This is a genomic window from Enterobacter cloacae complex sp. IR5384 (genome assembly GCF_049237265.1).
GTDB classification, from domain to species: Bacteria; Pseudomonadota; Gammaproteobacteria; order Enterobacterales; family Enterobacteriaceae; genus Enterobacter; species Enterobacter cloacae.
The window spans coordinates 1-43,512 of the sequence record NZ_JBMKHJ010000039.1; the positions used below are offsets into that span (position 1 = coordinate 1).

Sequence of the window (43,512 nt, forward strand, 5' to 3'; positions counted from 1 at the left end):
GATGATCTGTTCGTCGGAAAAACGCTTCTTCATGGGGATGTCCTCATGTGGCTTATGAAGACATTACTAACATCGGGGTGTACTAATCAACGGGGAGCAGGTCAAGGAGGCCGAAGGTCTGATCAATGCGCTGGAGGTGCATCGTCGCGATTTGTGACGGGCTGGCGGGTACCGCGTTCAGAGCGTCGATGCGTTAATGGTTAGTGACTGGCTGGATCGTCTCTGAATGCCGCATGGTGGCATTCAGAAATTGAAAATGGAAAGATCTTTAATATCGGCGTGTGGATTGGCGTTTTTTACCGCTATCAAAAAAGCAGAGAAATTATGATTAAACATCGTTACGTTCGGGTAAAACTGCACCTGTTTTTCCCTTCCGTTTTCAACATAGCTTACTGACCAGATCCGACGATTATTGACCATCGTCGATCCCGGCTTAATGTTTACTATCCTGGCCAGTTCAACCTGAGTGGTTCTATCCTTCTGAATTTCATAAAAATATCGCTCATCATAAAAATAAACCTTGCGGGAAAAACAATCAAAAAACCACGGGTTAGTGGATATTTTCTTCTTGCCCTGGGCATCTGAAACGATGCGTTTTGGCTGGCGAAATGACCTCACTCCATTCCTTATCACCAGATATAACCCAATAACCGGCAGAGCCATTAATAAAACGCTGATTGCTTCCCGCATATTCACCAATCCCGTTGATCACAGTCATGAGCGAGTATAACGGGTTCGTTCCTGAGAACAACATCCCCCCTGTCAGGGAATAATGCGTGCCGCCCTGAGCTGTGCGAACAGGCTGAAAAACATCTCGTCGGTGGCCCGCATGGCGGTGAATCCGGCCCGACGCAGCTTGCTGCCATCGCCAAACATATCGTAATCCCAGCTAAACACGAAGTCGGCAAACTGTCCGTCGTTCAGCTGCAAAATATCGCTTTCCACCAGCCCGCGAGCTGCGGCGAGTTCATGCCATACCGTGCGGTAGTCCGTAAACAACTGCTGAAATGAGAGCCGGACCGGGGGTGCAAACTCCAGTCCAAACCAGTGTGCAATGCGTGGCCACAGCTCGCTCCAGCGCCAGATGTCACCGTTATTCACATTGAATGCCTGGTTCTCTGCTACCGGCGACGTGGCGGCCCACACGGTCGCCTCTGCCAGCAATTCACCGTCTGTATGATCAACAATGCTGTGCCAGGTCTGTTCGGCGCCGGGAAAACGCAGCGGTAAATTCAGCGCCTTACACAGCGATGCGTACAGCGCGATGCTCAGGGCAAGATTCATGGCGTTACCCGGCACCGTGCTGCCCACCACGCCCGGCCGGATGGCGCTCCAGTGCCACGCTTTTCCCCGCTGAAAATCGCTAAGCCACCTGAGCTGGGCCGCGTTAAACTCCGCGCCCGGTACGCCGGGATCGCTTTCACGTGCCGGGGTTTTGAACGGACCAAGATGCGCGCCGTAGACTTTGTAGCCCTGCATCAGGCTGACCGTCTCAAGGGGCGCCGTGTTTTCGAGGTTACTGACCAGATGGCGCAGCATGGTGACGTTCGGTTCAACCATCTCTGTCCAGTTCGCGGCATTGACCCAGGCGCTGTAAAACACATGAGTGATCCCGCTGAGCGATGACAGTGCCCGCGCGCTGTCCTGTGCATCCAGTAAATCAACATTAACCATCGCAATGCCTTCAGGGTGAGATACCGCCTGGCGGCTCAGGCCAATAACCTCCCACTGATTACGCAAAAGCGTTTTGACCAGCTGGTTGCCAACAATCCCGCTGGCGCCAGCGACCAGCGCGACCCTGTGTTGCTGCGTCTTATTCATGGTGTTTCTCCGAAAGGGGTGACAGACACAGTGTGATCTATTATTTTTTCCTGATATATCCCCCAAATCCGATGGCATTTATAAGCAGAATCACGAAATGAATAATAAGCTCAACGCTATTTCCACTTTTCTGCGCGTCGCCGAAGCCGGCTCCTTTTCCGCTGCCGCCCGCCTGGCCGGGATCAAGCAGTCCGCCGTCAGCCAGCAGATCGCCGCCCTTGAGGAAGAGCTCGGTGTGGTATTGCTGCATCGTACAACGCGCAGGATGAAGCTCACCGCGCAGGGTGAGCGTTACCGGCGGGATATGCAGCTTGTGCTGGAGGCCATGCAGGAAGCAGAGCGACGCCTGAACCCGGTTGAGCATCAATATCAGGGGGCCGTACATGTGCAGTTGCCGAGCGGCCTGGGCCAGATCGTGTTGCCGCGCCTGCTGACGCTACAGCGCATGAATCCTGAATTACATCTGCAGGTTTCGCTTGATGACCGCATCGCCGATCTGGTCACCGAAGGGGTGGATGTGGCGCTTCGGCTGAGCGCGGAGCCTCCGCAAACCCATGCCGCACGCGTACTGGCACGCATTGAAACGCCGCTCTTTGCCGCCCCGTCATTCCCGCCGGTAGAGTCCGTATACACGCTGGCGGCGCTTCCCCACGTGCGATTCAGCGGCATCCCGCCGGACGCCCCTTTGCGCCTGGTTTCTGATGACGAAACGATTGATATTGCAGTGAATACCGTTTTCCGCGCCAATACCAGCGACGCCCTGTTACAGGCGCTGGAGGCAGGCATGGGTATTGGCGGTATGCAACTACCGCTCGCGGCACGGGCGTTGCAAACCGGCACGCTGGTGCAGGTACTCCCCGCGTGGCGGTTACCCGACCGCTTTCTCTATGCGGTTTATCCGGACGCTCGCTTTATTCCACACAGGGTCAGAAGCGTTGTGGGGGTTATAGAACAGCTACTGCCTGAAATAATTAAGAAAAATTAAACATTCCAGAATGCATACTCGCCAGCGCGCCTTGTTGAACTAAAAATTTTCGACTTTCAACGAGTTCCGGAAAATTCCCCTCCCGTCTCTTGATCGTTCTGGTTAATCATGAATACTGTATATAAACACAGTAATATGAGTTAACCATTATGCAGTTGATCTCTCCTTTGGGGCCTGATGCCACGTTATTGCTTCCGTTGTTTATGGAGCGGGTGCCCTGTGGCTTCCCCAGCCCTGCTCAGGATTATGTCGAGGATAGCCTTGATCTGAACAAGCTGGTGATCAAACACCCCAGCGCGACCTATTTTGTCAGGGTGAGCGGTGATTCGATGATCGGCGCAGGCATCAGCCATGGTGACCTGCTGGTGGTTGACCGTTCGTTAAACGCCGTTCATGGCGATATTGTGATTGCGGCGGTCGCGGGCGAATTTACCGTGAAGGAGCTGCAAACGCATCCGCGTCTTCAGCTCATCCCCCATAATCCTGACTACGCACCGGTCGTTTTTGCCGCAGAAGACGAGCTGGAGATCTTCGGCGTTGTGACGTTTACCCTGAAAGCTAACCGCCATGTTCGCGCTCGTTGACGTAAACAGTTTTTACACCTCCTGCGAGACGGCGTTTCGGCCCGACCTTAAGGGGAAACCCGTGGTGGTCGTTTCAAACAACGACGGCTGTATCATTTCACGTTCAGCAGAAGCAAAAGCATTGGGGATCGGCATGGCCGGTCCCTACTTCAAGCTGAAGGATGAGCTGAGACGCCAGAAGGTACACGTCTTTAGCTCCAATTATGCGCTGTATGCGGATATGAGCCGCCGGGTGATGACCATTCTCGAAGAGATGGCCCCGAGAGTGGAGATCTACTCGATTGATGAAGCCTTTCTGGATCTGACGGGCGTCAGCCAGTGTATGTCTCTGGAGGCGTTCGGTCAGGCTATCCGCCAGCGCCTGTACAAAGAGACCGGCCTGCTGGTCGGGGTCGGTATCGCGCCCACCAAAACCTTAGCCAAGCTGGCTAACCATGCCGCCAAAACCTGGAAGAAAACCAACGGTGTGGTGGATTTATCGAATATCGATCGTCAGCGTAAACTGCTGTCACTGGTACCGGTCAGCGAAGTGTGGGGCGTCGGGCGCAGGATCAGCAAAAAACTGAATCTGATGGGGATTGAGACTGCCCTGCATCTGGCGGAATGTTCAAGCTGGGTGATCCGTAAACACTTTAATGTCGTGCTGGAAAGAACCGCCCGCGAGTTACGCGGTGAACCGTGTCTGGCGCTGGAAGAGTTTTCGCCAACAAAGCAACAAATCATCTGCAGCCGCTCCTTCGGCAGCCGTATCACCCGGTATGACGATATGCACCAGGCGATCTGCGCCTATGCCGAACGCGCCGCCGAGAAGCTGCGCGAAGAGAAACAGTTTTGCTGCTATATCAGCGTCTTTATTCGCACCAGCCCGCATGCAGAGGACGAGGTTTTTTATGGTAACCAGGCCTCCGGCAAGCTGACGATCCCCACCAACGATACGCGGGATATTATCAGGGTAGCTATCGAGTCATTAAACCGAATCTGGAAAGAGGGACATCGCTATATGAAAGCGGGCGTCATGCTCAGTGACTTTTTCAGTCAGGGCGTGGCGCAGCTTAGCCTGTTCGATGAACACCCACCGCGGCCAGACAGTACAGCCCTGATGCAGGTTATCGACCGCCTTAACCGTTCAGGCCGGGGGTCTGTGTGGTTTGCGGGCCAGGGGGCGGTGAAATCCTGGGCGATGAAGCGGGATATGCTGTCGCCCTGCTACACCACGCGCTATTCCGATCTGCCGATCGTTAAATAATCTATTACCGGTAACTAAGATACGCGCGATGGTTCAGTTTGTTGCGTCATTTTTATACGGGCCGATAGTTTTTGTTATTTTCGGCCAAGTTTTGTACACTTATGATAATAATGCCATATGGCATCTCTAAAAATAATTGAATAATGAGCTACACGTGTTTATATGTCCTGTCTTTACACATGGAGGAATAATTGGGCCACTCCACTTAATAGGCCCCCAACCCACTAAAACGCTTCCACGAGAAGTGGAACTATGTTCCGATGTCGCTATAACATCACCACCAGGCTGAACATCACCAATACTAACAGATCCCCATTTGCCATGATCCCAGCCTGTATGCGCATTGATACCCTCTAACGTAGGATGCCTGACTCCTGTACAACCGTGTCGGTTGTTAGGACCAAATGAATAGACTAGACGCTTGTAAACATCTGTCTTTATCGGTTGTGGGGCTACAGATCCACCGTGAAGTTTTGCACCATGGTGCGGAGCAACTATTCCAATAGGCGGAGCCAAACAAAAACGCGTATAGAAATACTTATATTCACAGTCTCCAGTAAGTAACCAACTACGAAAGTTCTGTGGCTGTATTTCATTTTCAACAGTGACCACAATTCCTGTATTATTACGATCGGAGCCAGCACCGATACCAACCTTCATAATTCTTGTTGTGCTTAGTGCAAAGGAATTAACGCTACCTGGAGAAGGAGCGTATATTAAAAAAGCCCCACCATTTGTAATCACATCCCATGCGAAAGCTAACTGTATAGCTCCAACCTTTTGCAATGGTGCAATCCATGTCCTATTCATTGCAGGGTATGTTTTACCCACCATAGTTGCGTAAGTACCAGCCCAGTGATCCGCATCCCAATGAGAAAGAATGATTGCAGGGTTATTAGTAAAACAAAATACCAAATTTTTGGGTGCTGTTTTTTGATTACCATAAACAGCCGCACCGAGATCAAAATACATTTCGGGGATTAAATATTCATTTAATAATGCATTAGCATTACCCTGCCCTACATCGTAGACTGCAAGATATTCTGCATTAACCATCTCAACATACTTTATAATTTCATTTTCATCAATTTTTGGCAGGTTTTTAAGTGAAAATGTTTTCGATAATTCTTTAGCTTTAGTTGAGGATACAAAAGTACCAGTACTGATTACAGGAAGGGGTGCCGAGTAGAGAGATTTATATATTAAAGCATTGCTTTCTCCAATTCCTACGACTTCCTCCAACTGCAATTCAACCCAACGACCTTCCGTTTTTGATAACAGCCTTTTCGGTAGTTTTACACGCTTCCCGCTTTGAATATTTTCTCCAAACCAAGGCCCCGTAGCTGATAAATTAACTTCCAACCTAAATAATGGCGCATCATTTAGCGGATTTATTTTATTGCTAAGCAATTTAGAGAAATTTTTTTTATGATTATCTAACCAATCAGCACCAATCAAATCAATTACCAAAGTAACATAGTCACTTTCATCTTGAAACAATATACTATCAACTCTTCCATATCCTCTTTGTGGAATTTCTATTCTACATTCTCTTTGGAAATGATCATTCATATAAAACCCTAATATGTTGAAAGTAAATTGAATAAACTACATTTTTAGCCAGCCAATTCCAGCATAATCCTTACCATACCATGCGAATCGTGAAGTATCTAAAATTAAAAAATAATTACATCTGGCACGTATCCGTCACCACAACCGCCACTGACTGCAGATAATGGAAACCTTTATTTTTGTCTCCTGACAGCAGAACATGAATCAGCCAAACACACGCAGAGTATAAACAAAGCCCGGCTCCCTCCGGGCTCTGTTTATACGTGGTTACACCAGCGCATTCAGCGTAGCCAGCGCGTCAGGCGGTAACACCAGCTCCCCTGCCGCGATGTTTTGCCGCAGATGCGCCACGGAAGAGGTTCCCGGGATCAGCAGAATGTTCGGAGAACGTTGCAGCAGCCAGGCCAGCGCAACCTGCATCGGTGTCGCCCCCAGGTCGTCCGCCACCGCCTGCAGCCCGGAAGATTGCAGCGGCGTAAAACCGCCCAGCGGGAAGAACGGCACATAAGCAATCGCCTGCTGCGCAAGCGAATCCACCAGCGCATCGTCACTACGGTTCACGATGTTGTACATGTTTTGCACACACACCACGGGCACCATCTTCTGCGCCTCGGCAACCTGCGTGGCGGTGACATTGCTCAGACCAATATGTCGCACCAGCCCTTGCTGCTGTAGCTCTGCCAGGGTGGACAGCGGTTCAGCGATCGAGCCTTCCGCCGGTCCGTGTGCGCTAAACATAATCCGCAGGTTCACCACGTCCAGCACATCCAGCTGCAGATTGCGCAGGTTGTCGTGTACCGCCTGGGTCAGCTCCTGGGCGGAAAAGGCCGGCAGCCAGGCGCCTTTATCATCGCGTCGCGCACCGATTTTGGTGACGAGGGTAAGATCGTCCCGGTACGGATGCAGCGCCTCGCGGATCAGCTGGTTAGTCACATGCGGACCATAAAAATCGCTGGTATCGATATGATTCACGCCCGCCGCCACGGCTTCCCGGAGCACCTCCAGCGCGGCATTTTTGTCCTTCGGTGGCCCAAAAACGCCCGGCCCGGCCAGCTGCATTGCGCCGTAACCCAGCCGTTTAACCGTGCGTGTGCCCAGCGCGTATGTCCCGCTTTTATCGATGCTGCTCATGTTCACCTTCCTCATAAAAAAGATCCGGATTTACAACAGGTTCCCGACCAGAACCCATAGTTAAGCGCGAGTTAAATTAAAGTTTAAATTTTAGACGACGATAGTATTTGTGTACCCCTGCACTTTCTTACGGACGACCGCTATGCTGAAAAATCTGCACGTGATTACCGGTATTATCTTTGCTCTCACCATATTCTGCCTGCTACAAGTTGTCACGGGAGGGTTGTTCTACTCTGCCGTCAGCAACGATCGCCATAACTTCCAGAACTCCGGGGTGCTTAATGCCCAGCAGGAGAGCCTGAGCGACAGCGTTAACACCCTCATCAAAACGCGCGTTACCGTGACGCGCGTGGCCATCCGCTATCTGAAAAATCAGCGCGATCCGGCGTCCCTTGAGGCGATCAACAAACTGCTTGGCACCGCGGGTAACTCTCTGGCTAAAGCAGAAGCCTATAACAAACAGTGGCAGGCCCTGCCGCAGGTTAACGGCCAGAGTGCGGCGCTAACCGACGAGATGCTGAAATCCTGGAACCAGATGCACGAAGTGATGCGTCTGTCGATTGAGTATCTGCGTGCCGACAACTATCAGGCCTATGGCGATCTGGATGCGCAGCAGGCACAGGACGATATGGAAGCGGTCTATAACCGCTGGCGTGCCGAAAACAACACGCTGCTGAAAGCCGCGGCCGAAGAGAACCAGAGCAGCTTTACCCAGATGCAATGGACGCTGGCGGCTATATTCCTGGCCGTTATCGCCGTGCTGGTGGTGATCTGGCAGGGGTTACAGCACCTGCTGTTAAAACCGCTGCAAACCATTATGAACCATATTCGTACCATTGCGGCGGGCGACCTGACGCAGGATATTACCCTCTCTGGCCGCAATGAGATGGGCCAGCTGGCGGCCGGTCTGCATGAGATGCAGCAATCTCTGGTCACCACGGTCAGCGCCGTACGCGGCAGTACCGACTCCATCTACACCGGCGCAGGCGAAATTGCCGCCGGGAGCAACGATCTTTCCGCCCGTACGGAAGAACAGGCCGCCTCGCTGGAAGAGACCGCAGCCAGCATGGAAGAGCTGACCGCCACGGTGAAACAGAACTCCGACAACGCCCGTCAGGCGACCCTGCTGGCGAAAAACGCGTCTGAGACAGCGGCGCGCGGCGGTCATGTGGTGGATAACGTTGTCCGCACGATGACGGAAATTGCCGACAGTTCGCAGCAAATTGCCCACATCACCGGCGTGATTGACAGCATTGCCTTCCAGACCAACATTCTGGCGCTGAATGCCGCGGTAGAAGCCGCACGCGCCGGGGAACAGGGCCGTGGCTTTGCGGTGGTCGCCGGGGAAGTTCGTACCCTGGCGAGCCGCAGCGCGCAGGCGGCAAAAGAGATCAAGGGCCTTATCGAGAACTCTGTCAGCCGCGTGAATACCGGCTCTGAGCAGGTCAGCGAAGCCGGTGCAACGATGAAGGAAATTGTGGCGGCGGTCACCCGCGTGACCGATATCATGGGCGAGATTTCATCTGCGTCCGATGAGCAGAGTCGCGGTATTGAACAGGTGAGCCTGGCCGTTTCGCAGATGGACAGCGTCACCCAGCAAAACGCCGCGCTGGTGCAGCAGTCCGCCACGGCGGCAGCGGCGCTGGAAGATCAGTCCGAACAGCTGCGCCAGGCGGTGGCGGCATTTCGTCTGAACGGTAAACAACAGGCCACCGCGCCCGGTACAACACATGTTAAAACACCACAGCTGTTGCGCCCGGCCACGGCAGGCACCGCCACCGACAGCAACTGGGAAACCTTCTGAGTTCAGCGCGGGCGAGCACCTCGCCCGCGCTAATCCCGTTAACGGCTGCGCTTGGCGTGCCGTTCCCAGTTCTCCTGTTTCGCGTCGTTGGATTTTCGCAGTGAAACATAACAGGCCCCGCTGCCGCCGTGATGCGGCAGCGCCACGCAGAAGGCCTGCACTTCCTCAAACTCTGTTAACCAGCGCGCCAGATAGCTACGTATCACGTTGGGATGAGCATTCTGTTCGCGCCCTTTTCCATGAATGATAATCAGATTGCGTAATCCGTCGCGTCCGGCCTGGCGAATAAAGGCGTACAGCATCTGGCGGCAACGCTCGGCGGGCTGACGTAACAGGTTCAGGCTGGCCTCGCGGGAGTATTTCCCCGAGCGCAGCTTATCCATTACGCCCTGTTGTATCCCTTCACGCTGAAATGCCAGCGGCTCATCCAGGGGCAGAAGTTCCAGAAAGCCCAGGGTGAGGAAGTTATCCAGCTGCTCGGTATCAATCTCCTGGCGCGCCCGCGTGTTGCGGCTCGGCTGCCAGTGAATATCTGCGCAGCGCTTCAGGGGCTGGACATCCTCCATGGCGTCAAGAAACAGTGATTTGTCGTCAGGGTTCATGGAAATCCTCCGGCTACATCTGAGCCTGTACTATACCTTCGCGGGGGGTGTGCCTCAACAGCCGTTCCCCCGGGTAGGGTGGCGCTGAAAGCAAGCTGATGAATATCAATCGACAGCCGGGGAAAAATTAAACATCACTTAACTCAAACTTCAGCGTAAATAAAACACGCAATTTGGCTTAAATATCCATAAAATCAAACACTCAACCGCCTTTCATTTTGAGAGAAAGCTGTTATAACTTAATTAACCTGCCTCATGGATATAACATCCAGGATATGCGAAGGGATGCACTGCTGTGTGTACTGAAGGGTCTGTCTGATGTCGGACAGGCCCTGTTTTTTTATGGATGATGTTTCACGCAGAGACGATTGCCCGCGCCTCTCGTCTGAATTGCGTAATTAACGACTCCGTAAGCGGGGTCTGGCGCGAATCCCGACGCTGAATTAAATAATACGTCGCTTTTGGAAGTGATTCGACAACCGGCAGCATAACCAGACGCCCCGCCAACAGGGGGTCACAACCCAGCTCCTGCGGCAATATGCTTAAAAAATCGCTTTGTGCGACAAGGCTGATACACGACGAAAATGTTTCGCAGACCACGCCAATGCGGGGTATTTGCGAGCGATGGCTAAATACATCCTCTAACTGCTTATAATAACTTCCCCGGGGCGTTGGCATGGTCCAGTTATAATGCAGCAGATCGTTAATGGAGGTTGCTCCCGTCGCCGGATGTCCCTCCCGGCAAAATACGGCAAACGGTTTTTCTAATAGCTTTTCAAACGTAAATTCATGATCGTAAGGTCCCTGATAATAGGTATTGATGGTGAAGTCCAGTTCGCCCTGGCGTAATTCATTGATCATCGATACCAGCTGCCCTTCCATAATTCGCACCTTAACCTGCGGATGCTGCGCATGAAAGCGGGTGATAACCGCAGGCATAAGGCTTCGCGAAATACTCGCTCCCATCCCGATATTGATCTGCCCGGCCAGCTCGCCCTGCCGCTGGCGAATGTCATCCTGCGCCGCGCGCAGCTCTTCCAGAATCAGCCTGGCGCGCTGATAGAAGCCTTCGCCACACTCGGTTAACGCCACGCCTTTGCTTCGGCGCACAAAGAGCTGCGCCGCCATGCCCTCTTCCAGCTCTTTGATCGATTTGGTCAACGCCGGTTGCGAAAGATTCAGCGTCCTGCTGGCGCCGCGAATGCTGCCCTGACGCGCCACTTCAACGAACGCCCGAATTTGATGAAATTTAATCTGAAATGACATAGCCCGACCGATAACCGTTGTTTATCAGAGTAAAGAAACTGTCATCTACTTTAATGGAAAGGGATGTGCGAGGGTAATTCCTGAACGGTTAAAACTGTGAAAAATCGGTTAGTGATAAGTAAAAACTATCACAGCGTGAAGCAGTTCACATATTTTAATGATGACAGGAACAGATATGGACTCACTGGCACAGTACATCCAAACCTTAGCCCCGCAACTGAGCGCATGGCGTCGCGATTTTCACCATTTTGCCGAATCCGGCTGGGTGGAATTTCGGACTGCCGCGAAAGTCGCGGAGATCCTCGATAGCCTGGGTTATGACCTGGCAATGGGCCACGACGTGGTGGATGCCGAAAGCCGTATGGGGTTGCCGGATAACGCTACCCTGACGCGAGAATTTGCCCGCGCCCGTGCGCAGGGCGCGCCCGAAAAATGGCTCGCGCCGTTTGAAGGCGGCTTCACCGGCCTGGTTGCCACGCTTAACACCGGCCGTCCCGGCCCGACGCTGGCGTTTCGCGTGGACATGGACGCTCTCGACCTGAGCGAAGCGCTCGACGACAGCCACCGCCCGTTCCGCGACGGCTTTGCCTCCTGCAATCCGGGCATGATGCACGCCTGCGCGCACGACGGCCATACCACGATTGGCCTTGGGCTGGCGCACGTGCTCATGCACAACAAAGCGCAGCTGAACGGCACCATCAGGCTGATCTTCCAGCCTGCCGAAGAAGGCACTCGCGGCGCACGCGCCATGGTGGCCGCCGGGGCACTGGACGGGGTGGACTATTTCACCGCCATTCACATTGGTACCGGGGTGCCTGCCGGGACGGTGATCTGTGGCAGCGATAATTTTATGGCGACAACCAAGTTTGACGCGACGTTTACCGGCGTTGCCGCACACGCAGGCGGTAAACCGGAAGAAGGCCGTAACGCCCTGCTCGCCGCCGCCCAGGCCGCGCTCGCGCTGCACAGCATTGCGCCACACAGCGAAGGGGCTTCCCGGGTGAATGTGGGAGTGATGCAGGCCGGCAGCGGACGCAACGTGGTACCCGCCCATGCCCTGCTTAAGGTCGAAACCCGCGGCGAGAGCGAGGCGATCAATCAGTATGTGTTCGAACGCGCGCAATCCGTCATTACCGGTGCCGCCGCGCTGTACGGCGTGACGGCTGAGATGCGCCTGATGGGGGCTGCCACCGCCAGCGCTCCGACACCTGCCTGGGTGGATTATCTGCGCCAGCAGGCAAGCCAGGTGCCCGGTGTGGAACAGGCCATTGATAAGGTTAAAGCCCCGGCCGGTTCCGAAGACGCCACGCTGATGATGGCCCAGGTGCAAGAAAACGGCGGCATGGCCTCCTACATGGTGTTTGGCACCGATTTGAGCGCCGGACATCACAATGAAAAATTCGACTTTGATGAGCGCGTCATGACCGTCGCTATCGAAACGCTGGCGCGCACTGCGCTGAATTTCCCCTGGACGCGAGGTGTGTAATGCAGGAGAACTACGCTTTTATTGCCGATGCAATCGACACGCGATGTCAGACGTTCACCGACATTGCCGACGAAATCTGGGATCACCCGGAAACCCGCTTTGAAGAGTTCTGGTCCGCAGAGCGGCTGGCCAGCGCGCTGGAAGCGGAAGGCTTCACCCTGACCCGTGAGGCTGGCGGCATTCCGAATGCCTTTATCGCCAGCTTCGGTAGCGGTAAACCGGTGATTGCCCTGCTCGGCGAATATGACGCGCTGGCCGGATTAAGCCAGCAGGCACACTGCGCGACGGCACACGCCACCACGCCCGGTGCTAACGGCCACGGCTGCGGGCATAACCTGCTCGGCACCGCGGCGTTTGCAGGTGCCGTTGCGGTGAAAAGCTGGCTGGAGCAGCACGGCGGGAGTGGAACCGTGCGTTTTTACGGTTGTCCCGGCGAAGAAGGCGGTTCCGGTAAAACGTTTATGGTCCGTGAGGGCTTGTTTGACGATGTTGACGCCGCTGTCACCTGGCACCCGGAAGCGTTTGCCGGCATGTTTAACGTCAGTACGCTGGCCAATATCCAGGCCGCCTGGCGCTTTAAGGGCGTGGCGGCGCACGCGGCAAACTCGCCGCATCTGGGGCGCAGCGCGCTGGATGCGGTGACGCTGATGACCACCGGCACCAACTTCCTCAACGAACATATCATCGAGAAAGCACGCGTCCATTACGCCATAACCGATACCGGCGGCATCTCCCCCAACGTGGTGCAGGCGCAGGCCGAAGTGCTGTACCTGATCCGCGCCCCGGAGATGGCCGACGCGCAGCAAATCTACGCGCGCATTGAGAAGATCGCGCAGGGTGCGGCGTTGATGACCGAAACCACCGTCGAGTGTCGCTTTGATAAAGCCTGCTCCAGCTACCTGCCAAACCGCACGCTCGAAGCGGCGATGTATCGCGCCCTGCAACATTACGGCACGCCAGCCTGGACGGAGGAAGAACGCGCTTTTGCCCGGGAGATCCGCGCCACCCTGACGGCAAACGATCTGCAAAACAGCCTCAGAAACATTGCTGCAACCGGGGGGAACGAAGGTAAAGCCTTTGCCCGCCGCCACCAGGAGACCCTGCTGGTGGACGAGGTCGCGCCTTACGCTATCACCGATAACGTGCTGGCTGGCTCCACGGACGTGGGTGATGTTAGCTGGAAGATGCCCGTCGCCCAGTGTTTCAGCCCCTGCTTTACCGTCGGCACGCCGCTGCACACCTGGCAACTGGTGGCTCAGGGGCGAACGTCCATTGCCCATAAAGGCATGCTGCTGGCCGGGAAAGTGATGGGCGCCACCGCGCTACATCTACTGCAGGACGCAGACCTGCTGAAAAAATGTCGTGAAGAGTTCGAACAACAAACACAAGAAAAACCGTACGTGTGTCCGATCCCTGCGGGCGTGACACCGTCACCTTTAAAATAAAAAACACAATACAACACAACAGTCCCGAGGAACGCCCATGAGTATGTCATCCATACCTTCGCATTCCCCATCCGGTAAGCTCTATGGCTGGGTTGAAAGGATCGGCAATAAAGTGCCACACCCTTTCCTGCTTTTTATCTGGTTGATCGTGGTTTTGATGGTGGCGACAGCCGTGCTGTCCGCCTTAGGGGTGAGCGTGCGCAGCCCGGCCGATGGCAGCATGGTAAGCGTAAAGAACCTGCTGAGCATTGAAGGGTTGCACTGGTTTTTACCAAATGTGATTAAAAACTTCAGCGGTTTTGCGCCGCTGGGCGCCATTCTGGCGCTGGTGCTGGGGGCCGGTCTGGCTGAGCGCGTTGGCCTGCTCCCCGCGCTGATGGTGAAAATGGCTTCTCACGTCAGCGCACGCTACGCCAGCTATATGGTGCTGTTTATCGCGTTTTTCAGCCACATCTCTTCCGATGCCGCGCTGGTGATCATGCCGCCGATGGGGGCGCTGATCTTCCTTGCCGTCGGGCGTCACCCCGTGGCGGGTCTGTTGTCGGCAATTGCCGGTGTGGGATGCGGTTTCACTGCCAATCTGCTGATCGTCACCACCGATGTCCTGCTTTCGGGGATTAGCACCGAGGCGGCGAAAACAATCGATGCGGCCATGCACGTCAGCGTGATCGACACCTGGTACTTTATGGCCAGTTCGGTGATCGTCCTGACGCTTGTTGGCGGGCTGATTACCGATAAGATCATCGAGCCGCGGTTAGGGAAATGGGAAGGCCGTAGTGACGAAAAGCTGGAAACGCTGAGCAAAGAGCAACGCTTTGGCCTGCGTATCGCCGGGATAGTCTCGCTGGTATTTATCGCGATGGTGGCGCTGATGGTAGTGCCGGAGAACGGTATTCTGCGCGACCCGGTGAAACATACCGTCCTGCCCTCGCCGTTTATACAGGGCATTGTGCCGCTGATCATTCTGTTTTTCTTTATCGTGTCGCTCGCGTATGGCATCGCCACCGGCAAAATCCGCCGCCAGGCCGATCTGCCGCAACTGATGATTGAGCCGATGAAGGAGATGGCGGGCTTTATCGTGATGGTCTTCCCGCTGGCCCAGTTCGTTGCCATGTTTAACTGGAGCAACATGGGCAAATTTATGGCCGTTGGCCTGACCGATGCGCTGGAAGCCGCCGGGTTAAGCGGCGTCCCGGCGTTTGTGGGTCTGGCGCTGTTGTCGTCACTGCTGTGCATGTTTATCGCCAGCGGATCCGCCATCTGGTCGATTCTGGCCCCCATTTTCGTGCCGATGTTTATGATGCTGGGCTTCCATCCGGCCTTTGCGCAGATCCTGTTCCGTATCGCCGACTCCTCGGTGATCCCGCTGGCGCCGGTTTCGCCATTCGTACCGCTGTTTTTGGGCTTCCTGCAGCGCTATAAACCGGAGGCGAAGCTGGGTACCTACTATTCGCTGGTTTTACCCTATCCGCTTATCTTTTTAGGGGTATGGCTGGTGATGCTGGTGGCATGGTATCTTGTCGGCCTGCCGATAGGACCGGGTATCTACCCGAGGCTGAATTAAAGGAAAGAGGATGCTGAGATTACTCGAAGATAAAATTGCAACGCCGCTTGGGCCGCTGTGGGTTATCGCCGACGAGCAGTTCCATCTGCGTGCCGTGGAATGGGAAGAGCACAGCGATCGCATGGAAGAGCTGCTCAACATCCATTACCGCGCCCAGGGTTTTGAGCGTATCAGTGCCACCAATCCAGGTGGGCTGAGCGACAAGCTGGCGGCGTACTTCGAGGGCGATCTCAGCATCATCAATGACCTGCCAACCGCCACGGCCGGTACGCCATTCCAGCGTGAAGTCTGGCAGGCGCTACGCGATATTCCGTGTGGTCAGGTTATGCACTACGGACAGCTCGCAGAACAGTTAGGCCGCGCGGGCGCGGCGCGGGCGGTGGGTGCCGCGAACGGTTCTAACCCCGTCAGTATCGTGGTGCCCTGCCATCGTGTGATCGGCCGCAACGGCACCATGACCGGCTATGCCGGCGGTGTGCAGCGCAAGGAGTGGTTACTGCGTCACGAAGGGTATCTTTTGCTGTAGTTTCCAGGCTTTTTGTGCTTAATTTTCTACCGGTTAGGCTAAAAATCCATAATCAAGCTGTGGAATTTCAAGAAGATGGCAACACGTTGCCGTCTCTTGTCCTTATTGATGGTTTGCCAGGCTTACGTACTTACCAAAAAGATGTTAAAATTGACCAATATCAATTAAGGCTTGAGCAAACCTATGATCCCAGAAAAGCGAATTATACGACGCATTCAGTCTGGCGGTTGTGCTATCCATTGCCAGGATTGCAGCATCAGCCAGCTCTGTATCCCGTTTACCCTGAATGAGCATGAGCTTGACCAGCTTGATAACATCATCGAGCGCAAAAAGCCTATTCAGAAAGGGCAGACGCTGTTTAAAGCGGGAGACGAACTGAAATCGCTCTATGCTATCCGTTCTGGCACCATCAAAAGCTATACCATCACCGAACAGGGTGATGAGCAGATCACCGGCTTCCATCTGGCAGGCGATCTGGTCGGCTTTGACGCCATCGGTACTGGCCATCACCCGAGCTTTGCGCAGGCGCTGGAAACCTCAATGGTCTGCGAAATCCCGTTTGAAACGCTGGACGATCTGTCAGGCAAAATGCCAAACCTGCGTCAGCAGATGATGCGTCTGATGAGCGGTGAGATTAAAGGCGATCAGGACATGATCCTGCTACTGTCCAAAAAGAATGCGGAAGAGCGCCTGGCTGCATTTATCTATAACCTCTCCCGCCGTTTCGCCGAACGTGGTTTCTCTCCACGTGAGTTCCGTCTCACCATGACCCGTGGCGATATTGGTAACTACCTGGGCCTGACCGTGGAAACCATCAGCCGTCTGCTGGGCCGTTTCCAGAAAAGCGGCATGCTGGCTGTTAAAGGTAAATACATCACCATCGAAAACGGTGAAGCGCTGGCTGTTCTTGCCGGCCACGCCCGCAACGTGGCATAAACCCCACGAATGATTGATGCCAGGCCGATAAATTTTTATGATTTATTGGTCTGGCAGGTAAGCACACCACTTCCCGCCCCTGCGACAGACATCCCCCGCTCCTGAAAGGTTCTCGTTGAGGTTAAATTGAGAGAAAGTTTATTTTTCGTTTCAGTTGTTATTGCCTCCGTGACCTTCCTCTTCATCTGGATCATGCTTGTCGGCCCAATGAAGGGAGAAGAAAAAACCTACGTTCAGGACTCCACCACGTTTGCCATCGTGGTGATGGTGCTGCTGTTGATCGCGTTTATCGCGGTGACAACGACGGTGCTATTCTTCTGAGATATTTTCATGAATTATTGATCTGGCAAAACCTTACCTCTGTTTCATTCAGGATATATAGGTTACTCTTTTAATTACAGACTGTGGTGACAGTAGTAAGGAGACCTGTATGGCAAAGTATCAAAACATGCTGGTAGCTATCGATCCTAATCAGGACGATCAGCCGGCATTACGACGTGCTGTGTATTTACATCAACGGATTGGTGGCAAAATCAAAGCGTTTTTGCCGATCTATGACTTCTCGTATGAGATGACCACCCTTCTGTCGCCTGACGAGCGTACCGCTATGCGTCAGGGAGTGATCAGCCAACGTACCGCGTGGATCCGCGAACAGGCGAAGTACTACCTGGAAGCGGGTGTGCCTATCGATATTAAAGTGGTCTGGCATAACCGCCCCTTTGAAGCGATTATCCAGGAGGTCGTCGCCGGTGGGCACGATCTGCTGCTGAAAATGGCGCACCAGCACGACAAGCTGGAATCCGTGATCTTCACGCCGACAGACTGGCACTTGCTGCGTAAATGCCCGTGCCCGGTCTGGATGGTGAAAGATCAGCCGTGGCCTGAAGGCGGCAAAGCCGTCGTGGCAGTAAACCTGGCAAGCGAAGAGGATTATCACAATTCGCTGAATGAAAAGCTGGTCAAAGAGACGCTGCTGCTTGCCGAGCAGGTTAACCACACCGAAGTGCATCTGGTCGGCGCTTACCCGGTTACCCCTATCAATATTGCCATCGAACTGCCTGAATTTGACCCGAGCGTATATAACGACGCGATCCGCGGACAGCACCTGCTGGCCATGAAAGCGTTGCGCCAGAAGTTCAGCATTGATGAGAACATGACGCATGTCGAAAAAGGGTTGCCTGAAGAGGTGATCCCGGATTTAGCCGAACATCTGCAGGCAGGGATTGTGGTGCTGGGCACCATCGGACGAACCGGTATTTCTGCCGCGTTCCTGGGCAATACCGCGGAACAGGTGATTGACCATCTGCGCTGCGACCTGCTGGTCATTAAGCCGGATGAGTACCAGACGCCGGTTGAGCTGGATGACCCGGAAGACGATTAACGTCAATCTATTCGCCCGCCTCCCCGGCGGGCTTTTCTTATCAGCTCTCGATCGCTGTCTGTGTCTCTTCAGTTGATCGATCCTGCATCCACGGTGCGTGCAACACCATGCTGGGCAGCGCCAGCTTAATCTCCTGGGCGTTCAGCCCTTCGAGAATACGGATATTGATCTCCTGCTGGATATCCATGTATTTGTTGTAATCCGCCGTATTGACAATATGAACCACTTCAAACGTCAGGCGGTCACGGTCAAACCCGAGGAAATGGGCGCGATCGAACTTTGTCTCACCCACATCGGTGATGATCTGCCTGACCATATCCCCCACATAGCGCAGCTTTTCAGGCGGCGTGTCGCTGGCGACGCCAAACGTGAAGACGATGCGACGGGTCTGCATACGTTTATAGTTGTGGAGCGTCTGCTGAAGCAAAATGGCGTTACCGCAAACGATCTGCTCCCCGCTCAGGCTACGAATACGGGTCGTTTTTAATCCTATGTGTTCCACCGTTCCCGCCACGTCGTTGAACACCACGAAGTCACCAATTTCAAACGGTTTATCAAAGCCGATAGAAAGCGAAGCGAAGACGTCGCTCAGAATGGTTTGTACGGCGAGGGCGATAGCAATACCCCCTACCCCCAGGCTTGCCACCAGCGCGGTGATGTTGACGCCCGCGTTAGCGAGAATCGACAGCAGCATCACAGACCAGACGATAGCGCGAAGGATAAGACCGGTGATCACCAGGGTAACCGGATTTTTATGACTGCCGGGGGCCAGCATAACGTGTCGCAGCCACGACACCACGCCCTGATCCAGCCAGAGCGCCACCTGTATCGCGAAGACCAGGAACCAGGCGTGGCTTACGGTGCTAAAGAGCCGGTCGGGTAAGTCAACAAAACGCAGGCTGATGAGCAGTGCCACGACAAAAAGCAGGAAGCGACTGGTGCGGTTAAGCATATCGGTCAGGATAAAACGCATCCTGTTTGTGGTTGGGTGCTTATCTCCCCAGGTTGTGATCCCTCTCTTAACGAATGCGATCAGGCGCGTCAGAAGCCAGTAGACCAGCAGCGTTACAACGATAACCGTGGCGACGCTTACCCAGAATGTCGGCGTCATCATCAGCTCCAGGATGTCGAAGCGGGACAAAAATTGCATTTCACCTCCTCGTAGTACACAAAGGGTAAAGTATAGACAGAGGAGAAACGCTGACCGCAGAAATAAGAAAACCGCCCCGAAGAGCGGTTTTTGAGGAGAACGCGAATTACAGTGCTTTCAGGATCGCATCCACGCTGGCTTTGGCATCGCCAAACAGCATGTGGGTGTTCTCTTTGAAGAACAGCGGGTTCTGAACGCCAGCGTAGCCGGTGTTCATGGAACGTTTGAAGACAATCACGTTCTGCGCCTTCCACACTTCCAGAACCGGCATCCCGGCGATTGGGCTGCGTGGATCGTCCTGCGCCGCCGGGTTAACGGTGTCGTTGGCGCCAATGACCAGCACGGTGTCGGTGTCGGCGAAATCATCGTTGATCTCGTCCATCTCCAGCACGATGTCGTAAGGCACTTTCGCTTCTGCCAGCAGCACGTTCATGTGGCCTGGCAGACGCCCCGCTACCGGGTGGATGCCAAAGCGCACCTTGATGCCGCGCGCGCGCAGCTTCTCGGTGATTTCAGCAACCGGATACTGCGCCTGCGCCACCGCCATGCCATAGCCTGGGGTGATGATGACCGAGTGCGAGTTTTTCAGCATCTCTGCCGTATCTTCTGCGCTGATCTCACGGTGCTCGCCGACTTCTTCGTCAGAACCGGTCGAGGAGCCGTCAGAGCCAAAACCACCGGCGATAACGCTGATGAATGAGCGGTTCATCGCCTTACACATGATGTAAGACAGAATCGCACCGGAAGAGCCCACCAGCGCACCGGTGACAATCAACAGGTCGTTGCTCAGCATAAAGCCAGCCGCTGCCGCCGCCCAACCGGAGTAGGAGTTCAGCATCGACACCACAACCGGCATATCTGCCCCACCGATGGAGGCCACCAGGTGCCAGCCGAACGCCAGCGCAATGATGGTCATCACCAGTAACGCCAGCACCTGCAGACCTACGCTTTCGGTACGCACAAAGACCACCAGCAGCACAAAGGAGACCACCAGCGCCGCCAGATTCAGCTTATGACGATTTGGCAGCATCAGCGGTTTGGAGGAGATCTTACCGCGCAGCTTACCGAACGCCACAATCGAGCCGGTGAAGGTCACTGCACCGATGAAGATGCCCAGGAACACTTCGGTCAGATGAATGTTGACCAGAATCGGCTCCATGCCCGGTTCGTGGTACAGATAGCTGTTGAAGCCCACCAGCACCGCCGCCAGACCGACGAAGCTGTGCAGGATCGCCACCAGTTCCGGCATTTCGGTCATTTCAACGCGTTTTGCCAGACGAATACCTATCGCCCCGCCGATGATCATCGCCACCAGGATCCAGGCAACGTTGCCGGTATCGGGTCCGAAAATAGTGGCAATCAGCGCAATCGCCATCCCGGCGATACCAAAGTTATTACCCTGCTGAGACGTTTCGTGTTTGGAAAGTCCCGCCAGACTGAAAATAAACAGGATTGCAGCAACAATGTATGCGGCTGTCACTAATCCTCCAGACATATGCTACCCCTTAGCCTTTACGAAACATTTTCAGCATGCGCTGAGTCACGGTGAAGCCACCGAAAATATTGATACTGGCAATCAGCACCGCGATAAAGCTCAGGAAGCTAATCCAGCCGCCGTGACCAATCTGCAGTAACGCCCCGACCACGATGATCCCGGAGATGGCGTTAGTGACCGACATCAATGGCGTGTGTAGTGCATGGGAGACATTCCAGACCACGTAGTAACCCACCACGCAGGAGAGCGCGAAGACGGTAAAGTGGCCGAGGAACTCTTTTGGCGCGACATCGGCCAGCCAGCCAAACAGAATAATCGCCAGCGCCATGAGCGCATATTTACGCCACGGAGACGCCGGTTTAGCAGGCTCTGTGGGTTCTGGCGCCGCTTTCGGTGCAGCCTGAGGCTGGGCGGAAACCTGAATTGGTGGCGCAGGCCAGGTGATTTCGCCTTCACGCACCACGGTCACGCCGCGCACAACCACATCGTCAAAATCAACGGTGATGTTGCCATCTTTCTCTTTGCAGAGCAGTTTCAGCAGGTTAACGAGGTTAGTACCGTACAGCTGGGACGACTGCGTGGGCAGACGGCCAGGCAGATCCGTATAACCAATCACCTTCACGCCGTTGGCGGTCGTGGATACCTGGTTCGGCACGGTATATTCACAGTTGCCGCCGTTTTGCGCGGCCAGGTCGACAATCACGCTGCCCGGCTTCATGGTGTCCACCATCTCACGGGTGATCAGCTTCGGTGCTGGTTTACCCGGGATCAGCGCGGTGGTGACAATAATGTCCACCTCTTTTGCCTGCGCGGCAAAGAGTTCCATTTCCGCTTTGATAAAAGCTTCGGACATCACCTTCGCATAACCATCACCGCTGCCCGCTTCTTCCTTGAAGTCCAGCTCAAGGAACTCGGCGCCCATACTCTGCACCTGCTCCTTCACTTCCGGGCGGGTGTCAAACGCGCGGACGATAGCGCCCAGGCTGTTTGCCGCACCGATAGCCGCCAGGCCTGCCACACCGGCACCAATCACCATCACTTTTGCCGGAGGCACTTTGCCTGCCGCCGTGATCTGACCGGTGAAGAAACGGCCGAATTCGTGGGCGGCTTCGACGATTGCACGGTAACCGGCGATGTTCGCCATTGAACTCAGGGCATCCAGAGACTGCGCGCGCGAAATACGCGGCACGGAGTCCATCGCCATTACCGTCACGCCACGTGCCGCCAGCTTCTCCATCAGCTCTGGGTTTTGGGCAGGCCAGATAAAACTCACCAGCGTGGTGCCCGGGTTCAGCAGCTCAATCTCGCTCTCTTGCGGCGCATTCACCTTCAGAATAACGGGTGATTGCCAGACTTCAGCACCGTCCACCACGTCCGCACCAGCCTGAATAAAGGCCTCGTCATCGAAACTCGCCAGTTTGCCCGCGCCGCTTTCAATGGCGACGGTAAAACCCAGTTTAAGCAGTTGCTCCACCGTTTTTGGTGTCGCCGCTACGCGGGTTTCATTGGCAAACCGTTCTTTTGGTACCCCAATACGCATAGTTTTCCCTTCCATCGGTTTTTGATGATGGTTTATCGATAAATGCCCGCAGTTGCATCAAATTTCGCCATCCTTAGAGCGGCGGCAAATGAGTAACCCCGGAAAATAAAACAGTAACAAACTTTCTATAACCTACTGAAAATAGCGCCTGCGATCTACCGCCTGAAAACACTATTTCTTACATTATCTGTGAAAAATAAGCGAACGGCCTCGCTGACAGAGATATTTACCTTAAATTCATCCTCAGAACCGATAAATCGCGCAAGCGAAGCGGTAAAAACATGATATAGCGCCATATGAGATCAACTTATTAACATTAAATTAACTTGTAAAAGTCATATGCTTTATCACTTTTGCTTGTCAAACGCCTGTTTTTTCAACATATCACTAAATGTTATCGAATCAGATCCTTCGGTGAGCACAGGCTGTGAAAAATGGCGCAGACAGCAACAGGTTTTAAATGCCATAATCGGGACCGTCTCAAATTAACAACAATACCAGTACATGGTTTGCGCAAGGCGAAGGATTATTTTTATGAAGCTTAAGAACACACTCCTGGCGTCCGCACTTCTTTCCGCGACCGCCCTGTCTGCGAATGCCGCGACAGAGTTAACGCCGGAGCAAGCGGCAGCGTTAAAACCTTTTGACCATACGGTCATTGTGGGTCGTTACAACTCTATTGGCGATGCCGTCACCGCTGCATCAAAAGCCGCTGATAAAAACGGCGCAGCGTCGTTTTACGTGCTTGACCAGTCCGATCAAGGCAATAGCGGCAACCAGCGCGTGACCATTGCGCTGTACAAAGAGAATGCGCCAAAAGCTGACGCGCCGAAAAACCGCGTGATCAACGGCGTCGTTGAACTGCCTAAAGATCAGGCGATTGAGCTGGAACCGTATGACACCGTTACCGTTCAGGGCTTCTACCGCAGCCAGCCAGAAGTGAACGATGCCATCACCAAAGCCGCGAAACAGAAAGGGGCTTACTCGTTCTACATCGTGCGTCAGGTAGATGCTAACCAGGGTGGCAACCAGCGTATTACCGCGTTCATCTATAAAGAAGATGCGAAAAAACGCGTTCTGCAAAGCCCGGATGCCATCCCTGCTGATTCAGAAGCCGGTCGCGCAGCGTTAGCGAAAGGCGGCGAAGAAGCGAAAAAAGTCGAAATTCCAGGCGTAGCAACCTCCGCAGCGCCAAGCGCTGAAGTGGGCCGTTTCTTTGAGACGCAATCCACGAAAGGTGGCCGTTACTCCGTTACCCTGCCAGACGGCACCAAAGTTGAAGAGCTGAACAACGCCACGGCTGCGCAGATGGTGCCGTTCGATAGCATCAAGTTTACCGGCAACTATGGCAACGGTACGGAAGTCTCTTATCAGGTCGCGAAGCGTGCGGCGAAGAAAGGGGCGAAGTACTACCACATCACCCGCCAGTGGCAGGAACGTGGTAACAACATGACCATCAGCGCCGATCTGTACAAGTAACAAAACCCTTCATTAAAGGCGGCTCAGTGCCGCCTTTTTTTGTTACTTTTTTTGAATTTCTGCTACACATCATTGCATGCGTTCGTGACACTCCGTAAAATCCCGCGCCTTAGTGTGATCCACCATTTTTATGCGCCTGTGCGAAATAATTATTCTGGATTTGGACCTTTCATAACAGGAAGCCAATGGAAAAGAAACTTGGCCTGAGTGCTTTAACTGCACTCGTTTTAAGCTCAATGCTGGGTGCGGGGGTATTCAGTTTACCGCAGAATATGGCGGCCGTCGCAAGCCCTGCCGCGCTACTGATTGGCTGGGGGATTACCGGCGTTGGCATTTTGCTGCTGGCCTTCGCCATGCTGCTGCTGACCCGTATTCGTCCCGATCTCGATGGCGGTATTTTCACCTACGCGCGGGCCGGTTTTGGGGAACTGATTGGCTTCTGTTCCGCGTGGGGTTACTGGCTGTGTGCGGTGATCGCTAACGTCTCCTATCTGGTTATTGTCTTCTCGGCGCTCAGTTTCTTTACCGATACGCCCGAGCTGCGTCTCTTTGGTGACGGCAACACCTGGCAGTCGATTGTCGGGGCGTCGGTGCTGCTGTGGGTCGTACACTGGCTCATTTTGCGCGGCGTCCAGACAGCGGCAAGCATTAACCTGGTGGCGACGCTGGCCAAACTGGTTCCGCTCGGGCTGTTTATCGTGCTGGCGTTTATGGCATTCCGTCTGGATGTATTTAAACTCGATTTCACTGGCCTTGCGCTGGGCGTCCCCGTCTGGGAGCAGGTGAAAAACACCATGCTGATCACCCTGTGGGTTTTCATTGGTGTTGAAGGTGCGGTGGTGGTCTCTGCCCGCGCGCGCAATAAGCGCGACGTCGGACGCGCCACGCTGCTGGCGGTGCTGGCGGCCCTCGGTGTCTATCTGCTGGTGACGCTGCTGTCGCTGGGTGTGGTGGCTCGTCCTGAACTGGCCGAAATGCGTAACCCATCCATGGCCGGTCTGATGGTCAAAATGCTCGGTAGCTGGGGCGATGTGGTCATTGCCGCGGGGCTGATTATCTCCGTCTGCGGGGCTTATCTGAGCTGGACCATCATGGCGGCAGAAGTGCCTTTCCTGGCTGCCACGCACAAAGCGTTTCCGCGTCTGTTTGCCCGGCAGAATAAAAACAGTGCGCCGTCAGCGTCACTCTGGCTGACGAATATCAGCGTTCAGGTCTGCCTGGTGCTGATCTGGCTCACAGGTTCGGACTATAACACCCTGCTGACCATCGCCTCGGAGATGATTCTGGTACCCTATTTCTTAGTGGGTGCGTATCTGTTAAAAATCGCCACCCGCCCGGCGCATTATGCGGTAGGGATCGGCGCCTGTATTTACGGTTTGTGGTTGTTGTATGCTTCCGGGCCTATGCATCTGCTGCTGTCGGTGGTGTTGTATGCGCCGGGCCTGCTGGTGTTTATCTATGCCCGCCGTACTCATCAGCTGGAGAACGCGCTTAAACGCCGTGAAATGGCCCTCATCGGGCTGTTACTGGTTGCTGCCGTACCGGCAACCTGGATGTTAATGGGATAACCCTGCGTTTCCCATTGTTGAACTGAAAAGGAGAATACGATGGGAACTGCGCAGCATCGCCCAATACTGATCACCGGCGGAGGCCGTCGTATCGGCCTCGCCCTCGCCCATCACTTTCTCAACCTTCGCCACCCGGTCATTGTCAGTTACCGCACGGAATACCCCTCGATAGACGGGCTACGAAAAGCGGGGGCAACCTGTATACAGGCTGATTTCTCCACCGACGATGGCATTCTTGCCTTTGCGGATAAGGTCAAATCAACGACCCACGGTCTGCGGGCGATTATCCATAACGCCAGCGCATGGCTTGCAGAAAAACCCGGTACGTCGCTCAGCGAAACGCTCGCCTGTATGCTGCAGATCCACGTCAATGCCCCCTATTTGCTTAACCATGCCCTGCAGGATCTGCTGCGCGGCCACGGCCATGCCGCGGGTGACATTATTCATTTCACCGATTATGTGGTGGAGCGCGGGAGCGACAAACACATCGCTTATGCGGCGAGTAAAGCCGCACTGGATAACATGACGCGTTCATTTGCCCGTAAGCTGGCACCAGAGGTCAAGGTGAACGCCATCGCCCCGGCGATGATTTTATTCAACGAGGGCGATGATGCCGAGTATCGTCAGCAGGCGCTGAATAAATCCCTGATGAAAATCGCCCCTGGCGAGAAAGAGGTGATCGACCTTATCGATTATCTGCTCACCAGCTGTTACGTCACCGGCAGAACCTTTGCCGTGGACGGCGGGCGACCGCTGCGCTAGTGATAGCGGCTCCAGAAGAAAATCAGCACCCAGGCGCTGAGCCCCCAGCAGACCACCGCCCCGCCCAGCGCCAGGGGAAGCCGCAGAAAGCCCGTGAAATACCACAAGGACAACAGGTAGAGAAAGTAAGGGATGATTGACCACATGCCAAACACAATGGTGGTGCGCAGCGCCTCAGTGCCGCGTTCCGAGGCGACAATGTAGTGTGCAATGAGCGCAAACGTCGGGAAGAGCGGAATCAGCCCGGCAATGTAGTAATTTTTGGTTTTTGCCAGTACGCCAATCAATAACACCACCAGCGCGCCCAGCGCGGCTTTTATCGCCAGCCCCATGCTTTTTCCTATAACAATCAAGTAACAATAACAGCCAGAATAACGGAACTGACGTTAATTTTGAAAGATTAATGGAAGGTTAAGGTTACGCGGTGTATGTTGGCATTTTTCGCGATAACAGACGTTGTATGAATAAGATTGTTTATGTAGAAGATGAGCCCGAAGTGGGGCAATTGATCGCCGCTTATCTGGGTAAACATGATATGGACGTTATTGTTGAGCCACGTGGCGATCGCGCCGAAGAGGTCGTGGTGCGTGAAAACCCGGATCTGGTGCTGCTGGATATCATGTTGCCCGGCAAAGACGGGATGACGCTGTGCCGCGACCTGCGCGCTCAGTGGGATGGCCCTATCGTGCTGCTGACCTCACTGGACAGCGACATGAACCATATTCTGTCGCTGGAGATGGGGGCCAATGACTACATTCTTAAAACCACGCCGCCTGCCGTTCTGCTCGCCCGTCTGCGCCTGCATTTGCGCCAGCATGCCAGCAGTGAACGCGAGGTGCTGGCGCAGTCCCTGATGCCGCATAAAGCGATGCGGTTTGGCACGTTATCCATCGATCCGGTTAACCGCCAGGTCCTGCTTTCCGGTGAGCTTATCGCGCTCTCTACCGCCGATTTTGACCTGCTCTGGGAGCTGGCCACCCATGCGGGGCAGATTATGGACCGTGACGCGTTGCTGAAAAACCTGCGCGGCGTAAGTTACGATGGAATGGATCGCAGTGTTGACGTGGCTATTTCGCGACTGCGTAAGAAACTGCAGGACAACGCCACCGAGCCGTACCGCATCAAAACCGTGCGTAACAAGGGTTATCTGTTCGCCCCGCACGCCTGGGAAACCTGATCGCGTTAGCAAAATAGCATAGCCTGCGCGAAATGAAGGCATTACATGACAATGCCCTTTCTTTCGCGCGTTAATTTGCCCGTTGGCGCAACAATTAACTTGCTAAGCCAGCGAACTAATCCATAATTACTTTTCCTGCATTCCTTCTTGAGCTCGCACCGGGCCCGCCACATAAACGTTTTTATCGCGACGCTTTCGCTACCTCTCTCCCATAAAATCTTGAAATGAGGATTTAAGCCTATGACATATGTATAGCTACCATGACGTAGAAGCCATCAAAACCAATCTTGAATGGATTGTTAATCAGGCAACGCTTAACCAAGCCTCCCCCACGCGTGCCGACCAAAAAGCCCTCTTTGATCTTCTGGAACTGATTCAGTCTTACGAAATATTGTTGGATTTAATTAACGAATTCGGAAGCGCCGTGATTGATGCGGAGATCGCGGAAGGCCTGAGCGTGACAGAAAAACTCATCGCCAAAATCAAAAGAAGTACTCACGCCATGTAACAAACCTCGGCACGGCTCAGATAATACGTTTGTCGTGCATGATGGTGGTGAAAACACCGGAAGGTTTTTCATGTATATTCTGCATGTATCGTTTTTTCGGTGAGATTTAATGAAAAAGCTTTTTGTGCAGTTTTATCTTTTGCTGTTTGTCTGCTTCCTGGTGATGACCATGCTGGTCGGGCTGGTCTATAAGTTCACTGCCGAACGAGCGGGCAGGCAGTCGCTGGACGATCTGATGAAAAGCTCTCTTTATCTGATGCGCAGCGAACTGCGTGAAATTCCGCCACATGACTGGGCGAGAACCTTAAAAGAGCTGGATTTGAACCTGTCGTTCGATCTGCGCATTGAACCGCTGAAGGATTTCGATTTAGATCCGCCTGCCATGCAGCGCCTGCGTGACGGGGATATCGTGGCACTGGATGAGAAATACACCTTTATCCAGCGCATTCCGCGCAGTCATTATGTGCTGGCTGTAGGGCCGGTGCCTTATCTCTATTATCTGCACCAGATGCGCCTGCTGGATATGGCCCTGATGGCCTTTATCGCCATTTCACTCGCCTTCCCGGTCTTTATCTGGATGCGCCCACACTGGCAGGACATGCTGAAACTGGAATCCGCCGCACAGCGCTTTGGCGAGGGGCATCTTACCGAGCGTATTCACTTTGACAGCGGGTCCAGCTTTGAACGTCTGGGGGTGGCATTTAACCAGATGGCCGATAACATCAACGCCCTGATTGCCAGTAAAAAACAGCTGATCGACGGGATTGCTCATGAGCTGCGCACGCCGCTGGTGCGTCTGCGCTATCGGCTGGAGATGAGCGAAAACCTTACGGCGGCAGAGTCTCAGGCGTTAAACCGCGACATCGGCCAGCTTGAAGCGCTCATTGAGGAGTTGCTCACCTATGCTCGTCTTGACCGTCCACAAAATGAACTGCACCTCAGTACCCCGGATCTGCCGACGTGGATCCAAACCCATATTGATGACGTCCAGAGCGTCAATCCGCAACGCACCCTGTTAACGCGCGTCACGCCGGGAGATTACGGCGCGCTGGACATGCGCCTGATGGAACGCGTGCTGGATAATCTGATGAACAACGCCATGCGCTACAGTGAGAGCACGCTGCGGATTGGCCTGGACTTGCAGGACAATCAGGCCCGTCTGACGGTGGAAGACGATGGCCCCGGCATCGCCCCGGATGCGCGTGAAACCGTGTTCGAGCCGTTTGTGCGTCTCGACCCGAGCCGCGACCGTGCGACGGGAGGGTGTGGTCTGGGGCTGGCGATTGTCCACTCTATCGCGCAGGCGATGGGCGGCACGGTGCAGTGCGGGGAGAGTGAACTCGGCGGCGCATGCTTCTGCTTTAGCTGGCCGGTGTACCATAACATCGCCCTTCCCGTTCCTGCCTGACCTTAACCGCACGCTGGCCTGACCCGGCGTGCTGTGCTATATCATGAGTATGTTGTAACTAATGGGGATTCACATGGCGACATACGATCTTATCGAAAGGCTGAACAGCACCTTTCGGGAGATGGAGCATGAGCTGTTAACGCTGACCGAGCGCCTGCAGGCCTGCCGCCTGTTGGCTGCGCGGGTCTTTACCCTGCCGGAGGTGGCAAAAGGCGCAGAGCACGATCCGCTGCAAACCATCGACGTCAAACAGCATATCGGCCAATCCGCGCGGGATCTGGCGCTACAGCACTATCGTCGCCTGTTTATTCAGCAGCAGTCAGAAAACCGCAGCAGCAAGGCGGCCGTTCGCCTGCCGGGGGTGATCTGTCTGCAAACGGACGCCGAAACCCGTGAGGCGCTGGAAACCCAGATTACGCACATCAATACCCTGAAAGCGGCATTTGAAAAGATCATTACCGAAGAGTCAGGCCTGGCGCCAGCCGCCCGCTTTGAGTGGGTGCACCGCCAGCTTCCGGGTTTAATCACCCTGAATGCCTACCGTACGCTGACGGTACTGCGTCAGCCCGCCACGCTGCGCTTCGGCTGGGCCAACAAGCACATTATCAAAAACTTTACCCGGGATGAGATCCTGGCCCAGCTGGAAAAGAGCCTGAAAGCGCCGCGCACCGTGGCTCCGTGGTCGCGCGAGCAGTGGATTGAGCGCCTGGAGCAGGAGTATCACAGCATCGCGTCATTGCCCGTTGAAACGCGCCTTAAGATTAAACGCCCGGTGAAGGTGCAGCCTATCGCCCGCGTCTGGTATTCAGGCCAGCAAAAGCAAATCCAGTACGCCTGCCCAACGCCGTTGATTGCGCTCTATGATGCCGATCAGGGCGCTGTGGTACCGGACATTGGCGAACTGCTGAATTACGATGCGGAAAACGTTCAGCATCGCTATAAGCCTCAGGCGCAGCCGCTGCAGCTGATTATTCCCCGGCTGCACCTGTATGTGGCGACGTGACTATTTCAGGCTGCCGACCATCGCTTCAGGGCGGACCCAGGCATCAAACTCGTCTTCCGTGAGGTAGCCAAGCGCCAGCGCAGAGGCTTTCAGCGTCAGCCCCTCTTTATGCGCCTTTTTGGCGATCTCAGCGGCTTTGTCGTAGCCGATATGGGTATTGAGGGCGGTCACCAGCATCAGCGACTCATTGAGCAACTGACTGATTCGCTCGCGGTTCGGCTCAATGCCGGAGGCGCAATGCGCGTTGAAACTCTCCATGCCGTCCGCCAGCAGACGTACAGACTGAAGCACATTGTGGATAACCATCGGACGATAGACGTTCAGCTCGAAATTGCCTGACGCACCGCCCATATTGACGGCCACGTCATTTCCCAGCACCTGACAGCAGAGCATAGTCATGGCTTCACACTGCGTCGGGTTCACTTTGCCCGGCATAATGGAGCTACCCGGTTCATTTTCCGGGATGCTGATTTCACCAATGCCGCAGCGCGGGCCAGAGGCCAGCCAGCGCACATCGTTGGCGATTTTCATCAGTGATGCCGCCAGCCCTTTCAGCGCACCATGGGTGTGAACCAGCGCGTCGCAGGTTGCCAGCGCCTCAAACTTATTGGGCGCGGTAACAAACGGTTGCCCGGTAATCGCGGCCAGCTCTTCCGCCACGCGCACCGCGTACTCCGGATGGGTATTTAACCCCGTCCCCACCGCCGTGCCGCCCAGCGCCAGCTCAGAGAGATGCGGCAGGCTGTACTCAATGTGTTTGAGATTGTGTTCCAGCATCGCCACCCAGCCGGATATCTCCTGTCCAAGGGTCAGCGGCGTGGCATCCTGCAGGTGGGTACGCCCGATTTTGACGATATCACTGAAGGCCTGGGCTTTCTCGTTAAGGGTGCTTTTAAGCACATTTAGCTGCGGGATCAGCTGTTCACGGATGGCAATCACCGCCGCCACGTGCATTGCCGTCGGGAAGACATCGTTGGAGCTCTGGCTCTTGTTAACGTCATCGTTCGGGTGAACCTTACGCTCCATACCGCGCACGCCGCCCAGCAACTCGCTTGCCCGGTTGGCCAGCACTTCATTCATGTTCATGTTGCTCTGCGTGCCAGAGCCGGTCTGCCAGATGGCCAGGGGGAATTCGTCGGGATGCTTGCCCGCCAGCACTTCGTCGGCGGCACTGATGATGGCGTTGGCTTTGTCAGCCGCCAGCAGGCCCAGATCCAGATTCACTTTGGCGGCGGCACGTTTGGTTAGCGCCAGCGCCTGAATCAGCGAAACGGGCATTTTCTCTGTCGAGATACGGAAATGTTCCAGCGAGCGCTGGGTTTGCGCCCCCCAGAGTTTGTCGGCCGGAACGTCGATCGCGCCCATCGAATCTTTCTCACGGCGATGCGTTGTCATTACTTTCTCCTTGATAATTAAAGATGGGATTGCTCACATGCTTAAGAGATAAGTATTGATGACTTCTGAGAAACGTTATGGCGCTTTGTGCGCTCTTTTTGGTGTCGGGTGGCGTAGCCGCCACCCGGCTTTTTAGCTTACTTCACACATGCCGAACACTGAGAGGACTGGATCTGCTTGAAGAAGTCATTGCCTTTGTCATCCACCAGGATAAACGCCGGGAAATCTTCCACTTCAATTTTCCAGATCGCTTCCATACCCAGTTCCGGGTATTCCACGCACTCCAGGCTCTTGATGCTGCCCTGCGCCAGTACGGCCGCCGGACCACCGATACTGCCCAGGTAGAACCCACCGTGCTTGTGGCACGCGTCCGTCACCTGCTGGCTGCGGTTGCCTTTCGCCAGCATGATCATGCTGCCGCCGTTGGCCTGGAGCTGGTCTACATAGGAGTCCATGCGGCCTGCGGTGGTTGGGCCTAATGAGCCGGAGGCATAACCCTCTGGCGTTTTCGCCGGGCCCGCGTAGTAGATCGGATGATCTTTGATGTACTGCGGCAACCCTTCGCCGTTGTCCAGGCGCTCTTTCAGCTTCGCATGGGCGATGTCGCGGCCGACGATGATCGTGCCGTTCAGGGAGAGACGCGTCGAGACCGGGTACTGAGACAGCTGCGCCAGAATCTCTTTCATCGGACGGTTCAGATCAACGCGAACCGCTTCACCTTCACCGGCTTTACGCAGCGCTTCCGGAATGTATTTACCCGGATTGTTCTCCAGTTTTTCGATCCACACGCCTTCACGGTTGATCTTCGCTTTGATATTACGATCCGCCGAGCATGAGACGCCCATACCCACCGGGCAGGATGCGCCGTGGCGCGGCAGACGGATCACACGCACGTCGTGAGCAAAGTATTTACCGCCGAACTGTGCGCCGAGCCCCAGATTACGCGCTTCTTCCAGCAGCTCCTGCTCAAGCTGAACATCACGGAACGCCTGGCCGTGTTCGTTCCCTTCGGTTGGCAGGCCGTCGTAGTATTTGGTCGATGCCAGCTTCACGGTTTTCAGCGTCGCTTCCGCCGACGTGCCGCCAATGACAAAGGCGATATGGTATGGCGGGCAGGCTGCAGTCCCCAGAGTACGCATTTTTTCCACCAGGTAGTTCTTCAGCTTGCCCGGTGTGAGCAGCGCTTTCGTTTCCTGGTAGAGGTAGGTTTTATTGGCTGAACCGCCGCCTTTCGCGATGCAAAGGAATTTGTACTCATCGCCGTCCACGCTGTAGAGGTCAATTTGCGCAGGCAGGTTGGTGCCGGTGTTGACCTCTTTATACATATCCAGCGCCGCGTTTTGCGAGTAGCGCAGGTTGTCTTCGGTGTAAGTGTTGTAGACACCGTGCGCCAGCGCGGCTTCATCGCCGCCACCGGTCCAGACACGCTGGCCTTTTTTACCCACGATGATGGCCGTACCGGTATCCTGGCAGGTCGGCAGAATGCCTTTTGCCGCGATATCGGAGTTACGCAGGAACTGCAGCGCGACATACTTATCGTTTTCGCTGGCCTCCGGGTCGCTGAGAATATCGGCCACCTGCTGCTGATGCGCAGGACGGAGCATAAACGAGGCGTCGTGGAAGGCGTGCTGCGCCAGTAAGGTCAGCGCCTGCGGATCGACCTTGAGGATCTCCTGCCCTTCAAACTCAGAGACAGAGACGTGATCGCGGGTTAACAGGTAATATTCGGTCTGATCCTTACCGAGCGGGAAAGGATCCTGGTAATGAAAGGGTTTGTTCGACATTGTTCTCTCACTTACTGCGTCGGTCTGATTATTCAGGGCAGATGTTCCGCTGCCCGGCTTAAAAGCGAGTCAGCTTATCCTACACAATTTTTTAACAAAAACTGAGACTAGTACGACTTTTTACATCCGCAGGTTACTTCCATGTGGTTTATTGCTTTAATACCCGGAGTTTATTCCACATTTGAATCAGGGCTTGATAATGCAAAAACTCATCAACTCAGTGCAAAACTACGCCTGGGGAAGTAAAACTGCGTTAACGGAACTCTACGGTATCGCGAACCCGGACAACCTGCCGATGGCAGAACTGTGGATGGGCGCCCACCCGAAGAGCAGCTCAAAAGTTGAAGATGCCAGCGGCCAGGTGCGCGCGCTGCGCGACGTAATTGATGCCGATAAAGCCACGCTGCTGGGTAACAGCGTGGCCAACCGTTTTGGCGAGCTGCCGTTCCTGTTTAAGGTGCTGTGTGCCGATCAACCTCTCTCCATCCAGGTTCACCCGAACAAGAAAGCCTCTGAAATTGGCTTTGCAAAAGAGAATGCGGCCGGTATCCCGTTAGATGCCGCCGAGCGTAACTATAAAGATCCGAACCACAAGCCGGAGCTGGTCTTTGCGCTGACCCCTTTCCTGGCGATGAACGCGTTTCGCGAGTTCTCCGAGATCATCTCTCTGCTGCAGCCGGTCGCAGGAGCGCATAACGCTATCGCACATTTCCTGGCAAATCCGAACGCGGAAAGCCTGAGCCAGCTGTTCGCCAGCCTGCTCAACATGCAGGGCGACGAGAAATCCCACGCCCTGGCGGTGCTGAAAGCGGCGCTGGACGGCCAGCAGGGCGAACCATGGGACACCATCCGTCTGATTTCTGCGTTTTACCCGGACGACAGCGGCCTGTTCTCCCCGCTGCTGCTGAACGTGGTGAAACTAAACCCGGGCGAAGCCATGTTCCTGTTCGCGGAAACGCCGCATGCCTATCTGCAGGGTGTGGCGCTGGAGGTAATGGCCAACTCGGACAACGTACTGCGCGCGGGTCTGACGCCGAAATATATCGACATCCCTGAACTGGTGGCTAACGTGAAGTTTGTGGCAAAACCTGCTGCCGAGCTGCTTACTCAGCCCGTCAAAAATGGCGCAGAGCTGGACTTCCCTATTCCGGTTGACGATTTTGCTTTCTCCCTGCACGACCTCAGCCAGACCGAAACGACCATCGCGCAGGAGAGCGCGGCGATCCTGTTCTGCGTTGAGGGTGAAGCGACACTGCATAAAGGCGAACAGCGTCTGGTGCTTAAGCCGGGTGAGTCAGCATTCGTTGCTGCTAATGAGTCCCCGGTCAGCGTGAGCGGTACCGGTCGCCTGGCGCGCGTATTTAATAAGCTTTAGACAATACTGAATTTTTTAACAACTCTTGCTAAGCTAGTGGCAGGCTTTATATCTCCGGGCGGTTTCTACCGCCTGGTTTCATTTTAGGGATAGTCGCAATGAAAAAATCGGTCGTAGCGGTAGGCGTGATTGTAGCGTTAGGCGTAGTCTGGACGGGAGCATCCTGGTTTACCGGGAAGCAGCTGGAGAGCCGTCTGGCTGAGATGGTGGCACAGGCTAACAGCCAAATTAAGCGTGGCGCACCGGAAGCGGGTGTAGAGCTGAGCTATCAGAATTATGAGCGCGGGGTATTCACCAGCCATATGCAGCTTGTGGTGAAGCCCGTTGCCGGAAATGAAAATGGCTGGCTGAAGCCGGGCCAGACGGTGGTGCTGGATGAGGTGGTAAGTCACGGTCCGTTCCCGCTGGCGCAGCTGAAGTCCTTTAATCTGATCCCATCAATGGCGTCCGTTCACACCGTGCTGGTGAATAACGACTTAACTAAGCCGCTGTTCGAACTGGCAAAAAATGAATCACCTTTCGCGGTTGATACCCGCATCAGCTATGCCGGTGACACCAGCTCGAATATCGCGCTGAAGGCGCTGAACTACGAGAAAGAGAACGAGAAAGTCACCTTCAGCGGTGGCAACTTCACCGTAGATGCTGACCGCGAAGGGAACGTGCTCTCCCTGACAGGGGAAGCGCAAAGCGGTCTGGTCAACGCCGTTAACGAATACGATCAGAAGGTACAGATTACCTTCAACAATTTGAAAGCAGACGGCAACAGCCGCATGACCAACTTCAAAGAGCGTATCGGCGATCAGAAACTCTCGATTGATAAGATTGCCATTGCGATTGAAGGTAAAGAGATGGCCGTGCTGGAAGGCATGGACGTTGATGGTAAATCGGATGTCTCCAAAGACGGTAAGAGCATCAATACTCAGCTGGATTACACCCTGAAGAGCCTGAAAGTGCAGAATCAGGACCTGGGTACCGGCAAGCTTTCGCTGAAGATCGGCAATATTGACGGTCAGGCGTGGCATGAATTCAGCCAGAAATACAGCAAAGAGAGCCAGGCGCTGCTGACCGATGCCGCGCTGCAGCAGAACCCGGAAGTGTATCAGCAGCAGGCGATGGCCGTGCTGTTCAACAACCTGCCTATCCTGCTCAAAGGTGAACCGGTGATCACCGTCGCTCCGCTGAGCTGGAAAAACAGCAAAGGCGAAACCAGCTTTAACCTGTCTCTGTTCCTGAAAGATCCGGCAACCGCAACGGGCGAACCGCAAACGCTGGCCCAGGAAGTGGATCGCAGCGTGAAGTCTCTGGACAGCAAGCTGACGATCCCAATGGACATGGCAACCGAGTTTATGACTCAGATTGCGAAGCTTGAAGGGTACGGCGATGACGATGCCGGTAAGCTGGCAAACCAACAGGTGAAAGGCCTGGCGGCGATGGGCCAGATGTTCCGCATCACAAAGGTGGACGACAACACGATTTCCACCAGCCTGCAGTATGCCAACGGCCAGGTGACGCTCAACGGTGACAAAATGCCGCTGGAGGACTTTGTCGGCATGTTTGGAATGCCTGCCCTGGGCATGCCGGAACCGGCTGAACCAGCAGCGCCAGCCGAACCTGCGGCGCCGCAGCAGTAAACGACAAAACCCCTCGCATGAGGGGTTTTTTATTGCCGGGGGGCGGCGATGCCTTATCTGGCCTACGCTCCGCAACGTGCTCTGGGTTATTTCACCGTGACTAACCGCGCCGCCACAATCTGGTGCCCGGCCTGCACGTCTGTTTTTTCGATGCGTTGCATGATCCTGTCCGCCAGCGTGTAGCCCATCTCCCGTGCGGGTGTGGTGGCCCAGACGATGGGCAGATCGTCCAGCGCATTTTCGCCAACGTCGGCAAATGCCCCTAACGCCACCTGATGGCCGAAGAAGGTTTCAACACCCCCCTCACCGCTCTGACGCCCGGCGCGGATCAGACCAAACCAGGCCCCCATCGCAATCACATCGTTATAGCAAATCACGGCGCTTATCGTCGGGCTGCTGCTTAACAGCGCACCGATCGCTTCTGCGGCTTTTTTCTGACTGGATTCACACTCTACCACCCACTCGCTGTGGAACGGTAAACCGTATTTAATCAGCGTCGCGCAATAACCGCCCACCCGTTCGGCGCGGGTCAACGACGAGCTTTTTCCGCCGAGCCAGGCAATCCGCTGATGTCCGCGACGAATAAGATGCTCGGTCAACATTTGGGCCGCCTGCATGTTATCTGGCCGCAGGGTATCGGCTTCATCCAGATAACTGGCGCGCGACGCAAAGACCAGCGGCACCCCTTTTGCGGCCGCGCGCTCGCATAATTCACTGCTCACGCCCGATGCTCCGGCAACAATCACACCGTCAACGCCCTGGGTGAGCAGCATGTCGAGCCGGGAAAGAAGCTGGTCCGGCTCGCGCCCGCCGTGGAGCAGAAACACCATTCGTCCCTGCGCCTCCAGCGCTTCGGTTAACCCGGCGGTCAGTTCGGCGTAAAAGGGTGAAGTCAGGTCACGCACGATCAGGCCAATCACGCCGCTTTGTCCCCCGCGCAGGGCCGACGCCTGACGGTTACGCACAAAACCCAGTTGTTCAACGGCGTCGTTAACCCGCTGACCGGTCGCGGGAGAGATGCGCCCTTTTCCACTCAGGACCAGTGAAACGGTGCTGACGGAAACCCCCGCCGCCAGCGCGACATCGTTGATGGTGATCTTTTTCGCTACAGCCATGTGTTGGCGTGACTCCCTGATAATGAGATCGGTAAAACGTTTTATCAATACGTTATCTTTATACTACCAGTGAAAGGCTGAGAATGTGATTCAGCGCGCACTAAACTTTGATAAAACGTTTTATCTTCTCGCAGCATTGAAGCAGACAAACTGATTTTAACAATAAAGGAGTCGTTTTATGACGGCGAAAACAGCACAAAAAATATCGCTGTGGGAATTTTTCCAGCAACTGGGTAAAACCTTTATGCTGCCCGTGGCGCTTCTCTCGTTCTGCGGGATCATGCTCGGGATCGGCAGCTCGCTCAGCAGTAAGGACGTCATTACGCTGATCCCGTTCCTCGGTACCCCTGTGCTACAGGCGATCTTTATCTGGATGAGTAAGGTCGGCTCCTTTGCCTTCAGTTTCCTGCCCGTGATGTTCTGTATCGCCATCCCGCTGGGCCTGGCGCGTGAGAATAAAGGCGTGGCGGCGTTCGCCGGTTTTGTGGGCTACGCGGTGATGAACCTTGCGGTGAACTTCTGGCTGACCGCCAAAGGCATCCTGCCCACTACCGATGCTGCGGTGCTGAAAGCCAACAACATTCAGAGCGTGATTGGTATTCAGTCTATCGACACCGGGATCCTCGGCGCGGTGATCGCGGGGGTCATTATCTGGATGCTGCATGAGCGCTTCCACAATATCCGCCTCCCCGATGCCCTGGCATTCTTCGGCGGCACCCGCTTCGTGCCAATTATTACTCTCGTGGTCATGGGGCTGTTTGGTCTGGTCATCCCGCTGATCTGGCCGGTCTTTGCGCTCGGTATCAACGGTATTGGTCGTATCATTAACGGCGCGGGCGATTTCGGCCCGATGATCTTCGGTACCGGCGAACGTCTGCTGCTGCCGTTTGGCCTGCAACATATTCTGGTGGCGCTGATTCGCTTCACCGAAGCAGGCGGCACCATGGAAGTGTGCGGTCATGATGTAAGCGGTGCGCTGACCATCTTCCAGGCGCAGCTGAGCTGCCCAACCACTCATGGCTTCTCTGAGAGTGCGACCCGCTTCCTGTCACAGGGTAAAATGCCGGCCTTCCTCGGCGGTCTGCCAGGCGCGGCGCTGGCGATGTACCACTGCGCCCGACCTGAAAATCGTCACAAAATTAAAGGGCTGTTGATTTCCGGAGTAATCGCCTGCGTCGTAGGCGGTACGACTGAGCCTATCGAATTCCTGTTCCTGTTTGTCGCGCCGGTGCTGTATCTCATCCACGCGGTGCTAACCGGTCTGGGCTTTACCGTGATGGCGGTGCTGGGCGTCACCATCGGTAACACTAAAGTAAAATACACCTCATTAAGAATTGAGGCGTAAAAACAGCTATACCTGTCGCCGCAATGGGTTACCAAAGAGGTGATGACCAATGCCTGCACATGTTACAATCTTAAGAAATACAGTACGTCCAGTGAAATTCAATACCATGAATCGTCCACGCTTATATTCATATATCCGTTACTCCAGCGAACGACAAGGCAGAGGTAACTCGATCGAGCGACAGAAGAGTTACATTGCGGAAATGGCAAAAAAGATCGCTGCTGAGTACGATCTGGAAATTTTCGAGGAATACCAAGATTTAGGAGTATCCGCGTACAAAGGTAAAAACGTTCAGGAAGGAGCATTATCGGATTTTATAGCCCAGGTTGAATCCGGCTTGATCCCAAAGGGGTCTTTCCTTTTGATTGAATCCCTTGATCGCTTCTCACGCCAGAACGCCATGCAAGCAGATAACCTTTTCACCAGTTTATTGCTTAATGGCATCACGGTAATTACCGGGATTGATAAACAGATTTACAGGCAGACTGAAGTAAACACCGAGATATTGCAGCAACTGATGTTTAGCGTGATGTTGTTCAGCCGTGCAAACGAAGAAAGTTCAACCAAATCACACCGCACCATTGCAAGTGCTCTATCCAAGATCAGACGCCACCAAAAAAGGAAACCAGGTGATCCTGTAATCGCAATTAAAGAGTTAGGGTCGGATAAATGGTGGACAGATTCGAGTACTGGGTATGTCAATCCGCATCCAGTCCTGTTCCCCATAGCAAAAAAAATTATCCAGTTAAAACAAGACGGTTGGTCAAATCGAATGATCCTTATGCACCTGAAAAACAACTACGATGGACCGGTTATTGGCAACAAAAAATCAAAAGGTATATGGAATATGCAGCATTGTTCCAGAATCCTTGAGCCAGCCATTTATGGACGAAAAGTAATCACTGTAAACAATGCAGAATACGTTCTGGATGATTATTACCCTGCTATCATCAGCAAAGATGAATACGAAGCGTTAAAGATCCAAGTTGGAAACAAAGGGTTTGCCCCGAATCGCGAGATTAACCCTGAAATACCGTTACTTTCCGGTATTGGCATTTTGCATTGTGCGCACTGCTCATGTTACATGGTTAAGGCTAAATCAACCCTTAAGAACCATCCACATGCTTACCGTTACCAATGCGCATCCAGAGATCTACATCAGGATTGTAATAAGTGGGGATTCAGGGCAAGCACTCTTGAAAGGACAATTTTACAACTGATAGCTGATAGAATATTCTTACAGACGAAATATCAACCATCTGGTTTAGAATGGAAAATATCGGACATAGAATCGAAAATTGAGAACTATGTATTAGCTATAGGTTCAGCTAAAAGCCCGGCAATCATTAACAGCATGACTTCGCAAATTGAACAACTTGAACAAGAAAAACAAAGCCTGGTAGAGGAAAAAAGGCTATACGATGAATCAATCGTGCAAATGAACACTGAAGGGTGGGACAAATTCAGGAAGTTTGATATTAATGACGCACTTAACCCTTTACGCGCAAAAATAAGGGCAAACATTAAGACCGTTATTACGCGCATAGACTGCTCCAGAATAGATAAGAAACACAACTTGTTTACCATCACATACCGCGATCAGCATAAACAGCGTATCGTTATCGAAAACAACTCAGGCTGGAAGAAGGGTAAGATTTATGTTGAAGCACAGACTATAAACGATACTCAAATTCTTGAATCTGAGGGGTTGATACTACATGATCATATTGACATATTGATCAACCGAGATAAGTTCATGACGGAAGCGAAAAAACGATTAGAACATCCCCGAACGCTGATCGATGAACTGACGGAATAAAGGCAAGTATTAGCTCCAATGTGAAAACATCCCATATTCCAATGTAAACACAAGATGTTATTATTATCCATCGCTATAACGCCATGAATCGCTCTGTATCTTGTCAGAGCGATTAAAGTAGGCGTGGGCATTATTTAATACCAAAACCCCGTAAAACTCGATACAGTGCGTTTTAGAGCAAGGGGGCTAAATTACATTATCCATTACGTCTACATACTGATTCCATTGTTCCGCTTCTTATCGAAACACCTCTATAGTTGCTGTAACTCCCCAGGTAAGTTGAATGTAATCCCCTTCTTTGGGAATACTCGATACTAACCCGCCCCTCCCCACCTTAACATTAAGCATATCATTCCTTGAAAAACCATTAAATACAATAACCTTCGTAGCCATGCCACCTCTTCTACCCGCGCCAATCGATCTATTTCATAGATTAATATGCGATTATTGATAGATCTTATAGATCAATATAAAATCAAGTCTCTCAGCCTGATTTCACTTCGAAATCAACCAATTTACGTTTACTGAAGAGTCGCAGTTTTTTCGATAGCACAAGGAAAGACATACGCATGAAGCCAATAAAACTCATTAAGATCATCACGTTGAATGCCTTTTTGATTTCAAGCAGCGCTACAGCAGCCTCAGATAACCGCATCAGTTTCCAGAATATTGATACCGTGGATGACCTTATGGCGCTCCCGGCAAGTGAGCTTTGCCTGAATGGTGGACCTACGTCAGATGACATAGAACTCATATTGCTAAATGGCCCCCTGGCACGTTCTATGTATCAAAATGACCCTACGGCAGCAAGGATGGTCATTAATGAACAGTCCGCAAACATTAAAGCTAGAATCAAAGAAAAGTGCTCAAATCCAGATAAGCCCGTGCGTAAATTAACTAAAGGAATGTTTAAGAACGGAGAAGATGTGTGCAAACGTGGAGCGCCGACGATAGAAGAAGCTAAAGTATTCATTAACGAGTCGGACGATCCTGAATTGAATATTGATAAACAATTGCAAGCCATTCCTTATGAATATCGCCTCATATTGGAAGAAGGTGCGAAATTAAATGGGTATACACTTCGTGAAATGTTTATTGAGGACATAGCTACGAAGATCTCAAAAAGTTGGGAAAAAGCGTGTGCTGATAAATCATATTTTCAGAATAAAGCAAAGAACATCACAACCGCTCATGACAAGCTAACAACACCGCACTCCCCTGAAGAAGATTATCGTATTGCGGATAAAAAGCTTAACGATACATGGAAAGAACTACCAACTGAAACACGTAAATCTTTGCTACCATCGCAACGAAAATGGATCAAAAAACAGGCTACCTGCAATCAGGATGTTCAATGCCTAATTGACATGACCAATAAGCGCATCACTGAACTGGAGGCTGAAAATGCTAAGTAATGACGTAACCGTAGTATTGGTCCATGACTATTTAGCACAATCACCGGACAATTCCTACCAAGGAAAATACACAGTAGGGCGATTTCACCTGACAGATGCGTTCATCGTTCAATATATGAAGCTGTTACATGGGGTCGAAATACCTGATTCATGGATCAGTAGCAGCTTCACTAACATATCAGATACCGATACCCGTAAGGTTATGTATATGGAAGGTTGCGATATGTTATCGAAAGATACAATGAACGAAATCCGTAATGCAGTGAAGTCCCCGCCTGACAAGCTGAAAATATATCGTAATGGAGAGCGTATTGTTAAGATAGAAGTTATGGAGAAACAAAATGACCTCAAAATTTAAAAAGTCAAAGACAATTGTTGCCTTCTTCTTCGGACTTTATATATTGAACGGAATAGCAATAACACCCAGCCAAGCCAGAACATCTGAATCAATACATCTCTCGAACGGAGGTTCAGCATTTTTACAACAAAACGAACAATCAATAAAGCCATCTATAATCGATATACTTCCAAGGCTGTATACAACCGAAGAAGTTTATGCACGATTTCAGGAACATGAGTTCAGAGCAACAAACGACTTCAAAAAGTGCCGATTGATGGTTACAGGAAAAATAAAAAGAATTAGCACAGCCACTTTCAGTAAAAATCCGGTAGTAACATTACATATCCCTGATTCAAGTGAAGGCCTGAAGTTCTTTTTCGAAAATACGGATTATGATAACAATACTGTAGCAGCGTTAAACGTAGGTGATACAGTAATTATTGCAGGATGGAATACACGGCCAGGAACATTTGGGGGCATTATATTAGATGATTCTCAAATCATGACTAAAATGGTCTCAAAGAAGAAAATACAAATGCTGGCTGTAAATGGTGGCGTCTATGATCGGAAGATTTGCCAGAAGTAACGCACAATACGCTCTTAAAATTCCGAGAAGAATCCTCCAGCCTCAAACATCAAAGCTATGATTTATTGAAGAAACATATTACTTATCGTAATGAAGAAAACAAAAATGAAACCGAAAGATAAATTAGATTTCATATCAGATTTAATATAGCTTCCAATTTACAGTGACCTGCTCCCCGTTGATTAGTACACCCCGATGTTAGTAATGTCTTCATAAGCCACATGAGGACATCCCCATGAAGAAGCGTTTTTCCGACGAACAGATCATC

37 protein-coding genes and 1 pseudogene are annotated in these 43,512 nt (G+C 53.4%); 25 read left to right on the forward strand and 13 right to left on the reverse strand.

Translation table 11 applies throughout. From position 1 onward, the window contains the following. Positions 1–243: 243 nt before the first annotated feature. Entirely contained in the window at positions 244–690 is a 447-nt protein-coding gene (locus tag ACOTX3_RS22235) for a hypothetical protein (protein WP_040023081.1), read from the reverse strand. Between the two features lie 72 nt (positions 691–762). Next, positions 763–1,821: an SDR family oxidoreductase gene (locus ACOTX3_RS22240; protein ID WP_045295891.1), complete on the reverse strand. Its 1,059-nt coding sequence runs from the start codon at positions 1,819–1,821 to the stop codon at positions 763–765. Positions 1,822–1,918: 97 nt separating this feature from the next. On the opposite strand from ACOTX3_RS22240, the gene ACOTX3_RS22245 reads away from it, so the two are divergent. From ACOTX3_RS22245 to umuC, 3 genes are all read left to right on the forward strand, one after another. Then, positions 1,919–2,806 carry a LysR family transcriptional regulator gene (locus ACOTX3_RS22245; protein ID WP_045295889.1) on the forward strand — a complete coding sequence of 296 codons (888 nt, stop codon included), beginning with the start codon at positions 1,919–1,921 and terminating at the stop codon, positions 2,804–2,806. Positions 2,807–2,955: 149 nt separating this feature from the next. Continuing rightward, a complete protein-coding gene (umuD, locus tag ACOTX3_RS22250) occupies positions 2,956–3,390 on the forward strand; it encodes a translesion error-prone DNA polymerase V autoproteolytic subunit (protein WP_029882790.1) in 435 nt (144 codons plus the stop codon). After that, positions 3,374–4,636: a translesion error-prone DNA polymerase V subunit UmuC gene (gene umuC, locus ACOTX3_RS22255; RefSeq protein ID WP_023620348.1), complete on the forward strand. Its 1,263-nt coding sequence runs from the start codon at positions 3,374–3,376 to the stop codon at positions 4,634–4,636. Before umuD ends, umuC begins: the two co-directional genes overlap by 17 nt. Before the next feature lie 126 nt (positions 4,637–4,762). On the opposite strand, the gene ACOTX3_RS22260 is transcribed toward umuC, so the two are convergent. Together ACOTX3_RS22260 and ACOTX3_RS22265 are read right to left on the reverse strand one after the other, a co-directional pair. Continuing rightward, positions 4,763–6,208: a hypothetical protein gene (locus ACOTX3_RS22260; RefSeq protein ID WP_127869267.1), complete on the reverse strand. Its 1,446-nt coding sequence runs from the start codon at positions 6,206–6,208 to the stop codon at positions 4,763–4,765. 267 nt (positions 6,209–6,475) lie between these two features. Beyond that, a complete protein-coding gene (locus ACOTX3_RS22265; protein ID WP_127869268.1) occupies positions 6,476–7,339 on the reverse strand; it encodes an aldo/keto reductase family oxidoreductase in 864 nt (287 codons plus the stop codon). Positions 7,340–7,481: 142 nt separating this feature from the next. On the opposite strand from ACOTX3_RS22265, the gene tcp reads away from it, so the two are divergent. Next, complete coding sequence (gene tcp / locus ACOTX3_RS22270; protein WP_058679534.1) at positions 7,482–9,143, forward strand: methyl-accepting chemotaxis citrate transducer; 1,662 nt, start codon at positions 7,482–7,484, stop codon at positions 9,141–9,143. A 38-nt stretch (positions 9,144–9,181) separates the two neighbouring features. On the opposite strand, the gene smrA is transcribed toward tcp, so the two are convergent. Beyond that, complete coding sequence (gene smrA, locus ACOTX3_RS22275; RefSeq protein WP_013096859.1) at positions 9,182–9,745, reverse strand: DNA endonuclease SmrA; 564 nt, start codon at positions 9,743–9,745, stop codon at positions 9,182–9,184. Positions 9,746–10,099: 354 nt separating this feature from the next. Beyond that, a complete protein-coding gene (locus tag ACOTX3_RS22280) occupies positions 10,100–11,011 on the reverse strand; it encodes a LysR family transcriptional regulator (RefSeq protein ID WP_020688268.1) in 912 nt (303 codons plus the stop codon). Positions 11,012–11,186: 175 nt separating this feature from the next. On the opposite strand from ACOTX3_RS22280, the gene ACOTX3_RS22285 reads away from it, so the two are divergent. The 7 genes from ACOTX3_RS22285 (at position 11,187) to uspE (ending at position 18,349) form a co-directional block, all read left to right on the forward strand. Then, complete coding sequence (locus tag ACOTX3_RS22285; protein ID WP_058679535.1) at positions 11,187–12,497, forward strand: M20 family metallo-hydrolase; 1,311 nt, start codon at positions 11,187–11,189, stop codon at positions 12,495–12,497. Next, positions 12,497–13,942: a M20 family metallopeptidase gene (locus ACOTX3_RS22290; RefSeq protein WP_058679536.1), complete on the forward strand. Its 1,446-nt coding sequence runs from the start codon at positions 12,497–12,499 to the stop codon at positions 13,940–13,942. Before ACOTX3_RS22285 ends, ACOTX3_RS22290 begins: the two co-directional genes overlap by 1 nt. Positions 13,943–13,979: 37 nt before the next feature. Beyond that, complete coding sequence (gene abgT / locus ACOTX3_RS22295) at positions 13,980–15,506, forward strand: p-aminobenzoyl-glutamate transporter (RefSeq protein ID WP_127869269.1); 1,527 nt, start codon at positions 13,980–13,982, stop codon at positions 15,504–15,506. Between the two features lie 10 nt (positions 15,507–15,516). After that, positions 15,517–16,032, forward strand: a complete 516-nt coding sequence (gene ogt, locus ACOTX3_RS22300; protein ID WP_013096864.1) for a methylated-DNA--[protein]-cysteine S-methyltransferase — start codon at positions 15,517–15,519, stop codon at positions 16,030–16,032. 183 nt (positions 16,033–16,215) lie between these two features. Then, on the forward strand, positions 16,216–16,968 hold the full coding sequence (gene fnr / locus ACOTX3_RS22305) for a fumarate/nitrate reduction transcriptional regulator Fnr (RefSeq protein WP_006174991.1): 753 nt from the start codon (positions 16,216–16,218) through the stop codon (positions 16,966–16,968). A 126-nt stretch (positions 16,969–17,094) separates the two neighbouring features. Further along, a complete protein-coding gene (locus ACOTX3_RS22310; RefSeq protein WP_013096865.1) occupies positions 17,095–17,289 on the forward strand; it encodes a hypothetical protein in 195 nt (64 codons plus the stop codon). Positions 17,290–17,398: 109 nt separating this feature from the next. Beyond that, the gene (gene uspE / locus ACOTX3_RS22315) at positions 17,399–18,349 is read left to right on the forward strand and encodes a universal stress protein UspE (RefSeq protein ID WP_013096866.1); all 951 of its coding nucleotides are present in this window, start codon (positions 17,399–17,401) and stop codon (positions 18,347–18,349) included. Between the two features lie 40 nt (positions 18,350–18,389). On the opposite strand, the gene ACOTX3_RS22320 is transcribed toward uspE, so the two are convergent. From ACOTX3_RS22320 to pntA, 3 genes are all read right to left on the reverse strand, one after another. After that, on the reverse strand, positions 18,390–19,499 hold the full coding sequence (locus ACOTX3_RS22320; protein ID WP_013096867.1) for a mechanosensitive ion channel family protein: 1,110 nt from the start codon (positions 19,497–19,499) through the stop codon (positions 18,390–18,392). A 106-nt stretch (positions 19,500–19,605) separates the two neighbouring features. Further along, positions 19,606–20,994 (reverse strand): Re/Si-specific NAD(P)(+) transhydrogenase subunit beta, encoded by a 1,389-nt coding sequence (gene pntB, locus ACOTX3_RS22325; RefSeq protein WP_013096868.1) that lies wholly within the window; start codon positions 20,992–20,994, stop codon positions 19,606–19,608. Positions 20,995–21,004: 10 nt separating this feature from the next. Beyond that, positions 21,005–22,534: a Re/Si-specific NAD(P)(+) transhydrogenase subunit alpha gene (gene pntA, locus ACOTX3_RS22330; RefSeq protein ID WP_020688274.1), complete on the reverse strand. Its 1,530-nt coding sequence runs from the start codon at positions 22,532–22,534 to the stop codon at positions 21,005–21,007. Between the two features lie 534 nt (positions 22,535–23,068). Between pntA and ydgH the strand changes: the two genes are divergently transcribed. The 3 genes from ydgH to folM all read left to right on the forward strand — a co-directional run bounded on the left by ydgH (position 23,069) and on the right by folM (position 26,343). After that, complete coding sequence (gene ydgH, locus ACOTX3_RS22335) at positions 23,069–24,013, forward strand: DUF1471 family protein YdgH (RefSeq protein ID WP_013096870.1); 945 nt, start codon at positions 23,069–23,071, stop codon at positions 24,011–24,013. Positions 24,014–24,198: 185 nt separating this feature from the next. After that, positions 24,199–25,581, forward strand: coding sequence for an amino acid permease (locus ACOTX3_RS22340; protein ID WP_013096871.1), 1,383 nt, complete (start codon positions 24,199–24,201; stop codon positions 25,579–25,581). A 39-nt stretch (positions 25,582–25,620) separates the two neighbouring features. Beyond that, positions 25,621–26,343: a dihydromonapterin reductase gene (gene folM, locus ACOTX3_RS22345; protein ID WP_013096872.1), complete on the forward strand. Its 723-nt coding sequence runs from the start codon at positions 25,621–25,623 to the stop codon at positions 26,341–26,343. Here folM and ACOTX3_RS22350 read toward each other — a convergent pair. Beyond that, the gene (locus ACOTX3_RS22350) at positions 26,340–26,675 is read right to left on the reverse strand and encodes a GlpM family protein (RefSeq protein WP_013096873.1); all 336 of its coding nucleotides are present in this window, start codon (positions 26,673–26,675) and stop codon (positions 26,340–26,342) included. The two genes, folM and ACOTX3_RS22350, sit on opposite strands and share 4 nt — an antisense overlap. 128 nt (positions 26,676–26,803) lie before the next feature. Between ACOTX3_RS22350 and rstA the strand changes: the two genes are divergently transcribed. From rstA to tus, 4 genes are all read left to right on the forward strand, one after another. Beyond that, positions 26,804–27,520 (forward strand): two-component system response regulator RstA, encoded by a 717-nt coding sequence (rstA, locus tag ACOTX3_RS22355; RefSeq protein WP_058679538.1) that lies wholly within the window; start codon positions 26,804–26,806, stop codon positions 27,518–27,520. A gap of 247 nt (positions 27,521–27,767) precedes the next feature. Further along, on the forward strand, positions 27,768–28,028 hold the full coding sequence (locus ACOTX3_RS22360; protein WP_038980410.1) for a hypothetical protein: 261 nt from the start codon (positions 27,768–27,770) through the stop codon (positions 28,026–28,028). A 109-nt stretch (positions 28,029–28,137) separates the two neighbouring features. Further along, complete coding sequence (gene rstB / locus ACOTX3_RS22365) at positions 28,138–29,436, forward strand: two-component system sensor histidine kinase RstB (protein WP_013096876.1); 1,299 nt, start codon at positions 28,138–28,140, stop codon at positions 29,434–29,436. A 73-nt stretch (positions 29,437–29,509) separates the two neighbouring features. Beyond that, positions 29,510–30,439, forward strand: a complete 930-nt coding sequence (tus, locus tag ACOTX3_RS22370) for a DNA replication terminus site-binding protein (protein WP_013096877.1) — start codon at positions 29,510–29,512, stop codon at positions 30,437–30,439. Here tus and fumC read toward each other — a convergent pair whose 3' ends face one another. Both fumC and fumA read right to left on the reverse strand, forming a co-directional pair. Further along, entirely contained in the window at positions 30,440–31,834 is a 1,395-nt protein-coding gene (gene fumC / locus ACOTX3_RS22375) for a class II fumarate hydratase (RefSeq protein ID WP_013096878.1), read from the reverse strand. A gap of 137 nt (positions 31,835–31,971) precedes the next feature. Further along, complete coding sequence (gene fumA / locus ACOTX3_RS22380; protein WP_013096879.1) at positions 31,972–33,618, reverse strand: class I fumarate hydratase FumA; 1,647 nt, start codon at positions 33,616–33,618, stop codon at positions 31,972–31,974. A 199-nt stretch (positions 33,619–33,817) separates the two neighbouring features. Between fumA and manA the strand changes: the two genes are divergently transcribed. Further along, positions 33,818–34,993 (forward strand): mannose-6-phosphate isomerase, encoded by a 1,176-nt coding sequence (manA, locus tag ACOTX3_RS22385; protein WP_013096880.1) that lies wholly within the window; start codon positions 33,818–33,820, stop codon positions 34,991–34,993. Positions 34,994–35,091: 98 nt separating this feature from the next. Next, positions 35,092–36,624, forward strand: a complete 1,533-nt coding sequence (locus ACOTX3_RS22390) for a YdgA family protein (RefSeq protein ID WP_058679539.1) — start codon at positions 35,092–35,094, stop codon at positions 36,622–36,624. 86 nt (positions 36,625–36,710) lie between these two features. Here the strand turns inward: ACOTX3_RS22390 and ACOTX3_RS22395 are convergent, their stop codons facing one another. After that, positions 36,711–37,739, reverse strand: a complete 1,029-nt coding sequence (locus tag ACOTX3_RS22395; RefSeq protein ID WP_029882782.1) for a Mal regulon transcriptional regulator MalI — start codon at positions 37,737–37,739, stop codon at positions 36,711–36,713. A 178-nt stretch (positions 37,740–37,917) separates the two neighbouring features. Here ACOTX3_RS22395 and malX point away from each other — a divergent pair. From malX to ACOTX3_RS22420, 5 genes and pseudogenes are all read left to right on the forward strand, one after another. Then, positions 37,918–39,048, forward strand: a pseudogene (gene malX / locus ACOTX3_RS22400) (PTS maltose transporter subunit IICB); the annotation flags it as partial. Positions 39,049–39,133: 85 nt separating this feature from the next. Continuing rightward, a complete protein-coding gene (locus tag ACOTX3_RS22405; protein ID WP_127869271.1) occupies positions 39,134–40,903 on the forward strand; it encodes a recombinase family protein in 1,770 nt (589 codons plus the stop codon). Positions 40,904–41,472: 569 nt separating this feature from the next. Beyond that, positions 41,473–42,318: a lysozyme inhibitor LprI family protein gene (locus tag ACOTX3_RS22410; protein WP_058660846.1), complete on the forward strand. Its 846-nt coding sequence runs from the start codon at positions 41,473–41,475 to the stop codon at positions 42,316–42,318. Further along, positions 42,308–42,676 carry a hypothetical protein gene (locus tag ACOTX3_RS22415; protein ID WP_127869272.1) on the forward strand — a complete coding sequence of 123 codons (369 nt, stop codon included), beginning with the start codon at positions 42,308–42,310 and terminating at the stop codon, positions 42,674–42,676. The genes ACOTX3_RS22410 and ACOTX3_RS22415 overlap by 11 nt, the downstream gene beginning before the upstream one ends. Then, positions 42,660–43,244 carry a hypothetical protein gene (locus ACOTX3_RS22420; protein ID WP_127869273.1) on the forward strand — a complete coding sequence of 195 codons (585 nt, stop codon included), beginning with the start codon at positions 42,660–42,662 and terminating at the stop codon, positions 43,242–43,244. The genes ACOTX3_RS22415 and ACOTX3_RS22420 overlap by 17 nt, the downstream gene beginning before the upstream one ends. Positions 43,245–43,512: the final 268 nt, after the last annotated feature.

Excerpts from the sequence above, each read along its gene's own strand:
- ACOTX3_RS22420 (WP_127869273.1), top strand. The coding sequence starts at position 42,660 with ATGACCTCAAAATTTAAAAAGTCAAAGACAATTGTTGCCTTCTTCTTC.
- pntA (WP_020688274.1), bottom strand. The coding sequence starts at position 22,534 with ATGCGTATTGGGGTACCAAAAGAACGGTTTGCCAATGAAACCCGCGTA.
- ACOTX3_RS22350 (WP_013096873.1), bottom strand. The coding sequence starts at position 26,675 with ATGGGGCTGGCGATAAAAGCCGCGCTGGGCGCGCTGGTGGTGTTATTG.
- ydgH (WP_013096870.1), top strand. The coding sequence starts at position 23,069 with ATGAAGCTTAAGAACACACTCCTGGCGTCCGCACTTCTTTCCGCGACC.
- ogt (WP_013096864.1), top strand. The coding sequence starts at position 15,517 with ATGCTGAGATTACTCGAAGATAAAATTGCAACGCCGCTTGGGCCGCTG.
- rstA (WP_058679538.1), top strand. The coding sequence starts at position 26,804 with ATGAATAAGATTGTTTATGTAGAAGATGAGCCCGAAGTGGGGCAATTG.
- umuC (WP_023620348.1), top strand. The coding sequence starts at position 3,374 with ATGTTCGCGCTCGTTGACGTAAACAGTTTTTACACCTCCTGCGAGACG.
- ACOTX3_RS22395 (WP_029882782.1), bottom strand. The coding sequence starts at position 37,739 with ATGGCTGTAGCGAAAAAGATCACCATCAACGATGTCGCGCTGGCGGCG.
- fumA (WP_013096879.1), bottom strand. The coding sequence starts at position 33,618 with ATGTCGAACAAACCCTTTCATTACCAGGATCCTTTCCCGCTCGGTAAG.
- ACOTX3_RS22235 (WP_040023081.1), bottom strand. The coding sequence starts at position 690 with ATGCGGGAAGCAATCAGCGTTTTATTAATGGCTCTGCCGGTTATTGGG.
- ACOTX3_RS22390 (WP_058679539.1), top strand. The coding sequence starts at position 35,092 with ATGAAAAAATCGGTCGTAGCGGTAGGCGTGATTGTAGCGTTAGGCGTA.
- ACOTX3_RS22245 (WP_045295889.1), top strand. The coding sequence starts at position 1,919 with ATGAATAATAAGCTCAACGCTATTTCCACTTTTCTGCGCGTCGCCGAA.
- fumC (WP_013096878.1), bottom strand. The coding sequence starts at position 31,834 with ATGACAACGCATCGCCGTGAGAAAGATTCGATGGGCGCGATCGACGTT.
- manA (WP_013096880.1), top strand. The coding sequence starts at position 33,818 with ATGCAAAAACTCATCAACTCAGTGCAAAACTACGCCTGGGGAAGTAAA.
- tcp (WP_058679534.1), top strand. The coding sequence starts at position 7,482 with ATGCTGAAAAATCTGCACGTGATTACCGGTATTATCTTTGCTCTCACC.
- smrA (WP_013096859.1), bottom strand. The coding sequence starts at position 9,745 with ATGAACCCTGACGACAAATCACTGTTTCTTGACGCCATGGAGGATGTC.
- ACOTX3_RS22360 (WP_038980410.1), top strand. The coding sequence starts at position 27,768 with ATGTATAGCTACCATGACGTAGAAGCCATCAAAACCAATCTTGAATGG.
- ACOTX3_RS22260 (WP_127869267.1), bottom strand. The coding sequence starts at position 6,208 with ATGAATGATCATTTCCAAAGAGAATGTAGAATAGAAATTCCACAAAGA.
- ACOTX3_RS22405 (WP_127869271.1), top strand. The coding sequence starts at position 39,134 with ATGCCTGCACATGTTACAATCTTAAGAAATACAGTACGTCCAGTGAAA.
- umuD (WP_029882790.1), top strand. The coding sequence starts at position 2,956 with ATGCAGTTGATCTCTCCTTTGGGGCCTGATGCCACGTTATTGCTTCCG.
- ACOTX3_RS22265 (WP_127869268.1), bottom strand. The coding sequence starts at position 7,339 with ATGAGCAGCATCGATAAAAGCGGGACATACGCGCTGGGCACACGCACG.
- ACOTX3_RS22280 (WP_020688268.1), bottom strand. The coding sequence starts at position 11,011 with ATGTCATTTCAGATTAAATTTCATCAAATTCGGGCGTTCGTTGAAGTG.
- rstB (WP_013096876.1), top strand. The coding sequence starts at position 28,138 with ATGAAAAAGCTTTTTGTGCAGTTTTATCTTTTGCTGTTTGTCTGCTTC.
- ACOTX3_RS22290 (WP_058679536.1), top strand. The coding sequence starts at position 12,497 with ATGCAGGAGAACTACGCTTTTATTGCCGATGCAATCGACACGCGATGT.
- ACOTX3_RS22410 (WP_058660846.1), top strand. The coding sequence starts at position 41,473 with ATGAAGCCAATAAAACTCATTAAGATCATCACGTTGAATGCCTTTTTG.
- ACOTX3_RS22320 (WP_013096867.1), bottom strand. The coding sequence starts at position 19,499 with ATGCAATTTTTGTCCCGCTTCGACATCCTGGAGCTGATGATGACGCCG.
- folM (WP_013096872.1), top strand. The coding sequence starts at position 25,621 with ATGGGAACTGCGCAGCATCGCCCAATACTGATCACCGGCGGAGGCCGT.
- uspE (WP_013096866.1), top strand. The coding sequence starts at position 17,399 with ATGGCAAAGTATCAAAACATGCTGGTAGCTATCGATCCTAATCAGGAC.
- fnr (WP_006174991.1), top strand. The coding sequence starts at position 16,216 with ATGATCCCAGAAAAGCGAATTATACGACGCATTCAGTCTGGCGGTTGT.
- abgT (WP_127869269.1), top strand. The coding sequence starts at position 13,980 with ATGAGTATGTCATCCATACCTTCGCATTCCCCATCCGGTAAGCTCTAT.
- ACOTX3_RS22240 (WP_045295891.1), bottom strand. The coding sequence starts at position 1,821 with ATGAATAAGACGCAGCAACACAGGGTCGCGCTGGTCGCTGGCGCCAGC.
- ACOTX3_RS22340 (WP_013096871.1), top strand. The coding sequence starts at position 24,199 with ATGGAAAAGAAACTTGGCCTGAGTGCTTTAACTGCACTCGTTTTAAGC.
- tus (WP_013096877.1), top strand. The coding sequence starts at position 29,510 with ATGGCGACATACGATCTTATCGAAAGGCTGAACAGCACCTTTCGGGAG.
- ACOTX3_RS22285 (WP_058679535.1), top strand. The coding sequence starts at position 11,187 with ATGGACTCACTGGCACAGTACATCCAAACCTTAGCCCCGCAACTGAGC.
- ACOTX3_RS22415 (WP_127869272.1), top strand. The coding sequence starts at position 42,308 with ATGCTAAGTAATGACGTAACCGTAGTATTGGTCCATGACTATTTAGCA.
- pntB (WP_013096868.1), bottom strand. The coding sequence starts at position 20,994 with ATGTCTGGAGGATTAGTGACAGCCGCATACATTGTTGCTGCAATCCTG.